A 57,671-nucleotide genomic window follows, 5' to 3' on the forward strand; every position below is an offset into this window, starting at 1 on the left:
CTCGCGCGGCATTTCCATGTATCGATGACGGAACCTAATTGCATTGGCGACATCCATGTGCCGCTTCTCATAGTGGGGCTCGGAAACTCTGCGCACATGCCATGCGAGCATGTCTGCTGCCTGCAATGGCAGCACGTCATCGTCGCTTCTAAATATCGGAGGCCCGCCTAGGGTCGATGCTAGAAGCGGGTCCGAGTGTTTAAGGGGGGTGTACCAAAGTGCCGACAACGGGCCGACATTGCCTTGAATGTCAAAGATCAGGTCTACCGGCCCCTTCAACCCTTCTGCTTCCAGCGCCTTTGCCACCCCATAGAGGACGCCCACAAAACAAGGAAAGTAGGGATGCCTAAGGTCGTAAGGAACGGCATCCCTTAACAGTTCTTTGTAGTCCCTGCTGCTAACTGAGCATTCGATTGATATCGGCTTGTACTTTGCAAGGACTGCCGCCAACGCATCGATCTTCCCTTCGCGCTCTTCCTTGGTAAACCCGCCGAAGTCGGTCATATGCAATGACTTCAGCGCAGGGGCCGCAGCGAGTACAGCCGCCCATTCATCCGAGAATGAAGACCATGCTTCGGCAGTTTGTATGTAGCCCGCAAGCACGAGGCGCTTGTCTGACCGCTTGTCGCTTCCAGAGTCGTCTATGTAGGCCTGAAGCACCACCAGATCCTTTCTGGCGCGCCGTTCAGCTGCATACCCGGAAACCAATGCATCGATGCCTTTGCGCTACCGTAGGGGCATTCATCTTACGCCACTGCTCCCCGCTTTGGGACGGCAAACATCGCAAAAAAAAAGCCCTGGTCTGCTTTTTTGGCAGTCCAGGGCTTTTCGGTTTCAAGGGTCAGTGGCAGCGCAGGCGCTTGAAGCGCTCGACGACATCAGCCACAGCTGTATCGACGTCGTCGTAAGGGACGGTACCGTCGTCAGCAATCTTTCGTTGTGCATACAGGCCCACGTGGACGTGGACGCCGCCTTTCTGGCCAGTTGCCCCATCTGGATAGGACACCAGCGCCTGCAGGTAGCGTTCGCCGCCGGCCAGATCCTGGGTCAGGAAGAACCGGCCACGGTTGTCACTGCCACGGTGCTGCTTGCTTGGTTCAAGCCCATGCTTGCTTGCCAAGGCGTTGATTTCACACTGGTGCATTGCGTTCTCCTTTGCCTTGGCTCAAGGGGTCAGATGCGTATTCGCGCCCATCCGCCATGTACAGGGTGACTTGTAAAGAGCCTTCCGTTTTGCTCAAGTCTGCCCGGTGAGGGCCTTCAAAAGCAACAGGGTTCAACAGGTCCAGCTCGAAGGCCTCGGCCGACAGTTCAATGCGGTCCCCGTTCTGAATGCCCAACACCATGGGATGATCCATTTTGAGACTCCCGAACAGCGGGACGTTATATTGGCGCCGACCTTCTGCCTTTGGAGCAGGGTGGGTGAACTGCAGGGTTTCGACCTTGCCTTTCAAAAAGGTCAGCGTGTCGAAACATATTGCCGTCCCATCCGGCCCGATCGCCATCATGCTCGGGCTTCGAGATTGTCCATAGCGCTGAGCAAGGTCAGCCAACTCCTGATTGAACTGGTCTGCGTTCTCGCACTTGACGTGCATGACGTCCTGTTCGGCGTAGGTCAGGCATTCAAGTGATGTGGGGTTGACCCACAGACCAAAAAACCAGTCATCTTGCCAGGTGGAATAGCGTACCCAACCGGCGGCACGCTTCACCAGATCCTGCACAGATGCAGTTGAACCGTTTTCGATAAACCAGCGCTTGACGCTGGCACCACTGGCCTTTCGCTCCAGGGGGGCGTTCGGTCTGTGTTCATCCAGCAAGCGGTAGGCTTCTTGCATCCTGCGCACCTGCTCATCGTTCACTGGCATGCCGGGGCGTGCCCACCAATACAGATCGCCGCCAACCTTGGTTAGGGCCCGGTCAGTTGCAGAAGCGTCCAGTTCGCTGATTCGCATGGTACCCAGACGGGCATCAAGCGACTCAGCGTAGTAGCCCGCCAGGTTGCGAACGACGCCTTGCGAGTTATTTTCGTACACATCGCAAAACGTGTAGTCATTGCCTTCATGTTTGGTGAGAACCGCAAGGCACTCATCCGGTCCAATCAGAACGAAACCCGTGTTCTGAGCGAAGCGCAGCCGCTCGCGCAGATCTGCATCACTCAGAGTCGTGGATGGGTGTACTTCTTCGTAGTAGAGATGCACCTGGTGCAGGGCAAGTACCTTGCCAGCGTGCGTCCTGATGCTTTGTCCCTTCGTCTTGATCGCGCCGGCCTTTGCATACACAAGGGCGCAGCGCTCAAAGTCGGTCACTCCTGCAAAGTGTTGTTCAGGGCCTGTCAGGCAATCTTCCAAGAACACATCCAGGTATGCGGCGCCATAGCCGCGGTGTGGGGTGTCCTTCAGCACTGATTCAGCCATTGGCACCAGGACGGTGTCAAAATTGATTTCGGTTGGAACGATCTCGCGCTTGCTCAACCGGCTGGCGGCCAGGAAGTTTGCATCCACGTCATGGCCGCAATCGAGAACAGATCCAATGGGGAAAGTAGGTGTGAGTTCCATAAAGTCTTTCAAAATGAAAAACGGGAACCCACTATCCCCTACGGAAGTGAATTCCCGTAAGGAGAGGTTGAAGGCTGACATAAAGCCAGCGGTACAGGCTAGGCCAGTAACGCCTAAATTATAGGGCCCGCTTGGGCTTTAAGTCAGCAATAGCATTAGCTTGTAAGCTAATTAATCCTGCAGCGCTCTCTCTGCATGGCTTGCCAGGAAACGACCATGGCTGTTCATATAGGCGACACTCAAGTCTTCAAAGACAGCAAACTGGGCTGCATGCAGGACTGATTTCTCACCTTCAATGGTGAAGGCCTCACGCGGCTGTGGTCGCAGGCCATTTCCTAGGGCTTGCTGCAGCTCCAGGTCTATGAGTTTTTCACCGGCCTTGATTTCTTGAACCGTTTCATCGTCCCACCCCTGGGATTCAGCAATTTCCGCGAGTTCGTGCAGATTCTCGGTAGGCTCCAGTTGCAACCATTGAATGGTGCCCTCGAAGTCCAATGCAAGCACTCCAAAGGGCGCACCGATCACAACATGCTCAACCCAACCTTGCATTTGAGCCAAATCACCCAACCGCTTTGAAATCAGTGGATCGTTTAAGTGCGATTGCTGGGTGTGGGAAAGTGTGGGCAGCCAGGTCTGCTGATGCCTCTCGGCAGACTTTAAAAGCAATCCGTGAATGGCCTCAACCACGCGTAGGCGGAGTTCAGGGATGTGCTTTGGAATGAACTTCTCGATCAAATCGCGGTTGAAGGCATCAACAGCGATTTGTTCATCGGCCTGACCTGTAAGCAAGATCCGAGAACCCTTCCAGCTCTTCATTTCATCCAGAAATTGCAGCCCATTTTTGGCCGGCATCGAGTAATCCACAACACAGACCTGTGTTAGCGAAAAACGCTTGGTGCCGTCCTCTCGCCAGTATTTGAGGATCTGTGGGATCAGCGGAGCCCCTTCGCGCCAACGATTGACGATCTCCTGCTGGCTCCTGGTGTCGGCTTCCCAGACGGACTGCTCTTGATCCAAAACTTCTGCACATTTCACGGGGCGCTGGAACAAGCGGACGTGCCAACTATTCGGCATGACCTCGGCGACCATCTGAAGGAAGTCCGGGTCGTCATCAAGAAAGACGATGCCGCCAGGGCGACAGTAAATTGGAAACTGCATGTAGGGTAGTTGAAGAGTGGTTACGAAGTAGCCCGCCGGGAATTTGTTATTCCTCGACAGGTAGCTCAATCATAAAAGATGCACCGTGGGCAATTTGAGACTTGACGGAAATAGTGCCTCCAGCTCGCTCAACCACCTGCTTGCAGAAGGTCAGACCCAGGCCATGTCCCGTGCCGGCGTGGGTTGAGAAGAAGGGTTTAAAAATATGCGGCAAAAGCGCTGGATCAATGCCGCCGCCCAAGTCTGTGACCACTAAGTGACCGCGCTTGCCTTGCCTCATGACTTCGATAGACAGCGCGCCTTCCTGGTACTCGGAGTCAGTGGCCATCAAAGAACGCAGCGCATTTTTGATCAGATTGTCCAGAACTTGCGAAAACTGGGTGGTAGATGACCGAAAGACAAACTTCTCAGAAACGGTAACTTTTACGCACCGCTTTTCGCGCTCAGATGGGTACGGATAAGCCGCGACAGCATTGCTGACCACCGTTGCGGCATCCACCAGCTCTAAATTGGCGGGCAGCTGAAGCAGCCTGGCATTGGCGATTTGCATGTCGATCTGATGGTTCATGGTCCGAACCAGGGACTGCAAGCGTCCCCCAAGTTTCACCAACTGGGGAGCAGACGGGTGGTCGGGACGACGGTCAACAACCATTTGAATGGCATCGCCCAGAAGATTGGCGGCTGAAAGTGGTGTGCGCAGTTCATGGGCCATGATGCCCATCGTGGTCATTGTGCTTTTGATATGAGCGCGCCGTAGATTCGCTGAGGACAGACTTAAGGCAAGTCCAATAAACCATGCGAATGCGAAAACCACTGCGTTGATTTTCCCTTGCTGTTCCGGGACGGCCTGGACTTCAGGGGCAATGATGACAAACAGTGAAGAAGCAAAAAGAATTCCTGTGATCGTGCCTACGCTCGCCAACCGCCAGTCCGTTAGCTGGTAATAAGCTACCACCATGACAGCCATGGTTCCCAGCCACATCGTGCTGCCACTATTGCACAGGTACATCCAAGTGAAGAGGACCGGTAAGTTAAGCCAATAGACAGCGCTGAAGACTTTGTTGGGTAGTTGACTGTTGGGCTCATGACGAACCCAGTAGGTCACCAAAATCAGACTCAGCCCGAGCAAGCTGGCCAGCACGCGAAGTGCCAGATTTTCATAGGGTTGCGGCAACCAGACCGACCAGATCCAGGAAAACAGGGCGTGGCCCACTAAGAAACAGAGGCCAGCAGCTTTCATGCGCATTGGCGAGAGATGCAAAATAGGCTCAATGGGCGCGACTATCAGCTCCTCGCGCAGCACTTGCATCGTTTTCCTGGCCGTAAGCAAAGCATTTTGCTTGCCTCTCCTCAACCTTTTGAATACTTCGAGCATTTACCGATACCGACCGATGGTGAGTTGGACAAATGGCAGCATTGTCCCTGTTCTTATTAGCAGTAGGGGATAGCTGAATCTTTTGGGCTTGACCATTGCTGTAGCATGAAGCCCTCTTTATCGTTGGACAGAACAATGAACCTAGCCGCTGCATTCAAGAGTGAAATAGCGAGAGTCGCTCGCAAAGAGTCCCGGGGGGAAACCCAATCCCTAAAAAAAGCCTCTTCGCAGTACCGAACCGATATCGCTGCTCTTAAAAGGAGAGTGGTCGAGTTAGAACGGCTTGTTGCCAGGCTGAGTAAACACCAGGTGAAAGCGATTCCCCCGCGTGAGCTTGCTGAAAAACCTACGTCAGCGCTTCGTTTTAGCGCGACAGGCCTGGCTGCACAGCGCAAACGATTAGGTCTTTCTGAAAAAGAGGTTGCATCGATCCTGGGAGTTTCAGATCAGTCGATAAGGAAATGGGAAAGCGGACAGTCGCATCCGCGTGCCTCACAACTGCCAGGAATCGCAAGCCTGCGAAGAATGGGCAAAAGGGAAGCTGCAGCCACACTGGCTGAGATATCGAACAGCGCTTGACGCTGTTACGGATTCACAGCGTATCTTTGCACCTGCGAACTGAAATGGAACATAACTGGCCGGATCTTGCGAACTGTCCGTTGAGTTCCTTTGCCTATATGTTGGCACCGACCCGAGTGTGACCAGGGAAGCCGAGGATTGACTGACCATGCGTCAGTGGCCGGCGGTCCACGATTGCCTTGAACTATTTGGCTATCTGGGTGGCCAACGATTTGTCGGCTCCCTGGTCACTTCCGAATCGGCAGTGACAGAGCCAGTGGGAGGTAGCCGCAATGCTGATCCCGGGCTGCTGGTAAGCTTGGCGGCGAAAAACCCTTCATAGGTATTCCTCTGTACAACGCAGAAATTTCCGCTGGTTCACTGCTTCCGCTTGAGAGCAAGCGCATCGCATTGCTGCTTTTGGCATCGCCCGATGAGGCGGCATGGCGGCACGCCATCGAAGTTGACAATATCCTGCAGAAAAACACCCCCGCCTCCGCCCGCCGGCAGGCAACGCTGATCCGCAAAAGGCTCACCACGCTCGATCCCCAAGCGTGGACCATGCTCGCCGAGCGAGAGCACGAGGTGGTCATCCAGCTGCTGCTGGCTGCAACGGTCAAGCACAGCCGGCTGCTCGGTGATTTCATCCGCAACGTGTATACCAACCGGCAACGCCGCCTTGAACCCACGTTGGCTCCCGGCGACTGGCATGAGTTTCTGGTTGAGTGTGCACACCAGGACCCGCAGGTAGCGGGTTGGTCGGACTCCACCCGGGCCAAACTACTTCAGGTGATTGTTCGCATCCTGGTCGAGGCCAAGTACTTAGAGAGTGCCCGTTCGATGAAACTGACGCCCAAATCCCTGCACCCCGATGTTAGGCGCTACCTAAGCGTCCGCCATGAAACCTATGTACTCGACTGCCTGGAGCGCGCCAAATGACGCTGAGTTTTGATGAACGACTGAATCAAATCCTACCGCGGGTGACCTCGCGGGATTTTCTCGACAGCAAGGGCTTAGGGAACGAAATCGGGTTCTGGATCTTCGACTACCCGCCCGACCACGAAATGGCGGTGCGTGACTTCATCTCGGGCATCCTATTGCCTGCGCTCGTCAAGCGCCAACCACCCATTAACGCCGGGACAGTCGATCTTCTCCAATTGGTAACAGGGTTGCTGGAAGAGCGCAAGTTGCTCGACAAAGCAATTGAAATGCAGCAAAGCAAGGGCGACGACAGCACACTTGCCGCGCTGCGCTCCGTGCTCAAAGAGGACAAGCTCGCCCAGAAGATTTCCACCCAATTCGACATTCGCGGTCTCGACCTCATGATTATTTCCGGCGTGGGCAGCGTCTACCCCATGCTCAGAACCCACACCTTGCTTTCGGCCCTGCATCCCATCATGGGCAACACGCCGCTGCTGATGTTCTTTCCGGGCCGTTACGACGGGCACTCCCTGCGCTTGTTCAATACGTTGGCGGAAGACCACTACTACCGGGCTTTCCGCCTGGTGCCCGAATAAACTTGGCGTCCAGCACGGGTCGCAAACTACAGTTCATCAGGGAGAAACAAGAACATGAAAATCAGAGACCTTTTTCTCAAGCCAATCGACCGCCCCATCAATGGCGTCATCAAAGCCGACCAAATGGACGCCGCCAGCGTCTGGCAAGAGCTGGAAGAATACGTTGTCACCAAGCAGATCAGCGACTACCTGCGCCGCTTCTTTGACGCCTACCTTGCCGCCATTGACCGCCCGCATGACGCCGCCATCACCGATCGCATGGGAGTCTGGGTTTCCGGTTTCTTCGGCTCGGGCAAGTCCCACTTCATCAAGATCCTGTCCTACCTGCTGGAAAACATGGAGGCCACCAATCCCCAGACCGGGGAAAAGCGCCTTGCCAGCCAGTTCTTTGACCACCAAAAGATCAAAGACGCCATGCTGCTCGCCGACATCCAGCGTGCGGTGCAGGGCACGGCCGATGTCATTCTGTTCAACATCGACGCCAAAGCCGACAGCAAGTCCGATCGCGATGCCATCCTGCAAGTCTTTCTGCGGGTCTTCAATGAAAAGCTGGGTTACTCGGGCGACTCACCTCACATTGCCGACATGGAGCGCCACCTCGTCGCCAAGGGTGCCTACGACGCCTTCAAAGCAGCCTTTGCGGCGTCCAACGGCAGCACCTGGGAACAAGAGCGTGACGCGGTTGATTTCCTGCGTGACGACGTGGTTGCCGCGCTCGGGCAGGTCCTGAAGATGACGCCAGAGTCCGCCAGCCAATGGTTTGACCGTGCCCGCGACGACTTCCGCATCAACATTGAGGGCTTTGCCAAGGTGGTCAACGACTACCTTGCGACCCGCGCGGCTAAGCACAAGGTCATCTTTCTGGTCGATGAGGTGGGCCAGTTCATCGGGGCCAATGCCCAGCTCATGCTCAGCCTGCAGACCATCACCGAGCAGCTGGGCACCCAGTGCAAGGGCCGTGCCTGGGTCATCGTCACCAGCCAGGAAGACATCGACGCAGCCATCGGCGAAGCCAACAAAGCCAGGTCGCAAGATTTTTCCAAGATTCAGGGGCGCTTTCATACCCGGCTGTCCCTGGCCAGCAGCAACACCGATGAGGTCATAGGGGAGCGCCTGCTCGCTAAAACAGAGGCCGCTCATGTCCTCCTGCGTGATGACTTTGCGGGCAGGAGCGATGTCATCAATAATCAACTCGGGTTTGCCGGCAATTCGGTCAGCTTGCGTGGTTATAAAGACACGGCCGAGTTTGTCGCTTGCTACCCGTTTGCCCCCTACCAGTTCACGTTACTGCAGAAGATTTTTGAGTCCATCCGCAAGGTGGGCGCCACTGGCAAACACCTCTCGCGGGGAGAGCGTTCGCTGCTCGATGCCTTCCAGTCTGCCGCCACGCGCAATGCCGACCACAGCACCGATGTGCTGGTCCCGCTGTACGACTTTTACCCGTCGATCGAGAGCTTCATTGACGGGGTGGCCAAGCGCTCCATTGATGAAGCTCCGCTCAACCCCGCGCTGCAGCCCTATGACAGCTTGCTCCTCAAAGCGATGTTCCTCATCCGTTATATCCCCGACATCGTCAAGCCAAACATCGACAACCTAGCCACCCTGTGCATTGACCAGATCGACGCCGACAAGCTCGCCCTAAAGCGCAAGATTCAGGAGAGTCTGGCCCGCCTGGAGCAGCAGCGCCTGGTCAGCCGCAATGGTGACTTGTGGTTCTTCCTGACCAACGAAGAGCGCGATGTCGCACGCGAAATTGGCCACGTTGATGTCTCCGCATCTGAAAAGTCCCGGCTGCTCGCCGAGCTGATTTTTGAGGAAATCCTGGGCAACCAAGCGAAGGTACGTCACCAGGGCACCAAAGCCGACTACGAGTTCAACCGCCTGCTCGATGGCGCTCCTTGGCGTCAGGCCAGTCATGCCCTGAGCTTTGAAGTGCTGACCCCGCTGGGTGATGAGTACGACAAGCTCCAGCCCGCCAAGTGCATTTTGCGCAGCAGCGAGGGAGCAGGGCGCGCCATCGTCCGTCTGGCCGAGGGTGAACGCCTCGACATCGAACTGGCGCTCTACCTGCAAATCGAAAAATACATCGTCAGTCCCAAGGCCGACCATGCGACCCCGTCGCTCAAGCGAATCCTGGCTGATCGAAAAGACGAAAACCGCGAACGCCGGATGCGCTTGGTGCATCAGCTCTCAGATCTCATGACCACGGGCGACTTTTACGCCCTGGGCCAGCCGGTAGAGTTCAAGGCCGGCAGTCCCGCGACGGTGCTTGAGGCGCTGCTGAACTACCTCATTACCAATACCTACAGTAAGTTGCCTTACCTCAAGGTACGTCAGGCCGACCCAATAGCCGAGATCAAGGCCGTGCTTAGCGCTGATGACCTGGGCCAGCACGCGCTGGGGCTAGACGGTGATGCAGGCAATGCGCTCGCCATCAAAGAGATGCGCGACTACCTGCAGCTGGCCGCCAGCCAAAATCGGGTGCTGTTGTCTGATGTGGTGGACCGTTTTGCCGGCATTCCTTGGGGCTGGAAGCCTGAGTGGGAAACCGTGTTGCTCATCGCTCGTCTGTTCATGGCTGGCGAGATCAAACTCATGCTGGAAGGCTCTGACCTTGATCCCCAATCGGCCGCAGAGCCTCTGACCAAGTCCGTCCGGTTCAAGCAGGTCTCCATCCTCAAGCGAAAAACGGCAGACGCCGGCGCCATCAGACGCGCCCGCGAGCTTTACAAGGACCTGTTCAGCAAGCTCGGCCGCGAAGAGGAAGACAGCCTGGTGGCCGACTTCCGCGACCAATTCACTGAATGGCAAGCTGACCTCAAGAGCTACGCCCATACCGCCGCCACGCCCCATCACCCGGGTAGGGCCGACATCGATACCGCGCTGACCCGGATTTCCCAGCAACTCGCGGTTCGCGACAGCTTTGCATTCGTCGAGGCGCTGCTGGACGCCAAAGAAGTCTGGCTGGATACTGCGGACGACATCCACGACCTGGTCCACTTTTACAAAACCCAAATCACCGCCTGGCGCAAACTGCTCGATGGCTTGCGGGCTTTCGCAGACAACCGTGAAGCCCTCGACAAGGTGCCGCAAGCCGCCGCTGCGCTCGCCGAGCTGACCCAGATTCGCGACAATCCCAAGCCCTACGGGCAGATCAATCGCATCGAACCGCTGGTCGCCGCTGTCACTGCCGTCAACGAGCAGCTCGCCCAGGCCCGTCGCGAAAAGGCCCTGCTGTCCATCGACGCCAAGATTGCCGAGGTGCAAGCCAAGCTCGACGCCGTGGGTGCCACGCCCGAGTTGAGCAATAAAGCCCTGCGCCCGCTGCAAGACCTCAAGACCCGCATTGCCAGCCAGACCAGCATTGCCCAGATCCTGTACCTGCAGGGCCAGGGCGGCGACGCGATGGACGACGCAATCGCCCTCATCGAAGAGGCCATGGCAAAGCTCTCTGCGGCCACGGGTGGCACCGCGAAACCCGTGCAGGCGGTCCAGCCTAATGTGGCCCCGCCGGTTGCAAAACCCACCCGCGTCGTCCGCGCCGCAGAACTCTCCAGCAAGACCTATCTTGAAACTGAAGCTGACGTGGACGCCTTTGTGGTCAAACTCAGGGCCGAGCTGCTGGCCGCCATTCACTCTGGACAAATGGCGCGGGTGCAATAGTGGGGCCTTGTCCAAGCGAAGGTGGTTAAGTGTCCAAAAATGGACTACTATTAGTCCAGTTTAAGACAACTTCTCAGGAGTTCGCACCGTGTCAACTACAACCTCCAGGACTCACACCGCAACCCGACGCGAACCGCAAGGCAGGACCGTAAAGGTTTTGAAGGTGGGCAGCTCAGGAAAATCAGTGCCGTCTGCCCTGGTTTATCACCCAGGCAAGGGGGCGATCAGAGTTTTTACAGACTCCGTCTCCCGTGCCTCTCCGCTTTCGCTGGTGGAGCTCGAGCGGCAAGGCGTTCCTGCCCGGCTATTCAACGATCTGCGTGATGAGATGGGGTTGTCTTCGGCCCGAATGGGGGAGATTTTCAAGTTTCCACGGTCCACACTAGCCAGCAAGATTAAATCCAAGGCGCCTCTGACGGGCCGTGAGGGGCTGGCCACCATCAAGATGGTCAAGCTGCTCGCCCAGGCGCAGCGCATTGTGGACAACAGCACCAGTGAGCAGGCAGAGGGTTTTGATACGGCGCACTGGCTTGGCCAGTGGCTCGAACAACCCCAGCCGGCGCTCAATGGCCTGCGCCCATCTGACCTTCTGGATACCGAGACGGGCACGCAGATGGTTCACCAATTGTTGGGCGCCATGGAGAGCGGAGCCTACCTGTGAGGCTCTGGCGCATTGCCACAGAAACCCGCGAGTTTGCAGCTGTTGATCTGAGCGGCAAAGGAGCCGCAAAGTATCCGGGGCGCTGGAATGGGCCCGGCCAGGCCGTGGTCTATGCAGCTCCGACAGTGGCATTGGCCATGTTGGAGACGGCTGCGCATGTCAATGCAATGGGTTTGCCTTTGAACAAGTTTTTGGTCGCCATCGAGGTGCCAGACAACTTGTGGGCCCAACGCCAGGAAATAACAGCCGACCAACTCCCGGTGGGCTGGGCGGCTATCCCTGCTGGACTGACGAGCGTGGAGGTCGGGGCCAAGTGGCTGACAGATAAAGACAGTCTGGTCCTGTGCGTTCCCTCCGTCATCGTTCCAGAAGAGTTGGTGGCGCTGATCAACCCGGCGCACCCGGAGGCTGACCGGCTTTCAGCCAAAAAAGTTCGGGCGGTCACCTACGGCGCTGTTTTCAGATAAGTGCCTTGCCCTTTCGAGCCTGACACAGCCTCACCTAATTTGCTACTAAATACATAGCTAATGGCGTCCGTTGTATAAGCGCTAGAGCCACTTTTTACACATGAACAAAACCAAACTCAAGTCCTACGCCCCCCAGGCCCGCAAGGACTTCATCGCCGCCGTCACCGCCCGCGCCAACCTGCTGGGCCTGTCTGAGAAAGGTGGCAAACTCGAAATCGCTCCCAGCCAGACTCAGGGCGATGTCACCGTGATTGCTGGCCAGGCTTGGCCCGTCAAGGTCCACGCCCAGCGCGACCAGCTGATCGAGCGCATCCAGAAAGACGGCTTTGCCCAGACGATGGAGGCCATCGCCTACACCTGGTTCAACCGCTTTGCAGCGCTCAGGTACATGGAACTGCACGACTATCTGGGCCACGGCCACCGGGCGCTGTCCAGCAGTGCAGGGGGCCTGCCCGACATCCTCACCCATGCCACCGATCTGGCCAACAGCGATGCCGCCAACGCCCTCCGAGGCCTGAACGCAGCCAAAGTCACCGAACTCCAACTCGCCGGCAACCGCGATGGCGAGTTGTATCGCATGTTGCTGGTGGCCCAGTGCAACGCCTTGTCCCGCGCCATGCCGTTTCTGTTTGAGCGCATTGACGACGACTCCGAGCTGCTGCTGCCCGACAACCTGCTGCGCAGCGACTCCGTCATTGCCAAGCTGGTGGAGGAAATTCCGGAAGAAGACTGGGCCGAGGTGGAAATCATTGGCTGGCTGTATCAGTTCTACATCTCCGAGAAGAAGGACCAGGTCATTGGCAAGGTCGTCAAAAGCGAAGACATCCCCGCCGCCACCCAGCTCTTCACGCCCAACTGGATCGTGCAATACCTGGTGCAAAACAGCGTCGGCCGCCTGTGGCTCATGGCAAACCCGCAAAGCACACTGGCCCAGGCGTGGCCGTACTACATCACCCCCGCCGAGCAAACGCCCCAGGTGCAAGCCCAGCTTGATGCCCTCATCCAGACCCGCGTGCGGGAGGACGACGACACCCTCAACCCCGAAACGATTACCGTGCTGGATCCTGCCTGTGGCAGCGGCCACATTCTGGTGGTGGCCTATGACGTGCTCAAGGCCATCTACCTGGAGCGCGGCTACCAACCCAGAGCCATCCCGCGCCTGATACTGGAAAAGAACCTTTACGGCCTGGACATTGACGACCGCGCTGCCCAAATGGCCGGTTTTGCCTTGCTGATGAAAGCCCGTGCCGACGACCGCCGCCTGTTCACCGCCACGGACGATGCCGGCAACCTGCAGCCGCCCAAGCTCAATGTGCTGAGCCTGCAAGAGAGCAAAGGCCTGAGCGTGGACGAGCTCGCCACCCACCTGGCCCCGTTCAAGGTGCAGCGCGCCACCATCACCGCGCTGGTGGAAACCTTTGAGCACGCCAAAACCTTTGGCTCGCTGATCCAAATTCCCTATGCGCTCAAGAAGCATTTAGCGGTGTTGCCGGAGGTGCTGGCCTTGGTGAAACAGAGCGGGGACATGTATGCCAATGCGGCTTCGGATGATTTGCTGCCGCTGGTGCAGCAGGCGCAAGTGCTGGCGAGGCAGTTTGATGCGGTGGTGGCGAATCCGCCTTATATGGGTGGCAGGGGCTTGCCTCGCTCCGTCACAGACTTTATGTCTGCTGAGTTCCCGTCCAGCAAACTAGATCTCTACTCCGTCTTTATGGAACGGGGATTTCAACTTTGCAAGGCGACCGGAATCAATAGCATGGTTACCATGCAAGGCTGGATGTTTCTTTCTTCCTTTGCCACTTTTCGGGAGAAGCTACTTGATGAGCGATCTATTACCAGTCTCATCCAGATCGGATACAACAGCTTCCCAGAAATGAATTCGAAGGTTGCCCAAGCCTGCGCCTTTTCATTTTTGGCGAGCAAAGTGGACGGCTTGCTTGGCAGGTATGTGGATCTCAATTCTGCGCCGCAGTCCTCAGACAAGAGTGAGATCCTGCTTAATAGAGATTCTGAAATTGTTTACGATGTATTTCCCGATGATTTTAGAAAGATGCCGGGCAGTCCACTCTCCTACACAATCGCCCCTGGTCTATTGAAGGCATTTAGCTTCACGAAATTGGGTGAACTGACGAAGGGTGAGGGAAAAAATGTTACAGCTGATAACGAGCGGTTCTTGAGACTTGTTTGGGAAGTCAGTGCCGAAACTGTTGGAAAAGGGAGGAAGTGGATCATTTACGCCAAAGGCGGCGATTATCGAAGGTGGGCCGGAAATTTAGACTACGTATGCAATTGGAGTGAAGCGGCGCGAAAGCACTATCGTTTCAACAATTCATCTCGCATTATTAGCGAAGAGTTTTGGTACCTCCCTGGATTAACCTGGACAGTAATCGCAACAAGTGGTGTTGGTTTCAGGTATCTGCCGTGTGATACAACCTTTGATACGAAGGGGTTGGCTCTATTTTTTGAGCGAGACGAAAACATTGTCTCAATGCTTGCATTGCTAAACTCCACTGTCGGCCAAAAACTGATCTCTCTCGTGAATCAGACAATGTCGATAAATACCATCGATATAAAATCAATACCTGTTTGCCCATCGTTCCCTGAAATATCATCGGAAGCGACGGAGTTGATCAATAGTGCGTTGGAAGACTGGAATTCTGAGGAGCGGTCCTTTGATTTCTCGATGCCGCAGTTATTGAGGCATGGCGAACAGGAGAAAAGTCTAAGTAGCGCCTTTGCAGCCCACTTCAAGGCTATCGCAAGCAGTATTTCTCGAACAAGGCAGCTTGAGGAAACGATCAACAGCACGCTGATCGAAGCATATGGACTCCGCGGTGAACTCTCTCCCGAAGTCCCCGAATCCCAGATCACCCTGGCCCGCGCCGACCGCGAGAAGGATTGCCAGCGTCTGATTTCCTACGCCATCGGCTGCATGATGGGCCGCTATAGTCTGGGCGCGCCAGGCTTGATTTACGCCCACGCCGGAAACATCGGCTTCGACGCCAGCCGCTATGGCACATTCCCCGCTGATGCCGACGGTATCGTGCCGCTCACTGACGAACTCTGGTTCGAAGACGATGCCGCCAGCCGCATCCGCGAATTCCTGCTCGCCGTCTGGGGGCCAGACACCCTGGAAGAAAACATGGCCTGGCTGGCAGAAAGCCTGGGCTCCAAGGCCAGCGAAACGACGGACGAGACTATCCGACGCTACCTGGCCGACAAGTTCTACAAAGACCACCTGCAAACCTACAAAAAGCGCCCCATCTACTGGCTCTTCAGCAGCGGCAAACAAGGCGCCTTCCAGGCCTTGGTCTATCTGCACCGTTACCACGAAGGCACGCTAGCCCGCCTGCGCGCCGAACACGTCGTGCCTCTCACCGGCAAAATCCAGTCCCGCATCGACATGCTGCAAAAAGACGCCACAACCGCCTCCAGCACTGCAGCCCGCAACAAACTGGCCAAGGAAGTCGATAAGCTCAAAAAGAAACACGTCGAGCTCCTGGCCTACGACGAACAATTGCGCCATCACGCCGACATGCGCATCACACTCGACCTGGATGACGGTGTGAAGGTGAACTACGGCAAGTTTGGGAATTTGCTGGCTGAGGTGAAGGCCGTCACAGGAGGAGCAGGGGATGACTGAGATGACATCGCTCGCATCAATTCTTGAGCCATCTCTGCGCGACCTTGATGAAACGGTTTCCGATTTCCGCGATACATCATTTCAATCCAGCGAAAGTGTGCTCCAGCGCTTTGTTCATCACCTTGACGAGGAGCCCTTAGCTGGTTTTTTAAAGGCCGTGCTTCCCGTACCGGACTTTGATGGGTGGCTTGCAAAGGCCCAGAACACAATTGGGTCAATGGTCGGCTCGGGCACCCTCGAATGGCCTCCAAGCCGTTCGGAACGTGTTGCAATGCAAGTTGCGCTCTGTCGTGCCATATTAAACAAGACGGTCCGTTTTCTGGATTTCGTCCACAACTTCATGTACACCGGGCGCGACGTGGCAAGGCATGTCGATGATTTCGCGACAAAACTGCTGAATCCGTTGATGCGCGACATCGCGAGACTCACAGAATCCCGCCCATTGTCGCCTGTGTTATTTGAGGCAATGGGAACATTGCCGCCGAGCGGAAACCACATTCTTGATGCACTTTTGCACGATGCATGCAAGAAATTCCAGGATGCTGCACCCAAGTCGCGAGCCGAAGGAATTGAAAAGCTTTGGGATGCATGGGAGCGTCTGAAATCTATTGAGGTTCAAGGTGATAAGCGTATGTCCGTCGCCCGCCTGTTGGAACAATGTTCTCGAGAGCCAATGTTCCGTGCTCGACTGGACGCTGAGGCGAGGCACTTACCGAAATCGGCAACTCGTTCCAAATCCGTCACTTTGAGACTGACAAGGTGAGCATTTCGCTGCCGGAGCAGAACGACTACCTATTTCATCGACTCTTCGTATTAATGCACCTTCTACTTTTTAGCCGAGGGCGTAATCAAGGGCCCGCCTGAACTCGCCATCAAAGGGAAAATCGCATATTCAAATAGAGAAAAAGTCAATTTGTGTATGCGAACCAATTCAAATACCGAACTAGCTCAAGTGGGCTGTGCAACATAGAGACATGAATAATGAAAATTACTTACCTGTGCGCTGAAGGTGTTTTGGATGTTGAGCAGGGGGCCTTCAGAGAGATTGAAAAAGGGTTGCCTGCAAATTGGTTCGGTTTTGCTGGATTCCAGCTATTGCAGCGTGGCTCCACTGACCCCCGTGATTTGGACCTCGTAATATTTACAACCAACAGAATTTTTCTAGTTGAGCTGAAGAATTGGCGAGACGAAATTGAGTACTCCAATCGGCAGTGGATGCACAAAGGAAATTTCGTCAAATCGCCGGTCGACAAGACTAGACAAACGGCAAAGGTGTTAGAGCAGTGTCTAAAAGCAAAACTCTCTAATACCTACATCCCGTTCATTGAGTCGCTGGTTGTGCTCTGTCATCCCACATGTCGCCTCAAAAACTTCCCTGACGAAGAGCGGCGTTTTGTTATGAGTCTTCCTGATTTTGTAAAGAACCTTGGGAGGGCTGACGAGTACCGCAAGAAGTTTCCTGAGAAACCTCTTACTTGGCAATATCCTTCAGCCAATCCAATTCCAGACAGAAATAAATATGAGCGATTTTTTTCGCTGAGCAACCCCCAAATCCTCGAGCGAAGGACTGAGTACCAAGGATTTTTGCAGGTTAGCAGCCTTGCCGACTACGTTCACCCCAGAATCATTTGGTCTGAGTTTCGGGCGGAACATGGTGAAAATCGCCGGTCCAAGGCTCTTATTAGGAAGTGGAACTTTTCCAACTTAGCGGGGGGCAACTCCACTGCCGCGGAACGAGCTTCCATTGGACTTCGGGAACTTCGACTGAATGAGATGCTTCGGACGGAGCTTCCAGAGTTGCATGTTGATTTGCTCGAACCGGTAGGGTCAGCCTCGCCGGAAGATGTGACAACTAATTTCGTGGAAGCTTATCGATTACCTGCACAGGTCGAACGCCTTGCTGAACTCATCGCCAGGAAGTCTGACATGGATGATGACGAGAGACGTTCATTGGTAAAGAGCGTGCTTGCAAGATTCGCAAAACTTCACTCAGTAGGGATTGCTCACAGGGACATTACAACAAAAACTCTTTGGGTTGTTGAACCCTCGCGAATCATCTTGTCAAGTTTTGCTGCGGCCAGAATTCCAGAAGGACGCACCGTGGGCGTTAATCGGGTGGAACTGGAGAGTGGGTCAATTCGCCTTCCCGAGGACGATGCCAATGAGGGCAAGACGGCCGCGCATTCAGCCTTTGCCCGCGACGTCTTTCTGCTCGGCGTTCTGTCGTTTGAAATCCTTGAAGGGACCAGGCTGGAGAACTTGGATAATGTGCCCTTGTATGAGGAGAAAAATGCCCTCAAGTCCCCGATGCTGAATGACTGGTTTCAGACAAGCATCAATTGGGACCCGGAGAAGCGCTATCAATCTGCCTCTGAAGCACTTGATGCGTTGAACACTGCGCTTGCAACAGACGTTGAAGCCAGTGTTGCGGACGTAGACATCAGTGTTTACAAGACTGATGCAAGTCCGATGACATTGCTCCCGAAGGAAATCCTTTCCTCATTACCTGATAAAAATGTCTACATCTCGGAAAAGAACGGCCAAAAGGTATTAGTGAAGTGCTGGCCCAACTTGAGATTTGACGTAAAACATCCAAGTCGGAATCGCAAACTTCTAGAATTTCTCCAGACAGCTCGCTCGCTCAGGCAATCAGCCTTTAACGCCGCCCCTGAAGTTGTCGACTTTGGAGTTAGTCCTTTTGGACTGATATTGGTTACCAAATGGGCGCCGGGTGAAGGGTTCAATGAGTGGTTCGAGCGATGCTCCTCACACAAGGAACGCGCCGAAGTGGCGCTGTCGTTGCTGAATTCGGTTCGCCGCCTTCACGCACTAGGAATCACGCATGGCGATATCAAGGGGGCAAACATTGCAGTGTCGCTTTCGGAAGATGGGGAAGTTCACGTTGTACTTCTGGATGTCCTTGACCTTACGGCTGACGGTGATAGCTGCGTAACTGTTGATGACCTGCCTCCTCATCTGGAAGGCGGCTCGGCTCTACAGAGGGACCTATACCTTACGGTGTCGCTGACACTTAAGCTTCTATCTGATGTGGATTTCCCTGCGACGTTTTCTGAGGCCAGTCGGGCAAAGGAACTCACGGAAGTCAACATTCCCATTGACCTTCTGGCGGAAACTTTGCAGAAGGAGCTGCACCCACCAAAAAACATTCACCCGGCCTTTGTAATCAGCGTTTGGCGAACCAAGTCCGAACAGGGGCGATTTCATGAACTGGAAGGTGATAACGGAAGCTTTCCCGTTGGTGTTCAGCCAGTGCCAGCGGAAAGGCGAGTTATCTTCTTTGTGACCGGCTTGCGAGAACAGGTCATCATTAAATACGACCTACAGGATGAGCGTGTAATTGAAATTTCTCTGAAGGAAATTGGACACGACCTCTACGTGTCCAACGCTCGGCGCTCGGCATTTCGGCTGCATGCCCAAATTGGGATTGATTTCGCTGCAGTGTCCGACGCGTCTGAGCTAGTTGAACTGCTTTACTCGAGATACCGGTCTACAAGAGATGACAATGACTTAGAAGAAAGCCTCCCTGCGGGGGTAGAGGCTAAAAGCCCATATGACGTCCTGGAGGCGCATGATGCAGGCGAAACTCGGATTTCGGCGAAGGCGCTTTGGCAGGCATTGGCAGAGTCGGATGAGCTGAATGCCACAAGAATTACTGTTCGGGCGGGTGTTCAAAAAGTACCCCATGAGAAGTATTCATGGCTGGTCCCATACGAACTTGAAGAAGGGGTCCTCGATTTTTCAGAAGGTGAAAAGATTGAGCTACATGAACGCGGAACCGACCCGATGAAAGGGACGGAAGCTTGGTTCCGTGTTGGACTGATTTCTCCGGATATCGGTAAGGATGTTTTGCGCGTATTGCCGACCAGCAATCGCCTCAAGATTACCGAGGGCAAAACGTTCTTTGTGAGAGGTTCGTTTGAGACCAGCGCTTCGGAGCGAAGGGTGGCCGCCATGAGACGTGTCTTGGGTGGTGGCGCTTCAATTCCGAAGATACAAGAATACTTTGACCCACATCTATCGGTTCAGCCATACCAGTTTCCAATGGCTGCATTGAATTTAATTGACAGCCTTGGTTTGAACGACCAGCAAAGGGACGCACTGCTTCAGAGTTTCAAGAATGGGCCGATTTCTCTGCTGCAGGGGCCTCCTGGAACAGGAAAGACAAAATTCATTTCGTCGTTCGTGCACTTGGCATTAAGCAGAGGACTTGCAAAGAACATCTTGCTTGTGAGTCAGTCTCACGAGGCTGTGAACAATGCACTTGAAAAGGTATCTGACCTAGCGGCATCGAACGAAGTTGGCCTGTCGATGGTGCGCGTTGGCTCGGCAACCATGGTTTCGAAAAAGCTGCGGTCAGTGCACGAGGATGCAAGGCGGCAAATCTACCGTGAGAAATTTGACGCCGAGATTCGAGAGCGAATAAGGACAGTTGGCTACCAACTTGGCTTGCCTAGTGCGTATGTGAACGATGCAAGTGATGTATTCATGACCTTGGGGCAGTTGCTCAGTCGCATTGAGTTTTTGCAACAGGCCGATAACCCAAACAGAGACGCCGATGAAGGTATGCGGAGCGCTCAGATTAGAAGGCTCAAAGAGCGATTTTGCGAGATAGCCAGTTCACGGTTTGACCTTGAGGTGAGCACGGAGTCCAACCTGCGTGATGCCATGGAAGGATTTTTGAGCAAGGTAGCGGCCACAAACGGCTCGCCAAGTCCCGAAAAGTGCCAAAAGCTCGAACGCCTCTTTTGGCTTTCAAAAGAGTTCTCAGATGTGCTGCGTAGCCCTCATTCGAATTTCACGTCGTTCTTGTCTCGGACTGCACGAGTCGTTGCAGGAACGTGCGTAGGGGTTGGGAAGCACATGCTGGGAATTGTCGACCATGTGTACGACTGGGTCATTGTTGACGAGGCTGCCAGGGCGTCCCCAATGGAACTTGTGGTGGCCATGCAGGCAGGTAGGCGCGTGCTTTTAGTTGGTGACCATCTGCAACTACCTCCGATGTACCCGAAGGCTGTGGAAGAGAAAACTTCACAACTTTTGGGAATTGGTAGGGCTGACTTCAGAAAGATCAACAACTTTCAAAGGGCGTTTTCTTCCGAATATGGACGGTCAGTTGGGCGGACGCTTTTGAAGCAGTATCGAATGGCAAGTTCGATAAATAGAGTGGTCTCAAACTGCTTCTATGAGGGCGCTCTGACGGTTGATAGGGAGGCTCCAATCGCAGCATATGAGAAGCTTCCAGAGTATCTGGCCAAGGAGGTTGTCTGGATTGACACCGCCGACCAGGGTCGAGCTAGTTTCCACAAGGAGCTTCCAGGGGGCTACGGTGCGCTGGTAAACGAAGTTGAAGCAAATATCGTCGTCTCGGTTGTGCGCGAAATCGCAATGTCTAAAGAATTCGTTGAAGCGATTCGAATCAAGGTACATCAGTCTGACTCTGCGCCAATCGGAATCATCACGATGTACGCAGCCCAAAGGGATTTGATACGACGTAAGTTGGACCAAGCGGACTGGGCGGGAGATATTAGGGACCTATTTACTGTTGGCACGGTTGATAGCTATCAGGGAAAAGAGAACTGCATCATCATTTTGTCAGTTGTCAGAAATGACACCTCAAGCGTGGTCGGATTCTTGTCTGAGCCGGAGCGCATCAACGTTGCACTGTCCCGAGCCCAGGACCGATTGATTGTGGTCGGCTCAACGACGATGTGGTCTGGACGTGCGGGAACTCCTCTGAAGAAGGTTTTGGATGAAGTGATGTTAATGTCTAAGGATGGCCAAGCTCAACTGGTCCAATCCCGTGCTTTGAAAGGAGGGGTTTGAAATGCTTGAGAAATTTAACTCAGTAGCTCTCGGTGTCCCAGCGCAACAGTACTACGTGCGTTGTCACGTATCGGTGGAGCGACAAGTTCCAGTAATGACGGAATTCGCAGTTCGACTCATTCACTTGGCGGAGAAAATTGAATTCGAGGTATTCAGAGAGTACTTTGGGCTTGCCGGGCATGATGCAAATGAGCTTGTTGAAGTCCTCAAGTCCGAAGGGTTGGTTCAAGACTTTGAGGGTGTTTTATCCCTTACAACCTACGCCTTGGCTCGATTCGTTGCCTCCCATGATGGGGTTCCAAGGTTCACCAAAATCGTGGAGCGCCAAAGCCATCCGGTCTTCAATTTATTGACTTTTTCGCCATTAAAGCGGGCTCGCAATGGTGGGTATTGGGACAATACTTTGGAGCTGAACTGGGAGGCTGCAGAAAACGGCTCTGCTCACACGCTAGACCAGGCTTCCGAAGCGTTCCACAGGCATTTCCATGACATTGAAAGGCTTGACAAGGACGACGAAGATAAAAGGGCTTACAGCGTCTACAAAATTGAAGAAATCTCCTCTGGAAAGCGCTTCAATGTCCCTATTCCGATGGACTTTTACATCGACTTCGATGGAAGTATTGACTACCAGCTCGAAGATAACTCCTTATTGCCAGACGACCTCAAGTCAAAGCTGACGCAGTTGACTGCAGACAGAGTTGGGAAGATGGTTGCGCATCCGGACTTCTTTCCTGAATTTCCAGCGGTCTTCGATGACACTGTCTTAAGACGATACATGCGTGAGGTCACGCAATCAGGTGCGTCAAAAGTTGGCACTATGTCGCTCAAACCCTCGGTGCACAACAAATTTCTGTTCTCAACATATGTTAAAGAGGTTCATGCTGAGGGCAACGGTGAGATCTATGACACTGGGAAAAGTCAGGCGGTGCTTGGCGCGTTGTATATGCCCAAAAACCTTCAGAAGCTCCTAATGGGGCTTGAAAAGGCTCTACGGCACTTTTTGAACACCAAAGAGCCAGAGACCCCGTTCCCTGTTGAGATGTTCTGGGTGATTCCCGAAAGCGAGCTGTGGGGGCGAACCGAGATGATGAAAGAGGCAGTTTTTGCTGTCTCTAAGCTCATTGAGAAGGAATGGGGCGAACCTATCGATATCGTTGCGGTATGCAATGCTGCCCAATCTGACCGTAGAGATTCATTGTTGAGTAAAGCGCGCCTGCTTCTGAGTGCTGGTTTCAACGACGTTCTCTTGGGGCCCTCACCTGTAATGTCCGCAAGATTTGAGCTTCTGATACTGCCCGGTGTGCACGTTGCAGCTATGTATCAGTGGAAGTCGCCCGCCTCGGACTTTCTGAGTGTGCCGATTGGATTTATTTCGGAGCACAAAAACAAGCTGGCTAAATCATTGGTTTTCTTGCGAAAGGTTTGCTCCTCTAAGCTTTACCGAGCTTTCTGGGGAAATGCCGATGACGGGGACGGTAACCGTTTGATGCTCAACGATGTTCTAGCTTCCGAATTCTTATATTTGGATGCTTTTGCCGAGGTTGAGGGTTAGAGAATGAATCTTCTAAATAGGCAGATACCGGTGCATTGATTCGAATCGCCATGGGCACAATACAAGCCATTGGATGTGGTTTATTTTCCCTTGGCTAAGGGAATTGGTCAGCAGCTCATTGCAAAGCACTACGGCTTTGCTTCCCGCGAAGAGGCGCCAAGTGGGGCACTCGTATGGCGAAAATGAGGTCTTACTTCAATGAAATTGGGAAACGAAATTAATGAGCCAACAGCGTCTACTTGAGAGCTTAGGCACCCTCTTTAATACCCACTCAGTTGTGTTTTGGCACGACGTGGAGGCCGAATTCGCCTCTGCTGTGGATGGCTTGCAGCTCGACGGCGTGCGATTGGTTCGCTTGGACGAAACCCCCGCGCTGCGGGTGAAGCTCGACATTGAGCGCGCCCCCGAGCAGCGGTGGCTGATTTATAGCGCCAAGCCCGAGCCGGAACCAACGAATGACTGGCTGCTGGACGTGCGCATGCGCAGCAAGTCGTTCCGCGCTGATTCCACCTCCATCCTGTTGGAAGACTTGGGCTTGACCACGCAAGGGTTGCGGCAGCACCTGAAAGAGCGCGCCAAGTTCCTGCGCGCCAAAGACCGGGTCGACCGCCTTAAGCGCCTGGTGCTGCCGGGTGACAACGCAGCAGACCTGGACCGCAAGATGCTGGCGGTGCTGACTCGGGCCGACCAACCAGAGTTGTTCGCCATCTTGCAGCGCCTCTATGCCGCCGTAGTGGTGGACGGCGTGGCCGATTTATCGGCTCAGCCCAAGGCCTGGCAAGACATTGTGGCCAACGATTTGACTCCGGCGTTCTGGGAATTGGTGCAGATGCAACTCGGTTATTCCGATGTAACCCCCAGCCTGCGGGATTTGCTATTGCGCATTCTGGTGACGGACTTTTGCAGGGGTCTTGACGGGGATGCTCCGCGTCAGCTGGCGCATTTTGTTCTATCCGACCGAACGCTGGCGGCGAACGCGTCCGTCTTTGTGGCACGCTGGCGGTCTGACCTCGCGCACTTCGGTAGTTACAACGCGCTGGCGCATGCGGTCGCCAATGATGTGGATTTGATCAGTCTGCTGTCGGGCCAGTCTGCAGAGCAACTGGTCGAGTGCATGACCTTTGAAGACATTGAACTGCGGGTGGTGCAAGACTTGAAGCAGCGCATCGTTGCTGGTGCCGGCGCGAACATGGAAGTGGTGCGTGCCCTGATTGCCCGCCGCCGTGACGGACATTGGGCCAACCCGTTGCTCGCCAGTGCAAACGAGCGTACCCGGGCCCTCGCCGCTTGTTACGATGCGCTGACCGCTGCCGCCGATTTTTTCAGCCTGAAGGCGGAGCATGCGGCTGGCTTCAGCTTTACCGATGCAGGCGCCGCGTTTGCCCACTACCGCGATGCGCTGTTCCGTTTTGACCAGCTTTACCGGCACTTTCACACGGCGGAAGATGCAGTTGAGCCCACCGGCTGGGCAGTGCTCCACGAATTGCGCGAGACGATTGAGGGGGTGTATTCGGGCTGGTTTATCCCGCAGCTGAGCACGGCTTGGGCCAAGGTGGTGGAGGGGCCGCAGGGTTTGCTAAAGCGCTGGACCGTGGCCGGGGTGACCCCGCAGCAAGAATTCTTTGCGCGCGAGGTGCTGCCGCTCTACGAGGCGGGTGTCAAGCGGGTGTTCGTGGTGATCTCAGACGCTTTTAGGTTTGAGGTCGCTCACGAGCTGGTGCAGCACACCAACAGCAAGAGCCGATTCAAGGCATCGTTGGGTAGCATGCTGGGCGTGCTCCCCAGCTACACCGCGCTCGGCATGGCCTCGCTGCTACCGCATCAGACGCTGGCGTACAAGGACAACGCGAATCTGGATGTATTTGCCGACGGCCACGCGGTGGCCACGTTGGACCAGCGCAGCGAGCACCTCGAGCCCTTCGGCGGCCTTGCGATCAAGGTGGAAGACCTGATGGCCCTTGGCAAGGACAAGGGCAGGGAGCTGGTGCGCGACCAACGCTTGATCTACATCTACCATGACCGCATCGACATGATCGGTGACAAGCAGGCGTCAGAGACCAAAACCTTTGAGGCCGCGGCGCAAACCGTGCAGGATTTGTCGCAGTTGCTGGGCTTCATCATCAATGGGCTCAATGGTTCGACCGTGCTGGTGACGGCGGACCACGGCTTCATGTACCAGGAATCGGCGCTTGATGAGTCTGATAAATCCACCCTGGATGACAAGCCCGCCGGAACATTGAAGGCGAAGAAGCGCTACCTGATCGGCCGGGGCCTGGGGGCAACCCCGAAAGCCTGGTCGGGCAACACGGCCACAACGGCGGGCACCACGCCGGAGGGCAGCGTCGACTTCTGGGTGCCCAAGGGGGCGAGCCGCTTCCACTTTGCGGGCGGCGCCCGCTTTGTGCACGGCAGCGCGATGCCACAGGAGATTGTGGTGCCCCTCATCACCGTGCGCGAGAGCGAGGCCGACCATGCCAAGACCCGGTTTGTCAGCATCAGCCTGCTGGGGGCTTCGAACAAAGTGGTGACGAGCACGCAGCGTTTTGAGTTCATCCAGACCGATGCGGTGTCGGAGCGGGTGTTGCCGCGCTCGGTGGTGGTGTCGCTGCGCGACGGTGACAAGCCGATCAGCAACGAGCAGTCCTTGACCTTCGACAGCACCTCACAGTTGCTGGACGAACGCAAGCGTTCGGTGTTCCTGACCGTGCTGGCCGGCGCGCATGACCCACACAAGCGTTATGACCTGATCATGCGCGATGCCATCACCAAGGTGGAAGTGCTGCGCCTGCCGATCAAGGTGAACCTGGCTTTTGGCAACGATTTTTGAGACTGTACATGACGCAAGCCCTGACAACCCCTGACACCCAGACCGAGTCTTTGGCCGACATTAGCCTGGACGATTTGCTCAACACCCACTTTGGCGGCAAGGTGGTGCGCAAGGATCTGACCAAGCTGATCAAGGAAGGGGCCAACGTTCCGGTCTATGTGCTGGAGTACCTGCTCGGCATGTATTGCGCGAGCAATGATGACGCCACCATCCAGAACGGAATGCAGGGCGTCAAGCGCATCCTGGCCGAGAATTACGTGCGCCCCGATGAGGCCGAAAAGGTCAAATCCAAAATCCGCGAGAGCGGCACCTACAAGGTGATCGACAAGGTGACCGTGAAGCTCAATGAAAAGCGGGACGTATACGAAGCATTGTTGTCAAACCTGGGGGTGAAGAACGCCGAAGTGTCAGACACCTATGTGCGCCAGTTCGAGAAGCTGTTGGTGGGCGGGATCTGGTGCATTGTCACGCTGAAATATCAGTTTGAAGAAGATCAGAAGGGATCACCTTTTTCGGTGACCGAGCTCAAGCCGATCCAGATGCCCAATATGGACATGCAAGAGCTGTTCACAGCACGCAAGGCTTTCACCGACGAACAGTGGATCGACGCCCTGATCCGCTCAACCGGTATGGAGCCCAGCTGCTTCAAGGAGAGGGTCAAATGGCACCTGCTGGCGCGCATGGTCCCGCTGGTCGAGAACAACTACAACTTCTGCGAGCTGGGCCCGCGCGGCACGGGCAAGAGCCACATCTACAAGGAAATCAGTCCCAACAGCATTTTGGTGTCGGGCGGCCAAACCACAGTGGCGAACCTTTTTTACAACATGGGCGCACGCAAGGTGGGACTCGTCGGGTTGTGGGATGTGGTGGCATTTGACGAGGTGGCCGGCATCAACTTCAAGGACCACGACGGCGTGCAAATCATGAAGGACTACATGGCCTCGGGCTCTTTCAGCCGGGGTCGTGAGTCCATCAATGCAAACGCAGCGATGGTGTTCGTGGGCAACATCAATCAAAGTGTGGAGTCACTGGTGAAGACATCACACCTGCTCGCTCCGTTCCCTGAAGCGATGATTGATTCCGCATTTTTTGATCGTTTTCACGCCTACGTGCCGGGTTGGGAAATCCCGAAGATGCGGCCAGAGTTCTTCACTAATCAATACGGCTTGATCGTCGACTACCTGGCCGAATACCTTCGCGAGATGCGCAAGTACAGCTTCGCCGACGCCATCGACAAGTGGTTCAAGCTGGGCAACAACCTGAACCAGCGCGACACCATCGCGGTGCGCCGGACGACCTCCGGCTTGCTCAAGCTGGTTTGCCCCAACGGCGAATACACCAAGGAGTCGGTGCGCAAGTGCCTGGAATACGCGCTGGAGACGCGCCGCAGGGTCAAGGAACAGCTCAAGAAGATCGGTGGCATGGAGTTCTACGACGTTCACTTTAGCTACATCGACCTCGCAGACAGTGTCGAGCGCTTCGTAACGGTTCCCGAACAGTCGGGCGGCGCTTTGGTGCCGGAGGGCCGCCTGCAGCCTGGCTCGCTGCACACCATCAGCATGGGATCGGCCGAGATGCCCGGTATTTATCGGCTGGAAATCCAGTCCATACCGGGCGCCGGGAAGGTGAATGTATCGGGCGCGGCTCCGCGTGAGGCGGTGCGGGTGGCGTTCGACTATTTCAAGGCCAACGCATCCCGCGTGAGCGCATCGATTAGGCCGGGCGAGCGCGATTTTCATACCCATTTGGTTGAGTTGCAACACAGTGGCGCCCCGCAGGCACTCACTCTGGCCAGTTTCATCGCCTTGTGTTCCGCCGCGCTGGGCAAGCCTGTCCAGTCGCAGTTGGCGGTGATGGGCGACATGAGCCTGGGAGGAACCATCGTTCAGGTACGTAACCTTGCCGAGTCCATGCAAGTCGCGTTCGATGCTGGAGCAAAACGAATCTTGTTACCCATGTCGAGCGTGACGGACATCCCGTCGGTACCAGGGGAGTTGTTCGCGAAGTTCCAGACCGGGTTTTACTCCGACCCGGTGGACGCAGTCTTCAAGGCACTTGGGGTCGAATAGCATTGCCATGAGGTGGAGATTCGGCGCACGTCGATACAGCGGTAGCCTTCGCCGAACTACCAGATCTGCTGCGTCAGTCGAAGCGGGTAGCGCTCAAAGGGGTGATCACACGCCCCCCTCATGGCCAACAGGCCCTGTCAGGTTATCCCATAAATTTTGGCACGCCGAGTGAAGGCCTCCCGTGCCCCTTCCAGGATCTTGCACGCCGCGTCCCGGGCCGCGGTATCGTCGATCGACCCACGCGCCACGATCCTGCTGTGATCGCTATTGCTCTTGAAAACGATCAGTTGCTCGGCATCACCGAGCACCGCGATGTTGGCATTGTGGGTGACGATGATCACCTGTCGCCGTTCTTTCGCGCGACGCAGCACCGGTACGAAGGTGTGGAAGATGAATTCACTATCAAGGTTGTCCTCGGGCTGATCGATGATGAGCGGACGCTTGCTGTCGGACGAAAGGATCAGTGCAAGCAGAACCGACTGCTGTTGACCAAGCGAGAGCTGGGAGAAGTCGCGTTGCATGTAACTCACGCCCGCTCCGTCGTTGACGCGTCGCGTCACGGTCAACCTGGGGAGATCGTCGACATGGCACTGTTCGAGTGCGGCGCGCACCGATGGATCACCAAGTTTGTCGAGGATTTCCTTAGCTTCGGCAAGTGAAAACTGCTGCACATCTTCCTCCACTCTGATCGAAGTCAGCGGTGCCGTTTGCGATTTTGCTATCGCGTCGAGCAATCCTGGCACCGTCAATTTCTCCACAATCAAGCGCGACTTAGGATGGTTCACCGTCCGCCAGCTCAGCGCTGTTGCGATGATGACCACAGCCTCTTCGGCGAAACCGCTTTCCACGTACTGCAATTTGACCTGCAAGTCCGATAGCACTTCCGCGAGCGCACGCGACGCCTTGATGGCATAGGCCTGCCGCAGCGACGCAACCTTTCGACGGGCCTGCCACCGGTTGCTAAGCATGGCTGAGTACTGAGTTCGCAGGGTCTTCAAATGTGGCTCCCAGGTCTTGAGGGCGGTCAGCGATTTCTGTTGCTTCGCCTCTTCCGCTGTCAGCTTGGCAACATGTGACATGTCGAGCCTGATGCCCTGCGCCTCCAGTGCGATACGCTTAGTCTCAATGTCGTCGCGGATGGGCCGTTCGTTCGCCGTCCACCGCCCGATGGATCCCGTCGTCGCGCTTTGAAGTTGGGCGTAGGCCAAAGCGATAGCGTCTTGTGCCTGCCTAACTTTCGCAGAGAACTCGTCTACCGCCAAGACGATTTCTGCTGCCTCGGAGCGTCCGGTGACGATGTCCCCGGAATCAACGAGTGACCGGACCGCTGTTGCCGTCTCGGTGAGAGTCGCATCCTCTACGAGATCCTTCAGTTCGGCCAGTTGCTCGTTGAGGTGCTCTTTCTTTGATTTTTCCATCGCCAGGCTGCGCTGCAGCTTGATGACATCCGAGCCCTTTGCCGCTTCGAATGCTTGCAATTGCTGCTGTACCACCGTCAGAGACCTCTGTGTCTGCGGGATGGCGGCAACGTTCTTCTCCGCGTCGACGATCTTCAACCGTTGTGCCTGAAGGTTGTTTCGAGCCACGCGCTCGTCCTCAATGGCGTCATGGACTCTCGTGAATGTATCGAGGTACTTCATCAGTGCCAGCGGATCGCCTTTGGCTTGCTCGCGCACACGGGCCGCTTCTCCTTGTCCGAAACAGTCGAGTTCGAATGCGATCGGCCCATCGAGCGGATCGTCGAGGTTCGTCAGGCTTTCGCCGATCGCCCGCGACAGGGAATGTTGCTGGCCGGCTTCATCCTGCCAGAACAGGTGCAGTTGATGCGGCCATACCTCGGAATCGACGACCTCTGCCCCTGATTCCGAGCCAGTCAGGCAGCGCACGGCTTCGAATGTGGTCGACTTTCCTGTTCCTCGCCCGCCGATGATGCAGTTCAGATTGCGGCTGAAATGGATGCTCTGGCCCTTCAAAAAGCCGCCGCCAATCGTTGCGCCCAGGATGAATGGCGTCGCGGTGGGTACTTCGTCTTCCAGGCGAATGCGGGAGTCGCCTTCTTCCAGAGCATGGCGCAAGCCGTCAAAGGACGGAGTGGCCATCTTGTAGCGGGTTAGCTTGCGATCCTGACTGGCGTTGCGCCCCAAGGCGTTCAAGGTGTGAGAGTCGGAACTGAGGATGCGCGCAAGATACTGGCGCTCACCAAGGCCCAGCCGCTCAATGCGTTGCTTGCCGATATGCGCCCGGACCTGATCACTGTCATCCGGCGCATATCGTACCGGTGACGTGGCGCTGCTGAGTTCGATTCCGAGCAGCGCCGCATGACAAATAATGTCCGTCTTGTGGGGAGAGCCGCCCGGGTCATTGGTTTCCAGGCCGTTGCCGCCGTCGACGTGAGCGAGAACGCAGAAGCCGCCCAACTCTTTCGCCAGATCGAGGCATGCATACATGGCGTTGCGGCATCGGCTGTTAGAAAGCCCACGATCGGCAAGGTTGAGTCGGCCATGAAACTGCGCCAGTGCTTCCACCGTCTCGAAATAGCAAAGTAGATGCCCTTCGGGCGTGGAGAGCTCGACGGCCGGGATTACGAGGATGCGGGCTGACGCTCCCGCCAATACGGTGGCCTGGACATTGCCGATCTCATTGTGATCGGCCACCGCGATGATCTGTAGGTTCTCCCGCACGACCGTATCGACAATAGCTTGTGGCGTCATGCCAATGTCGTTGACGTCATGGGATGCCCGATAGGAGTGGATATGGAGGTCACCCCGATAGAAGTGGGCCCCGTCGGACTGCGTCAGGCATTCTTGTAGTTTTCCGGTCATGCTGGGTTATCCTCCGTTTATTTGAAAATCGCCTTCTAGGTTCCATGGAACGCCGCTCCGCATCATTTTCTCGATGACCTCGCCCGAGGTTATCGAATGCGGCCCACTTTTTTGCCATCACAATCCGAGGCGAGCAGAGCGCGGGGTTGCGAAATGGCTGGGTTCTTGACCTAGAGGAAAGGTGACAAGATACAGAGCCGCCACTGGCATCGGTTTTGAGTCGGATTCCGTCCCAATTTTTAGAAGGAGCTTTCGGACGGCATAGCAGACTGAAACTCCCAGGTTCTTCAGTGCATCGATATGGGCCTGCATATCGTCGTACACCTCTAACTTCTGCACCTCGGAGTACATGTCCGCGCAGTCGCGGTAGTCCCGGAAGTAATCAATCAATTCGGCAAATTCTTCATCCGCTGTACGACCCATCTCAAAGCCCGGAGTCGAAAGATCCGTGCTGTGCATTTCGACAAGCCTGGCCAGGTCCCGCCCTGTGGTGAGTAACTTGGCTTCCAGGGTGACGTTCTCCCGTTCGAATTTTTCTTTGAGCGCCTTCATTTCGGCGTCGTTGGGAATGACGACGGGCTTATCGAGCGCATCGATGTCGTCGAACTCAAACGCCTTGGCGATCGCGCGACGTGTGTCGAGCCCGGCGACGGCTCCTTGTTCGACTCGCTGGATGGTGCGAACGCTCAGCCCGGCGATATCTGCGAGTTGTTCCTGCGACCACCGATGCACTTGCCGGTATGCCTTGATAAAAGCAGCCAGTTCTGCGGCCGTCAGCTTGCGCGCTTGCGAGACTTGTTCTGTGGCTTGCATGAAGTTCTCCATTTATTCGTTGGTGTGGCAAGTATGCAAACACAGACCCACAGGCGACACGACACGAACCCGACAGAGACCGGACATGGCCGGCGCTACTGGGCTGGGAATGGCGTTCACCCAACCAATGTTGTAAATAAACCATTCACCCAACCGAAGTTGTAAACAAACCGGCGGCCTAGCCATGCTTCTTGGGCCAGGCAATTTGAGATGCGCTAATCACTACAAACGGCTCCAGTCGGCCAAGTTGTTTACAACTTCGCTTAATTAATAGCTACAACTTCGGTTGCGTCGCCACGACTTTGGGAGCCGCCGAATCGATTGTTCCCAGCAGTATGTGTTTGGCGAGCTCCATGCATTCCCTGAACGGGCGGGAGTAGTCAATGCGGTCAATCGTTTCGAATTCTCCTTCGCTGAAGTCCCGGTACTCGGTCAATCTGGATAAAAATGCATCTGCGTGGCGCGCAAAAAACGGCCGGGCCGCTTCAATGGCCTCGGGCTCAAGATCAGCGACCGCACAAAGATCGAACAGATCCCGCGCTTTGGCCTTGTCGCCGCGGTGCCACATCTTTTTGGCGATGACTTCCGCGCACGACTCAACGCAGATCGGGCGCCCCTCAAAGACCGTGAGGTCCCAAGGATGCTCCGTCAAGGGGGTGCCGACCACAATGTCGATTTCCCCGATTGGAAGCACCAGCCGCAGGTATTCGGCCGCTTCCTCATACTGCGTCGTCAATGCCTCGGCCGCGTCGGTCAGGCGCGGAGAAAAGTAACCAAGGTACTGCGGGTCAGGCACGAACAGGTCCACGTCCTTGCTATGCCGGTGGTTGATGCGCAGCATGAGAACGGTACCCCCGCCAAAGCTCCACGTGGGATGGTCAACGACTGTGGCCAGGTAATCCGTCAGGGTGAGTGCGGCAGCGAAAATCTCTCGCCAGACGCCGTCCCGCTCGAACCTCGCCGGCTTCATGACCAGATCGGGCGTGAACAGGCAAGCGCCACCGCCAGTTGGCGCATGCGCACCCAGGTGGACCGGCTGCGCACGCCGTCTTCGCGCTCGAGCTGCGCGGCGACGGCCGAGAGAACGGATAAAGGCGACTCGTCGAGCAGCGCCCGTAGCTGCGCGATGTGTTTGGGTGGGATCGCCCCCGTCAACAGGCTATGGCGCAGGACCTCGGGCGGAATCGGTGTGCCGTAGCTGATGCTGCTGGACATGGAGGCGGTTTCGAGGGCGTTCGCACTGGCGTCCTCCTTGCTCGAACGGGTGCCTGTGACGCCCAAGCCATAGCCAAGGATGTTGGCCAGGCGTTCGGCGCGGGTCAGGCTCAAATTGTCCAGCCGGCCGGCTTCCAGGGCGTTGATTGTGGCGCGCGAAAGCCCGGCAAGCTCGGCCAGGCGTTCCTGGCTAAGACCCATCTCGGATCTCTTCTTCTTCACATTGGCGGCAAGCTCATGGAGGATCGGCATGGCTTGATTCTACGGCGCACCGGGCAAAATGTCTAAGGTGTTAGGCGTTTTGATGACGTGTTTAATAAACATTAAAATGTCTAATATATTTTACATCGATAAGGTAATTAAAACGTGCGTCATACTAACTATCATTGACATGATGCTAAATTAAACCATAATGAACCCATGGTTTTGGAAAGTTTGACCCGGATCGGGCCTTGTGTGTGGCTAAGTCCTTGATCCAAAACCGATTTTTTGCGTCACTTAACTTTGAATTTTTGCAGCTCACCGTCAAATCCCGCAAACGAACGGCCGTGTCGCGCGCTGCTGGCTGGGCGCATTCGCCGCCGATCTGCATGGCCTGGCCTCAGGCAACACAACTTCCGACCGGCGCGCAAGCTCCACCGGACAACCCCTTGAGCGAAATGAGCCAGCCATTGAATCCCTGCGCCAGTGCGCTGCCAACACCGACCGGCGCGCCGCCGCCGTTGACTTTGGCGGGCGCGCTCGATCGCCTTGAAAACGGCGTACCCATGGCGCCGTCCGAGCATTTCCCGGACGCGGTCAACGCCCGCTTGGCGAGTGCCGGACAGACGGCCGCGCGCCAGTGCGCCAAGGTGCCGCCGGCGGCCAGCCGCCGCGTGCTGGACCTGCTCGACGTCGCCGTGAAAGCGCCCACCACGGCCCAGCGGGTGGCCCTGGCACCGGCGCGCCGCCGACGCGCTGGCCAGCGCCTTCGCGCCGAATGCGGCCTGCCGCGTCGGCTGCAGCCACTGCTGCCACATCCCCGTGAAGATCAGTGCGGTGGAAGCGCGCGCGTTGGGCCGCGCGATTGGCCGCGCCCCGGTGCCGCTGGCCGCGCATGTGCCCGTCGCCGTCGCCGGCTACAGCACGCCCTGCCCTTTCCTGGCCGGCGGGCGCTGCAGCGTCTATGCGCACCGCCCGGCCGTCTGCCGCAGCCACCTCAACATGGACGAGGACGCGCTGCTCTGCCAGCTGCTGCCCTCCGGCCACGAGGTGCCAGTGCCCTATGTCGACACGCGGGCGCTGCTGGCGGTGTCCGTGCTGATCGCCGGCGAGGCGATGGACGCGGCCGACCTGCGCCAGTGGTTTCCCGCGCCCGCAGGCTCAGGGCCAGCCGCAAGCAACTCTGCCACCCCCGAAAAACAAGGATGAACTGAAATGCCACACACCCATTACCCCTTCCGTCCCAGACAGGAGCCAGCCAGGGCCATCCATGACGCCTTCCAGCTCGAGGCGAACAAGCGCAAGGGGCGCCAGGTCGACGAATGGATCAAGGCTGAGCTCCAGGCCGTGTTTGTGGCCGCGCAGCTGGCCGCTGACTGCCACGGGCTGCGCAAGCTGACCATGGAAGAAATCAAGAGCGCCGAGCGCTATGCACGCGGCTCGGTGGACTACGGCGCGACATGGGCCTACCAGGTCGTGGACGGCATGCGCCGGTCGGCCGCGAGCCACCCAGCATGACGGCAAGGACCACCGTCTCGGGCCTGGTGGTGCTGGAGGCCCCGGCCGCCGGCGATCAAACCCTCCCCCTTAAAAAGAAGCGCGGCCGGCCCGTAGGCTGGCGCATGCCCACCCTGGCCGAACTCGATCGACTCACGTTGGAGGATTTTTCGTTCGTGCGCGGCGTCATGAGCGGCATGAAACCTCACGTAGCCTTCAAGCAGTTCTACGCGAACCGCCACTTCGACGCCGACGGCAAGCCGGTCATCCCGCACGGCGCGGAGATCAACAGCCATGCCGAACGGCTGCAGCTCTCGATCCTCGCGGCCGCGCGCGCCTCCGACAAACCTGAGGCTCGGGCAGCGGCGCTCGCCCTGGAGCGCCCTACTCCCGAACCCGCGGCAGCGCCGCCCGCCGTCGCGCAGGCCCACATGGATTACACCCAATGGGCCGAATCGCAGCCTGAGGACATGTATTCTGAGAACGAGATGGTCGAGCGCTACAAGGAATACCTCGCCGACCAAGGCGCCGCCGCCAGCGGGCACCACGAAGTTGCGGACCAGTCGCTGAGCGTCAACGCCAAGGTCAAGGCTATCAACGCGCTGCAGACGCAACTGGCCACCCTTCCCCAGCCTGACCATCCAACCAAGCTCTGGCTGGCCGCCTCGCTGGTCAAGGCATTCACTCGCCGCGGTGTCACGACCATGGCCGGAGTGGTGCAGTCGATTTCCGTTGCCGGCCGGCACTGGCATCGCAGCATCAAAGGCCTTGGGCCCGGGCGCGCGGCGCGTATCGAAGGCTGGCTCGATGACCATGCCCACTCGCTGGGCGAGCTGCAGCGCCGCGGTCGGCACTGGGATGTCGCTCCGCCGCTTGAGAAGGCCATCCTGCCCATGCAGCGGGCGCCCGCAGTCGCCCTCCTCTCCTACACGGCAGGCTCGGACACGGCGGCCTCGCTGTCGACCTCCCTAGTGCTGCGCTCGGGAATCGCGCCGCTGGAGCTGATGCTGATCCCCCCTGCGCTGGACGGTCAGGTCGGTATCTTCCGCACCCAGACACCGAACCACCTGGGCGCGAAGACTGACATTCAGGCCGTCGGAGCCTGGCTCAACAGCTACCTGGTTGCAGGCAAAAAGCGAACCTTTGACGCCTACCGGCGCGAGGTCGAGCGTTTCTACATCTGGGCTGTGCTGGAAGCCCAGTGCGCCCTATCCTCGATCACCCTGAGCCTGGCTCAGCAGTACCAGGCGTTCCTGCAGGCTGTCCCGGATTGCTACATCAGCACGGCGAGGGTCACGCGCCATGATCCTCGCTGGCGCCCCTGGCGCGGCCAGCTCGAGCCATCCAGCCAAAACTACGCTCTCGGCGTGCTTTACCAGATGTACCAAGCCCTTGGCAAAAACGCCTACGTGACTGGCAATCCGTTCGCCAGCATCCAGTACGACGCCGGCGGCATGACGCGCCACGCCATGGATGTCACGCGCAGCCTGCACGCCGATGACCTGTACCTCGTCCGTGAAGCGCTTGCCGTCCTCCCGGGCCTTGATTCTGACACCCTCCGCAAAGCCGCCCTCGCCCGCCGGACCCGCTTGATCCTGCACCTCGCACTTACGACCGGCATGCGCCTGGCCGAGATCGCGTCCACGAGCCTGAGCAGCCTGGCCCACCCTGTCGTCGACGGACGGCCCGCAGAAGATTGGATTGTTACGGTCTTGGGAAAGGGGCAGAAGAAGCGCGAAGTGCCTATCAGCGAAAAGCTGGTGAACATGATTCAGGAGCACCATGCTGACTGGCGGGCCTTGATGAAGAACGACGCCGCACGGATTGCCGCGTTCGATCGCTCCCCTCCCCTCATCGCCGTCCTGGAGGCGCCGGTTCGGGAGGGTGGCCGAACCATCACGGATGAGACCCAGCTCGCAAACGATAATTCAGCGCTGAGTTCGAATGGTCTCTATCGCACCTTGAAGACGTTTTTCCGGCAGATGGCGAGGAAGGAGCGGGACGCAGATCTTCAGGCCCGCATCCTCAAGTTCAGCACGCACTGGCTGCGCCACACCTTCGCCCACGAAGTGCTGCGGGAGAACGATAGCGATGAGGGGCTCAAGCTTGCCCAGCAGCTTCTCGGGCATGCATCGATCAACACCACCGCCGAGTATGTCAAGCAGGACCTGTCGGCCAAGGTCAAGGCAGCCCGCAAGGTCAACCCGCTCGGATAAGGCGGGAGGTGGCACATCAATGGGAAGTAAGAATTCTTGACCGCCCTACCCTACTGGGGTTTGGCGAGCTTGTCGGTACAATTCCATCAACCTCTCCACAATGAGAGTAGCGTGCCTCGTGTACGCCTTACGTTTAACCCGCTGGGATCTTGATCCCAGCCGGGGACAGGGCCCAGCATTTTCAAGGAATTGGAATGCAAACCCTGCAAGCACATGAAGCAGCGGTCACGGCCACGTTTGAACAGGAAGAATTTCCTGGACATTCAGCGCAAGTGATTGCTCTGCGCAAAGGCCCTACCCTCGCCCAGCGCATCGAAATCGCTGTCTCTACGATTGAACGCTTGATCGATGATGGCCATGCCATTGTGAGTACCCTAAGCGCCGGCAAAGATTCTACGGCGACGACCCTCCTCTGCCTTGAAGCAATTCGGCGCAGCGTTGAGCGTGGTGCGAATCAAGCCACGCACTATGTCTCATCAAGTTCGACCGGCGTCGAAAACCCAGAAATTGAAGACATGCTTTTGACCGCGCACGAAGACATCGCAAGATGGACTGAGCGTAATAAATTGCCTGTCGATGTGTGCCTGGTTCATCCTAACGACGCGTCAAAGTTTGTTGTGAGCGTGATTGGCCGCGGAACGCTCCCGCGCTTCGTTGAGAACGGAAGCAAGCGCACTTGCGCTACCGACTGGAAAGTAAAGCCTCAACAACGGTTGGCAAAGGCAATTAGCAATCAGGTGTCTGCTGCTGGTTTTAAAGAAACCGTAACAGTCCTTGGTTCGCGCTTGGATGAGTCAACAGCCCGGAACGCCTCAATGACCAAACGTGGCGATCAGGCGCAAAAGCCAACCAGAAACCCGAGCGGCTTTCTGACGCTTTCCGTCATCGCGGACTGGACGGAAGGTGACGTGTGGGAATTCCTCATCATGTTCCTTGACGGCCAGCTTGCCCCCTTTCCTGCCTATGCCCAAGGCGACACGGTGCGGAGGATGCTCGACCTTTACCGAGACGGCAATGAAGGGATCTGTGGCATGTTCATGGCCGACGGCAAGAAGGCGCCGTGTGGAAGCAGGTTCGGGTGCTGGACATGCACCATCACGGGTGATCGGGACAAAAGCATGGACTCCATGCTGAACTCCGACGAGAAGTATTCGTACCTTCGGGGGCTGAATGCATTTCGCAACTTCCTCATCGCAACGCAGTGGGATATGGAGCGCCGCGAGCTGGTGGGGAGAACAATCAGTTCGGCTGGCTATGTCCCGGTCAGGCCGGACGTCTACAACATGGCCATGCGTACTGACCTGCTCAATTACGCCCTGACCCTGGACGAACTTGAAGTGGAGAGGGCTGAGCAGATGGAGGCGGATGTGGCCTCCGGGCGCCTGCCTAAAACGCCTGAGAACATTCGAATGTCGAACCCTCAGTTCCAGATCGTCAGTGATTCTGACATTGTGCTCATCGACTTCTTTTGGTCTCTCCACCACGGGGCCTACAGTGCCTTCCCGGCAATGCAGGCCTGGTATCAGGTGAAGACGTTGGGACGGCGATATGCCATCCCGGCAGTCGAGAGGGTACAGAAGAAGGCCGGCATTCCCGTGGTGCGGTGGTATCAAGTGGGTGCGTTTGATCGTGATGTTCCAACTGACGGTCTACGTGACTACAAGGCTGAGATGTGGAATCCATATCGCCACCTTGATAGGCTAATCACTCATCGAGAGGTGAATGGAAAGCGTGTGGTCTGGCATGAGGATGCTGAAACGCTCTCTGTCGACGCAACGGAGGCTGTCCTGTTCGGGATCACCTACTGCACAACCACCATGCCGATGGAGACGCAGTTCAACTCGCCGTTGGAATCCGCAAGATACTGGCTGAACGAAGGGATTGTGAGGCTGCCTGTAGGTATGGTCGGGCGCTACCAGCACATGGCAAAACGAGCCCAGTATTTCACCCACCTGGCAGAGCGATTGAATTTGACGCCAGCAGAACTGGATGAATACTTGGCTCGGGAATCAATCTCGGATGCATCCCATGCGGAAATATTGGGTAGCGTACCCAAGGACTTGGAGAATCAATTCTCTCTGTTTGAACTTTAAGACTTTCCCCCGAACCCGCCCCAGGCGAGTTCGGGGAATTTTTTCGCCAAAATACTTTCACCGGTGAAAGTTTCCACCCCGTTCCACTGGCGCATCACGGCCTGGAGTCCCAGCGAAACCCAATACTTTCACCCGTGAAAGTATTTCAGAATGCTCGCTTAACTGCTCGGCTTGAGCGGGTTGCCCTCTGACAGTGATCGAAGCTTTCCCCGATGAAAGTTCGATTGCGCGTCGGACCACCGCAAAAATACTCCAAAGGTGAGCGTGGTTACCACCATCTGTGAGGGTGCTGAAGCCATCGCCACATTAAGTCGGCATCGGAATGTGCGGGAGTGATTGAGCCGTAATCGTCCGAAACGCTTCCTCTTTGTCGGGGCCAACTTAACTTTCACCGGTGAAAGTATTTAAAGGAATGCGGCATTCCAGCCTACCAGTCAGGCGGCGACAAGCTCTCTCGGTGAGCTATAGCCTTGCAAGATTGCTTGGTTGGTCGGGACATTCGCCGCGATAGAAGCGCTCTCTTGGGTGCCAAAGGTGGATTTGATTCGGGTGCAGGCTTTGTGCAGTTGTAGTGGTGGCTTAGCTGTTAGCGGCGAGACGTGGATTCGGTACACGACAGTGCAAAAAAATTTTGCGATTAAGAGGGTTAGAACAACTAAATAGCACAACTTACCCGTTGACAAATGTGTTTTCTAACTTAGTATCAATTACGTAGCGAAATTAACGAACAAATAAGGAAAAGGGATATGTTGAACAAATTGGTGCGGGTTCTGTCGGTGGCTGCTGTTCTGGCGTCGACCCTGACGTTGCAGGGCTGCCTTGAGGGCGAGCAGGAGAAGGCCAAACAGGCAGAACAGCAACAGGCAAGCAAAGCTGCAGCCGATCAAAAAGCTCTGCGTCAACGTCAGTGCGAATTCATTGGCAAGACTGCGACCGACAAAGGTCAGTGCGTAGCCAAGAACTAAACACGTTATTTGAAACCGGAGTCCGCGGGACTCCATATTTCACGGAGAGCTCAAGATGATCATTGAAATTGGGAACGAAAAGGGTGGCGTCGGAAAATCGACCTATGCCATCAATCTCGCGGCATACCTCGCGCAGCAGAACTACAGCGTAGTGCTTGTCGATACTGATAGCCAGAAAACATCCAGCCGCTGGGGTGAATTGCGCTCTCACCATGGCCTGAAACATAACTTCGTCATCGTGGACAAGTCGGTTGACCCGACTGAGCACATTCGCAAGCTATCCGAGACCTACGATGCCGTTGTGGTGGACGTGGGCGCCCGTGATTACGTCCGCTTAAGCGATTTGGCAAAGATCGTTGACCTCTGGATCGCGCCGACGCGCGTAGGGCAGGGCGATCTGGAATCCACCGTTGAGCTGGCCTATGCGTTCGAGAAGGCCGATCGCAACCACAAAAACGGCAAGATCCCCCTGGTCATTTCCCCCAATGCTGTACCTGCTTCCTGGAACTCGACAGAAGGTGAAGATGCAGTTGAGGTACTGCGTGAGGCGCTACCTAACGTCCCAATAACAACCAACCTTGTCCGTGATCGCAAGGTCTGGCGTGATGCTCACAAGTTGGGGCGCTCCATCTTTGAAATGCCTTGGCGTGATCGTGAAAAGGCGGAGACTGAATTCAAGGCGATGTTCGATGAGGTCTGGAAGGCCTACGAAAAATTTCAGAAAGGAGTGAAGCATGGCAACTAGGAGCAAACCGAAGCCGATCATTATCCGGCGGAACGAGGACCATGAGGCCATGCAAAAGGCTTTGGGGCACACACCTCTAGCGGCTGATGATCCAGCAGTTGCAATCAGTGTGCCGGTCGTGCCAAGGGTTCTCGGTGCCGAAACTGACATCAGTGCTTTGCAAATCGGGCAAGTTTACGATGTTCCCTTGAACAAGCTCCAGCGCAGCGAGGTCAACGCTCGGGTCTTCTACAGCACTGACGAGCTGGACGATATGTCCAGGAGCCTCAAGGACAAGGGACAAGACGTTCCAGCAATTGGGTATCCCAAGGACGGCCGCATCACGGTGATTGATGGCCAGAAGCGATTTCAAGCAGCCACCAACGCCTCTCTGCCCACGCTGCAAGTGCTTATCGTGACACCGCCATCGAACGAGAGCGAAGAGTACGAAGAGTCGCGCCGTATCAATTTGCATCGCTCCAGCCAGACTGCACTGGATGACGCTGTTCGCTGGAAAGCGATGATCGCTAAAGGCACCTATGCCAATCAGGCCGAACTGGCGGCCAAGCTGGAAGTGAGCATTGCCAACGTCAGCAAAACTATCAGCATTACCGATATTCCGGAGCGCTTGTTGCGCATGATGAGCGACCACCCCCAAACACGGACACTCTCCATCGCGTATGAAGTGAGCCGGCTCTTCAACGCTGAAAAGTTCAAGGACAAGGCCGAAGAGGTTGAGTACCTGGCCCAGGAGGTAATTATTGAGATCAAGAACAAGGACATGGTGCGGAACCAGGTCAAGTCCTTGATCGACTCCAAACTGGAAGGCCCTAAACAGCGCATGCGTGCGGAAGCGGTACTGGTGAAATACGGGGATGCGAAGGGGTCACTCAAAGTGTTTCCGTCGCGTGGTCAGCTCGAACTTTCTTTCAGTGGCTTGCCTGAGGAAAAGGTGTCTGAGCTGAAGGAAAGGATTGAGCAGATGCTCTCTGGCCAGCTCACAATGTAGTGTCGAAAAGTGAGACACCACAAAGCCACCCATGCGGTGGCTTTCTTTTTGCAATCACCGGGCAATGAACTATTTATAGTGTGTTGAGAAGGTTGACCTGCCCACGATTTGCATCTATTAGCGCTTCAACACGATTTAAGCGCCGGAAAAAGTAACTGACAGCATTGATAGGCATAAAACGGAGAGTAGGCGCTCACGTTACAACCTCAGGCGCAAGCGAATCGTGTTCGTCCGCTAATACCTGCATGGCGTCTGGCAGTGATCCAGCTGTTGATCGGCATAAGAGGCATAGAGCCCATGCCGCGCGCCCCCTGTGGGAGTGCCTTTCCGCAAAAAACTGGGGTAAATCGTGTTGGACCGCTAATAGTTAGGCGTCCAGGAGGGCCCAGAAATACAACACCAGCAAGGGTTTGTCACTTGGCGGCGCCCGCGTGGAAATCGTGTTCATCCGCTAATAGTTTCGCTGCCCCGGATGGGTGCCGAATCGTGTTGGATCGCTAATAGTGATGCTGCCCTGGGCCTCCAAATCGTGTTCGTCCGCTAATACCCAACCACGTTGGTCAAACCAGCCATCGTGTTGCACCGCTAATAGGTGTGCACGCATCAGGTGATCGTCAAAACGATGGATCGTGTTCATCCGCTAATAGGAGAACGTGGCTGTGGATAACTTCATGTCGGTGCTAGCGATGTGACACTCCGCTAATAGCGGTATGTCAGTCAGCTAATAGCGCAGTGTCAGTCAGCTAATAGCGCTCCAACACGCAAAACCTCTCGCAGGGTGCGCCAGCATTGGGTTTGCGGCCTCCTAAGTCTTTTAAAGTCTTATAAAGTATTAGCGCGTGCGAGACTTCGTTGCGGATAACTTCAAGCGATCACTCTTTTTTTTCTTAATCAAAAACAAAAAACCGTGTTGGTCCGCTAATAGTTGCTATTGACTCATCACCGCTCCGCAGCATGTAATTGCCAGGCACAAAGGCAAACAACTCAAAAATGCTACAACCAACGATCAACAATCTCGACATACCTACTCTCGAAAGCATCGTAGAGAAAAAGCGTACTGTTGGTCGAAGGTCAGATCCGAAGGTCGCAGTAGCCAACGAAGTCATGGACGCAGAACCTGCGCCGAAAACGACTTCTACACGGGTATCGCGTGCAGCAGAGCTATTGCGAGAAAAGACAAATGCAGCTTTACAGCGTACAAAAAGCCAAATAGAGCAACGTGTATTGCAAGGCGTGCTTCCACTCTGGGATGACGACAACCGCGGAATCCCCAATCCGCTTGTGAGATCAGGCCTCTTCACTGTAGGCAACAGTGACAAGCGAGAGTACGTTCCAGACATGGTCATAGCCAGTCTTTCGAACTACGAAATTCGTTACACGGGTAGTGAGCTCCGGCAGGAGGATCTCAGTGTCTGGATGAGTTTGATTAACCTTGCCCGAAAAAAACCAATATCCGAAGCGATCTACTTCACCGGCTACCAGGTGGTGAAGGATCTCGGCTGGCGAATGCACTCCGAATCCTATAAACGTGTCCAGGATTGCATCGAGCGGCTGAAAGTCACTGGCCTGAAAATCACGACACGTGGTCACGAGTCGGCATACAGCGGGTCCCTCATTCGTGACTATGGCTGGACTGAACGAGATGAGGCCGGGAACCAGAAATGGATGGTCCGCTTTGAACCACGCATCTCTGCCCTATTCATGGAAGATACGACCACTCTTCTGGAGTGGGAGATGCGAAAGAAAATTGGACCTCGATCAACGCTCGCGCTTTGGTTGCTTTCTTTCTATTCAACCCATCGTGATCCAGAGCCCAATTCACTGGGAAAGATCTACGAGCTCTGCAGGTCGAAGGACACCCTGAGCAGCTTTCGGCGCAACGTCCGAAACGCCCTGGCGAAACTGGTTGAGAAACAATTCCTAAAGTCCTTCAACATGGATAACGACATCCTGCAGGTGGAAAAACTGAAGGCGGACAAACGGATCACGCCGAGACTGGTCCGCGCCAAGTAGGCCTAATGCGTCGTAGAAAGCTGGTAGCCGCCCAGCGCAGCCTTCCAGTCGGACTTGCCGCTAAAACTCTGCCACGGCTCGATTTCGGCCTCTGCGTTGCCACTGGAGTCAGGCCAGAAGCCGGTTTGCATGCAGGCCGTGTAAACAGACAGAACCTCCTGAAACTTCTTCGCACCGTTGCTCATGAATGATTGCCCCGCCGTGATCTGATGGATGGAGTTGGGCGCCTCGGTTTCAGCCGCGATGAAGACGAACTTGGCAGGATTGGTCCTGCCTTCGTAAAGAGAGCGGGCGATGGTGTACATGAAGGCCTGGAAGTCATAGTGCATGTCCACCGCGTCACGGATGAAGGCATTGATCGTCCCATGGCGCGTCGTCTTCAAGTCGAAGCTGTACTCGGGGTGATAGAGGTCCAGGCGGGTACGCAGCATCAAGCCCGTAGTAGGCTCCTCCACGTAAATGCTCGCCTCGGGGATGCCTTCGTTCACAAAGTCGCCAAAGGGGCGGCCAAACACGATGCGATGCAGAATTTTCTCTGCCAGTTTTCGGGCTCGCGCAAAGGTGGGCTCGTCAACCACCAGGCGGCTTGCATGTTTGGCGAGGAAGGACTTGTATTCGGCTGCGCGTCCGTCGGCTATGCCGGGGTAGATGGAGAACTCAGTGCCGATCAAGTGAGGCTCCAGTACCAGACCGTGCACCAGGCTGCCGAAATCCATGGCTTTTGTGGCCTTATTGAGCGACAGCAGGTGGGCCTGGAAATGGGCAGGGGACTCCAGTAGCGGCTTGAGCATGCTGCAGCTCAACGCTTCCTTGTCACTATGGTACTGGGCAGCGGGCAAATTTGAATACATGCGCGAGCCTGCAGCAAAGCCAGGGGTGCTCTCAGATTCGTAGGCTTGGCCAGCGGCGAACATCAATGCAGAAGAATTCAAAACGGTTTCGGTATTCATATCAACCTCTCAGGTGCTTTTGTCTATGAAAACACGAAAATGCGCTACGTCAAGGGGTGGAAAAAGAAGTCGGCAAGTAGACACAGCAGAGGTCTTGACCAACACAGATGCCGTGTTAACTTGAATGCAAGGAATGAACAAAAACCATGCAGCAAATTGAACACACTATCGAACACATGGCAGTAGATGCTTCGGCTGACGCCAGCACGAAAAGCTGGATCGCCCAGCTGGATGAGGCGGTATCGAACACTGACGAACCGGCAATCTGGCGGCTGATGGATGAGCAAGCCAGCAACGACTCTGCGCACGAGGCCTTGACCAGCCTGGTTAGCCGGCTGGCGTATGTGCACCATGAGCAGACTGTTTTCTGCGAGCTCTTCATGCTGCCGGTGATCACCATGCAAGGTTGCCATGTGATCGACAACGCCCAAGTCTGGAAAGGCGTTCGCAATCAGGTGCGTGAGGCTCTGGGCAGCTGGTTCAACGATGACGGCCGGACGACGCTTTTTGACGACATCGCGCCCATGGACTGGGTGACGACATGGCGACCCGGTGTTTTGCGTGCCCACCTGGAAAGACTCATTCCAGGCTGCGGCAAGGTTCGGGCCTCATTCACCACGGAACAGGTTTCTCTGCCTGACGAGGCGCCGCGCCTTGGATTCGTGGTGATCGGACGCTCCACGCATAGGGGATGGCGTGACCTGCCCAGCTCCAATGGCCTGATGGACAAGCGCCTCAAGGACGTTATCAAGTATTGTTTGCAGATCCAGGCGTCCACGTCATCCAGTCACATGGAAACAGCGCCGATTGTCCTGGCTCCCGAGCGCATCCAGTTTGCGATCACGGACGGCATTTCCTTGTGGTTGAGCAAACTCAATGAGGCCGTTGGTATTGAGGGCTGGACGGTGATGCCTTCACTTGCGGCCCGCGACGTGGTGAAGGTGACGTTGAAACTGAGGAACAAGCAGGTTGAGCTGACCCAGTTCACGCTGCGTCTTCACCAGATTGGCACACAAGGACTGAGTGACGTTCTGAGCATGCTCCAGCAGATCGCGCCAATGTTTGACGTACCGGTGGACATGCAGGAGTCGGAACACAAGAAAACCGCCCACCCGACCCTTGACAACTGATGTTTGTGTGTTGATATGGGTATGCAACGCGCTCTTGGCGCACTATCAATTCGGAGAGCTACCAAATGAACCTCAGCACCATTCCCGTTCGTCCCTTTGCCGAAGGGATCATTCGCATTGCCACAACTTCCGAGCCCGGCGCAGAGAAGATTGTGTTTGACGGCAGCTTGGAAATCCTCGCGCGCCATCACCAGGCCCGAGAGGCAGATGAGACTGAAGTCCCCCGTCTGGCGAAGCACCCCATGCGGGATAAGCTGATGGAAGAAAAGCCCAACAAGGAAGCCGGGAAGCTGGTGGAAGTGCCAATCCGCATGTTCTTTGGGAAGACCAGCAATGCCCTGACCGTGGCCTACCAGGCGTACGACGCCGATGGCCGCCCTGTTTGCCGGGGCAACGGGGAAACGGCCAAACGCACCTCACTGTCGGATGAGAACGTGCGCGTGGTGATGGATGCGCCTTGCTCAGGGCCTGAAACCTGCCAGTTTGTAGCCTCTGGCCAGGCACGGTGCCGGCGCCAGGTCTGCATGTCTGTGCAGATACCCGGCCAGGACAACCCGCTGAGCACTTTCGAGGTCCGTTCCTCGTCATACAACACCTACAAGACCCTCAAGGGCCAGCTGGAGCTGGTGGAGCGACGTTTCGGTGGGCTGCGCCATGTTCCGCTCAAGCTCCAGATCTGGCAGACCTCCAATCAGGCCAGCGACTTCGAATCGTTCGATGTTTTCAAAATTTCCTTGGGAACGGCAACTGAACTGGACGCCATGAAGGCCGTCAAGATCGCCCGGGCGGAAGAGTCTGAAGCGGGGTTGGAGGCTGATGTGGATACGGCCTACACAGCTGCCACCGATGGTGTGGGCGAAGAAGATTTTGAAATCGTGACTGACTTTTACACCCAGCGGCCAGCTACTGCAGCTCGTCGAAGTGGCGGCGCCTCGCTTGTTGACCAGCTGACAAGTGCAAAGGGACAGGTTGCGGGCGCATCCTTTGCGGAAAATGTCATAGCCAATGTGATGGCGCGTGCCGGTGAGGGCGCCGGGAAGGAAAAGGCACAATACGCCGGGTCAACAATCCAACCCTAATCTCTGACTTCAGATGAGCAATCAAAACATCACACGACTGGTTATTGGCGAGAGCATTCCTCTCTCCATGGGGGTGCCCGTAGGCCAGGACCTTGGCCATACGGAAGTCTCCAACACACTGCGCTGGCGTGATGGACGCTGGGAGACCCATGTTGGCATCCTGGACATCGTGAAGAAGTCGTTGTCCAAGACGCAGAACGTCCTCCAGCTTCCGGCGACCAAAGCACCCCGGTCCTCCAAATTGAACGGCCTTACACGGGCCTGGAAACTGGCCGCTGGGGTTGCAATCGGCTTGGTGGTGTGCACTGCTGCAATCTATGGCGTGTTGAGCCATAAACGGCCTTCTGCAGACGATTTTGCGGTAGTCCCGGAAGCCAGTAGAGCGAGGGGCATTGAACAAAAGGCTGCCGCGGTGCTTACGGTTAATGAGCCATGGATTCGTCCCGCTCCCGAGCAACCGGCACCGGCTGAGGCTGGAATGGTCGTTCCAGTCGTTCCAGGCAGTCTGACGTCCCCTGGTGTTCCCGTTGTCGAAAGCCGTGTCGTAACCCCTGTACAGGCCCCTGTAGCGGTGCCGGAAGCTGTCAAGGACAAGAGGGCAGTTGAAGCCAAACCTGCGGATGCAAAACCCGTGGATAAGAAGCCTGGAGCGCCAGAGGCTGTGATCTTGGACGTAGAGCCTGCAACTGCCGCGAAGGCAAAGGAAGTCCATGGAGTGCAAATCAACACGACCAAGCCGCCGGCCAAAGATGTGCCAAAGCGTGCACCGGGTTCCGGCCTGGTGGCGGTAACGCCTGATGGAAAGGCCGCACTGTTCACCAATACGGCAACCCGATTGCCAGAAAAATTCGCAGTCGGTGACAAATTGCCTTCAGGTGAGGTCATCAAAAGCATTGACGCCAATGCAGGCGTCGTGAAAACCAATGTCAAAGAGTACCGGCTGGAGTAAGTTCGCATGAAATCAGAAGAAACAATCGTCATCGATCCGGTGGGGATGAACATCGTGAATCGCATCGCACCAGGAACCAAGTCCACGGGGACACTGGAATGTTCTGGTGGGCTGCTGGTCCAGGGCCATTTCGAAGGCACCCTTGTGGTTACGGATGGGCCTCTGGTCCTCATGCAGGGCGGGTCGATCTCCGGCGACTTTGATTGCAAGCAAGATGCCTACCTGTTCGGCACCATTGCGCCAAAGCCGGGTGGTGAACAAAGTCAACTCACAGTGGGCGGGGCGGCTTTCATGGCCGATACTTTGGAAGCCAAGGCAGACATCACGGCTGGTGTATTTAAGACCTATGAAGGTGCACAAGTAGACGGACGCATCCGTACTGGTCGTAAAGAGCCACCGAAACTGGCCTGAGGAACGCGGCACCGTGGAGTTCAGTCACAAGTGGGTCAATCAGGTGCTCCAGCAAAGAGGGCTACCGTCTCCTGGTCTTGAGCGCATTAAGGTGTGCATCACCGAAGCTGATGAAGCCGACAAACTGAGGCTCTACGAAGTCCTGCGTCGCCTGGAGCGGGGAACGGAAAGCGCCGATGATTGGGGTTGGCTGGGTTCCGTGCTGGAACGGGCAAAGTCAATTCCGATTGACCCTCCGGAGCCCATGCCGATGGCAGCCACAAGGCCTGCTGATCGTGTTGATACGCTAATAGCGGCACAACCTGCGTCAACCAAGAAAGCGACCTACACCGAAGCAAAACCACTCCGTCCAAAGCACCACATTTACGGCCTCAAGGCTGCGCTGACTGTGGAAATGGATGAGTTGCGCACAAATGGCGATGGTGGTGTTGTCCTGCAAACTGTGATTCTTGAGGCAGCGGCCGCGGTAGGGCATCGCTCCTATGACTGGGGCCACAAGATCGCATTCCAATTCATGCGCAGGGAATTGCCGCTGTTGGCCTGTGCCCTATTGGGAATGTTGGAGAACCCGCTTGAACTGGGCAACCATGGTCAGGACGCCAACAAATTCGTGGTGATTGCTGACCAGGGTGAAAAGCTGTTCGTACAGGTGAAGCAAGGCGCTCGGGCGATCGCGGTACCTGTAGGCCCATCGGACGTGCACGCATGGCTTGAACTGGTGATGCGGGCCCTGGCCGCCAACTCTCCAGCAATGGGGGAGGCAATACAACTGGCTGCATTAGGGCGCGTCGCAGCGATGGAGAACAAGCGCGTAGAGAAACAAACAAAGTGGCAGCGTGACGTTGTCCCTTGATCAGACCAGGTATTGAGGAAGAAAAAAACAATGAACAGTGCAATGCAAGCGCGCATATACCAAATGTCGCAGTTCAAAGGCCTGCCGCTACTGATCGCGGCTGTCGTGGGTGTGGTCATTGGGTTTGGGGCATGGGGGGAGGGGCGCTTGCCGTTCCTTGCGGCTGCATTGCCATTTGCCATTGGGATTTCAGGTTCACGCGCCAGAGCCTTCGTCATGGCGCTGGCCTACGTGCTGGCAACAGAGCGAGCTGGTCCAGCTTTCATGGCCGCTTGGTTTGATGGCAGCGTCCTCACCGGTGCTGTGTTGTGGATTGGATCTGGTGTGATCGGTGGGCTGGCATGGTCGCTGGGTTGGACTGCATCCAAGGTTCCTTGGCGAAAGGCTGCAGCCAGCGTACTGGCGTGGGTGGTAACGCTGCTGCCGCCGGTTGCTGTGGCCGTGATGGGGCATCCCATCGTCGCGTGGGGAAGCATCATGCCAGGAACGGGATGGTTGGGCGTGTTGGCCAGTGTTGCGGTGCCAGCAACCTTCATGTGGACGTTTGCCAAGTCGCCATGGACCCTGCGCACGATGACCTTGCTTTTCATCCCTATGGCGGGTGCAGTGGCGGGTGCCAGCGTCTATGCGTACAACCCCATCGAGAGCCGCTTTGTGGGCGACATTGCCGCCGTCAACACCTATTGGGGCTCAGCAAAGGACGAATGGGAGATCCTGGAGCGGATCGAACGCATTGGCCGAACCAACGACAGGTTTGCCAAGGAAACCGACGTGCACGTGATCATTTATCCAGAAGCTGTCATCCAGCGCTACGACCCTGCTCTGTATCAGATCTTGAAGATGGAAATCATTGACGCGGCGGCAAGGGCAGGGCAGACCATTGTGCTGGGTGCTGACTTGCCAACCAGGTCAGGCAACATGGAGTCGGGCGCGATCGCGTTCTACCCGGATGGCAAAACAGCGACCGCCATTGCCCGCCAAACCGTTCCTATTGCACTATGGAAGCCTTGGCAGGCCTCGGGCTCTCTCCTGACAAACTGGACCGCGAATAACATCCTGACCTTGAAAGATGGTGTCACGGCGCGTGTAATCTTTTGCTATGAGGAGTACATACCGCTTCTAAGCCTGATCAATGAGGCGAAAGATGCTCATAACATTGTTGTGGCCATGGCGAACACCTGGGCGTCCAAGGATCAGTTGGGAGCCACCATCCAGGCGCGACACAGCGAGGGCATGGCAAAACTATTCGGGAAGTATCTTTTGCGGGCTGAGAACCGGCCCAAAAAGGACCAGTAGGTGGGTAATGGCGGGGGCTGATCCTTGATCCCCCTGTGGTTTGTTTGATAAGATAGTTGTGCTTCCTCTGTTTTGAGGACTCTCGCGTGCAATGCGCGACTTATCGATACCCCGGCGGGAATACCATTCCCGCAGGGAAATTGGGTTCCCGCTTTTCTTTTTGGAAAGTGAAACCCAATGGAACAAACCCAAACCCCTATCAGGACATTCCCCCAGAAGGGCTTCAACTATCGCCGCCGATTCAACCAGGCAGCGATGGATGAGCTTGTGGAGGACATCCAGCGTCAAGGGATACTTCAGTCCATTCTTGTCCGCGGGAGCGATCCTGCGGAACAGAGTGAACTGCCGCGGCTGATCAAACTCAGCGACATCAAAGCAGGCAAGTACCAGGTCATTTCAGGCAATCGCAGGGTGCATGCCGTTGAAATCGCGTTGGGCGAAGAAGCGGAGGTCCCGGCCCTTGTTCGAATGATGACCGACGCTGAAGCAATGGCCGCCATGGTGAGCGAAAACAAGGTTCGCGAAGATACGACCGCCATTGAAGATGCTGAAGCAGCTATGCGCATGCTGGGGCTACTCAACGGTGATCGTGAAGAGGCGGCTAAACGCCTTGGCTGGTCACCACAGGTTCTGAATTCCCGTCTGGGGATCATGAATGCCACCGACAAGGTGCGTGACGCCTACATCGATGAAAAGATCCTTTTGGGTCACGTCGAAATCCTGGCGGCCCTCATCAAGGACGTGCAGGATGGTGTGCTGGAGAAAATGCTGGCACGCCCCAAGTTGCCCACGGTTGCTGAACTCAAGGCCATGGCTGAGCAGATTCTGCTCAACCTTGATGCCGCGATCTTCGACAAGGCAGAGTGTGGTGGATGCCACTACAACACGGGCAAGCAACAGGCGATGTTCGAAACGTCCTTTGAAGGCACACGCTGTACCAACCGCGGGTGCTACGAGAAGAAGACGGAAGCTGAGTTGGAAAGCCGCCGGCTGGCGCTGATTGGTGACTACCAGGTGGTGCGTATCGTGCGTCCCGGGGACAACATGACGGTCGTGCCGCTACGTGCAGATGGTGCAAAGGGTGTTGGAAAAGGACAGGCGCTGGCTTGCCGCACTTGCGGTGACTTTGGCGCTTGCATCTCTGCAGCACCGGACAAACTGGGCATGTCGTTCAAGGATGTGTGTTTCAACTCGACCTGCAATGCAGAGAAGGTGGATGCGCGTGTCAAGGCTGAACAGCAAGCAGAAGCGGCCGCAAGGGCCCCGGAAACTGCAGGAGCAACAGGATCTGCGGATGCAAAGGAGGCAACTCCCGCGCCCAAGGGCACTGGCGGCACCAAGCAGGCCAAAGCACCTACCAAGGCGCCAAGTTCTGAACCGCGTAACGCGGTGAAGGAATACCGCGAATCGGTATGGCGTAAGGTCTTCCACCGTGCTGCGTTGCGTCTTCCCGTAGCCCAGAGCCGTGCGCTGCTGATTGCCTTGTGCCTTCACAGCCCGCGTACGCTCTCGCACGACGATGCAACCAAGGCCGTGGGCAAAGTGATCGGTAACGATGATCTGTCCTCGCAGGAAGCTGGTGAGCTGTTGGGTTCACTCCTGAAGCTGGACCAGAAAGGCCTGGGCGACTCGTTGCAACAGATTCCGGCCTTCGTCGGTAGCGATCTGAGCATCAAAGCGATTTCCGAACTGATGTCCGCATTGGACATCAAGATCGAGCATCACTGGAAGGTCAATGAAGCCTTCTTTGACCTGCTGACCAAGACCGAGGTGGATGCCGTGTGCATTGAACTCGGGCTGGACAAGGCAATTGGGAAGGAATATCCCAAGCTGAAAGTAGGAGGAAAGGCTGAGTACATCAAGGCCCTCCTCGCCATTGAAGGTTACGACTACGTTGGGAAGATTCCTGCGCTCATGCGCTGGTAACTGACCGCGCTGGTTTGATCATCAATTAACCCCTGCGGGTGCACATGCCCGCTGGGGCAGTGCATTCGCTTTTCCTTAGAGAAAAAATATGACACTGTTTACGAAATTTGCGCCCCTGGTACAAGCGGGCGTTGTGGTGCACCTCACGATGCGTCAAGTCGGTAAGGAGATGCAACTGGAAATCCTTCCGGTCTGTGATGCAGGAAAAACCGGTATCACCGTCCCGCCTCGTGCTTTTCTGGCAACGCCGGCAGAGCTCGATGAGAAGATTCCTGGGTTTCTCGATACCTACGTCAGCGCGGCCGTGAGCATCAACGATCAAATCGCTGTGACGGTTGCGGTCATGGATAAGGCGCAGGAAGATGCGCGCGAAGCCACGAAGAAGGCGCAGCTGGCGAAGTCGACGACGCCGGCACGCAGCTCGACTGCTACAACCTCTGGCACCAAGCCGGTGAAGGCTCGCAATCCCAATGCGGGCTTCCTGGATGATGGTGACGATGGTGACAGCGGCGGGGATGATGGTGATGGCGCCGATGGTGACGTGGTTGGAGCTGGTGGCCAGCCCGATGCAGCACCTCAAGGCGATGAAGCAGCTCCGGCTGGATCGTCGGCACCTGAAAGCTTGTTCTAAGGGGAAATGATGAAAGAAGTAACTATCTCTCGCGTTTTCACCTACAACGGCATCAGGCTTGACGATCCCAATCCGGCGTTGCAACCTGACGCGGTCCGTGAGTTCTATTTGCCCCATTACCAGGAGTTGAACACTGCTGTGGTTGAGGGACCTGTGACCAAGGACAACGTTGCCACCTACACGTTCCGGCGGGCAGCCGGCGCGAAAGGTCGCGGCCCAATGCCGTCGCCACTGCGTACCAGGCTGCAAGCAATTGCGCGTGGTGAAGTGGTGGGTAGTAAGCAAAAGCCAATGGACGCAGGTCTGATTGGCAACATGGAGGGTGTCTACGGGCAACTCCTGAACCTCGCCAGATCGAAAAGTGTTGGCCGGTCCCTGCAGGTGCCTCGTGAGGCATTTGGCTTCTGGGGCTAAGTTAGTCCTGATCCAGAAAAACCCATCGCTTGGCGGTGGGTTTTTTTTGCCCTTCAACTCTGGCCTTGGTAGAATTTATTCGTTCTTGGCGCATGCCAATTTCGCCATCCCTGTGATGGCCTTCAACAATCGGCCCTTCGCGGCCATACCCCTCGGGAATTCCATTTCCCGCCCGGGGCATGTGATTCCCGTTCATCGGAGATCACATGAAAATGCCAAATTGTGTTTTCGCGTTCGTGGTTCAGCACTTCATTGCGATGGGTGCCGCATGAGCGCAACTGCATTGCACGGCACAGGCATGGAAGCCCTGGACTACAGGAGACTTCCATTCAGCAAGTACGGGATCGCCCAGCTGGTGAGTTCGCAATCCACCTTGAACCAGGCGCAGCATTTGTTTAGCCAGGGCGTCATCAGCAAGCGTGAGTTTGCGCGGTACGTCAGGATCTGGGAGAACAGTGCGTACCGGACAACCAGCAAGGCGCAGGACGGTCGTTATGCGACCGGCGGCCAGGCAGCAGTGGAAAGGCGCTACAGCAGGGCCGTGAAACTGCATGCAGCGTGGCGAAAGCAGGTGCTCATAAGCATTGCTCGGGACTGCCTTGCAAGGCTTGGCAAGTAAAAAAGGTGAGCGCGCCATCGCGGGCGCACCGAACAACGTAAACCCGGCTGGGAAGGCAACTTCCCGCGTGGAGGTCCGTTCTGGCCAATTCTTGGAGATGAAATTGGATCAAAAAGCGGTGGTCATAAGGACCAACACTGTGAGCCTTTGCACTGGTGGCCAACGCTGTCGGGACGCGACCTCAATTCGCTGCCTGGTGGGCCAGCAGCTAATCGGCCAAATTGGTCGAGCCGTATCACACACCCTGGATGCTGGAGGACCGCTGGATGCACCTGAGGTGCTTCCTGCCGGGTCTGTCAGCAACCTGGAATGGGTGACTGGATCGGGTAAGCCGGTCGTTGCACAGACGGAGACCCGCAGGGGCTGCTGAACGCGACGGCCTGTAGGTAACAACGCCCCAATCGGGGAAATTTCAACACACGCCCAACCGGGAGCTATCCCGGTAGGGAGGCTCCATGGGCATAAAAGTACATGGAGTCGTTATGACCTTGAAGAAAACAAATTTCGAAATGGCACTGATGGCCAGCCACGGCGCTGAACGTCCCTTCGAAAAGCGCACATTTGGCCGTTTCACTGCCAAGGGCGTGATGGATACAGATGAGCACTTCGCTTTTGAAGCTGGTCGTTATGCCTATGTGGGTTCCCCGCTGGCATTGCAGATCTGGGTTTCGGATGGGAAGGCGGATGATGTCTGGTGGGAGCCTTACCTGAGTCTCACGGTGAATTACCGCCCCAATGATTGCGGTCGCGGTGAGATCATAGTCAAGACCCATGCGGAAAACGCGCACATGCGTGAGGCCATGCTGGGGCTGGGGTACTTCGTGGACACCGGCCGGCGCATCACTCTGGATTTCGTGCAACTCGAGATCTGGAGCCTGACCGCAAAGTTTGAGGAAGCCTTCGACGTTGCGCACCCAGCGTCCGAATTCGCCTGAGCGGACTTTTGACGGGAACATTGAACAGACCCACTGGCCAAGCCAGTGGGTTTTTTCTTGTAGCCTACGATTCCACTTGATAGAATGAAATCGCTTTTGGCACATGCCAATTTCGCCATCCTTGTGGTGGCCTTCAACATACCGGCCCTTCGCGGCCATACCCTCGGGAACCAAGTTCCCGGTCGGGTGCTGTGGTTCCCCTTTCATTTGGAGAATCACATGGCAAATACACAGCTGCCCTGCATTGCAATTGAGTCGTGCGATACCGGAGAGGTTCGCTGGTTTATTGACGGTAAGACCTGCCAGCAGAAATATGAAGAGCTTGTTGCGGACCAGACCCTGAATCAAAGCACCATTACGCGCTTTGAGCTCACGGTGGATGATCAGCTGGATCCTGTTCTCATCACCAGGATCGCTGACCAGGCAATGTGGGATGGGGACTTTGTTCCACTCCAACGGCGCCAAGGAGCCGGCCAGGTGATGGTGGATCCAGAGCAACCCCGCTATCAAACGAAGCAATGGAAGCGAATCCACTCTGGTTCACTGGACCTGGGTTTCAAGCAGCATCTCATCGAGCAGGCGGAACCTCAACAGAAGGCGTTTTCCGATCTGATGGAGCGCTACGCGGGGAACCCCGTTGGCATCGAATGCCGCAGTAAATCGCGGATGGCTTGGGCATTCGTTTGCGAAAACGTCCAGACCGAGTATTCAAAGTCGGCATGGCGCGTCCAGTACTTTGACGAAAACGGCATGAGCGGTCATGAATGCTACAAGACCATGGTTGATGCAGTGGAAAGCATGGTGTGCAGTTACACAGTGCAGGATGCCGGCGCCCTTGATCGTGTGGCGGCTACCCCGGCCTGGGCCATTGGTCTGCGTGTTCAAGAAGTTCGTGACGTCTTGAACCGCGGGATCATTGGGTTTGCCGAGTTCACTAACCGTTGCAAAGAGATTTGCAATGTGAGAACTGGTGAAGTCCAGTACGAAGCGGTTTGAATAAACTGCTTCAGAGTCCCCCGGCATAGCCGGGTGGATTCCAAAAGCCTTTGAAACGAGGGCTTCTGGAATTCATGATGGGCGTAGTAGCGGAATTCTGCTGCTGCGCCCATTCAATTGCGTGTCTTGTGCACGCCTAAACCTGGCTGACGTATGTCCGCCGCCCTTAACCCTGGTGGGATCAATCCCCACTAAGGGGCTGATCCCCATTTTTTTGGAGAATCAGTATGGGTGCAACTGTCACCGTTGGAAAGAAAGTCGCCGCGTTCAAGGCCGGCAAGGGGAAGACCGGCTACGTGCTCTTTGAGCAGACCTATGAAAAAAATTGCTACCCGCATCACCCGAACTGGTCGTGTGTCGGAATCGGTTATCTCGAAGATGTGATCACCCGCATCTTTGCAGCGGCGTCATCCTGTGAAGGGGGCGGCCTGCAGGGGCGTGGCGGCTACATCACCCCGGAAGGCTATGTGGCAGGCTGGCTTAGCGAAATGGCTACGCCTCTTGAAATGCCCAACTTCAAGAACAAGATCGCCTTTGGCGAGAACTTCTCCGCCACCATTCCAGAATCTTTGCGCGAGCGGGTACTGAAGGGGCTTGAAGATGGAGGGTTTCACGAGGAGGCAACGGCCTTGCGTGGGGATGGCTTCGAGGCGGCTCTGCACGATGACATGGAGGTGCTTCGCGCGATCTATGTGAAGCACCGCAATGAGCTGGGCCCATGGCGTTTTATCGGCCGCTTCGAGGTAACGAACCAGATGTACGGCCGGCCCTGCAACGAATTGGGATACACCCCTGGTAAGGATCAAACGTACTTAGCATCTGTCCCCAAGATGTTTGAAGTGAGCACCGATCGCCTGGCCGTTGAACAGCCAGACGGCGTGTTTCGTGTGACGGGTGCAGCCTACTATTGCACTGCAACGTTCATTGAAGGATATGGATTGACTGAGCTGGCCCATCCAGGCACGTTCAGAAAGTCCTTCAAAGCGTTCCGAGAGGCTGTTAAAACCGCCCCCAAGGCCGGCGATGACACCGTTGTCGTGGTGTCAATGAACTGCCTTCCGGTAGATCAGCGGTACCGCCGTGGGCTTGTTCAAGAAGTTGCTGATGCTCTGGGGCAGGCATCAACCGAATTTGAAACCACTCTGGCGGATATTCGGCGTGCTGCCACCAGCGACAACAACCTGATTTATAACCTCATGAACCTGGATACCTTGGTTTGGAAGCCGAACCTTGCATCAATGCCAATACAGCAGGAATCGTTGTTTGCATAAATGGCATTTTCCTGATTCGCGCTAAGCGTAAGTGCATCGAATCGCCAGCAAATGAGACAGCCCAGTGCTCCTACCGGAGCGCTGGGCTTTTTGCTTTGGAAATGTTCAATAATGTGGGCTGGCATTCTGCTTATGCCAGCCGCCCGCAAGGCGCACGTGTCTCGACGCGAAAGCACACATATTCACATCAACTCCTGGTGGGGCTGTAGCGGGCGCAGTGTTCACCGATGGAGTTTTGATGACTGAAAGAAAGCTGCCTACTAATTCTCTGCTTACCCGTGCGAAAAGGGAGGCCAAGCAGAACACCACCCCTGACAAGCCATACACCCAGGCGCTGGATGAGCAGGCGCAAATGGCTGGATACCCAGATTGGCGAACGCTGGCCATGGCCAATGGGCTCCGCAATGCACACGAAGGCGATGACATCCCTCTCGACCCTGTGCTCCCACCTAACTTCGATCAAACGCCCAACGAGGACCGTTCGGAAAAGGAACTGGATAAGTGGTGGAACAAGCCTTTCATCGTCTCCCGTAGTGATGGATCATTTGAAGCAAGGGCCCTTAACGGCGGCGCCTGGGACCGCTCGACATATTTAGGGACTGCCGCCACTGTGGAAGAGGCAAGGGCGCTTGCACGGATAAAGCAGAAGGAATGGATCGAAATCACCTCCCAGCCGATAGCCTGCATGCGGGCAGACGGATTGGTCGACCTGGTGATCATGGCAACGCGTCCAGATTGGGAAAATACAGTCTTG

At 56.1% G+C, this 57,671-nt stretch carries 46 protein-coding genes (2 of these 46 running past the window's edge); 35 read left to right on the forward strand and 11 right to left on the reverse strand.

The features are described 5' to 3' along the window. The 5 genes from BPRO_RS25110 to BPRO_RS25130 all read right to left on the reverse strand — a co-directional run. Positions 1–660, reverse strand: the 5' portion of a protein-coding gene (locus BPRO_RS25110) for a DUF3800 domain-containing protein (RefSeq protein WP_198141062.1). It extends 243 nt beyond the left edge of the window; 660 of the gene's 903 nt are visible here — the first part of the coding sequence; the start codon lies at positions 658–660; the stop codon falls past the left edge of the window. A 181-nt stretch (positions 661–841) separates the two neighbouring features. After that, positions 842–1,144 (reverse strand): hypothetical protein, encoded by a 303-nt coding sequence (locus tag BPRO_RS25115; RefSeq protein ID WP_011485872.1) that lies wholly within the window; start codon positions 1,142–1,144, stop codon positions 842–844. Further along, a complete protein-coding gene (locus BPRO_RS28190) occupies positions 1,131–2,555 on the reverse strand; it encodes a hypothetical protein (RefSeq protein WP_049764306.1) in 1,425 nt (474 codons plus the stop codon). Before BPRO_RS28190 ends, BPRO_RS25115 begins: the two co-directional genes overlap by 14 nt. A 171-nt stretch (positions 2,556–2,726) precedes the next feature. Continuing rightward, positions 2,727–3,782, reverse strand: coding sequence for a response regulator (locus tag BPRO_RS25125; protein ID WP_232291603.1), 1,056 nt, complete (start codon positions 3,780–3,782; stop codon positions 2,727–2,729). Further along, positions 3,760–5,088 (reverse strand): sensor histidine kinase, encoded by a 1,329-nt coding sequence (locus BPRO_RS25130; protein ID WP_232291604.1) that lies wholly within the window; start codon positions 5,086–5,088, stop codon positions 3,760–3,762. Before BPRO_RS25130 ends, BPRO_RS25125 begins: the two co-directional genes overlap by 23 nt. Positions 5,089–5,223: 135 nt before the next feature. Here BPRO_RS25130 and BPRO_RS28920 point away from each other — a divergent pair, with 135 nt between their 5' ends. The 13 genes from BPRO_RS28920 to brxL all read left to right on the forward strand — a co-directional run bounded on the left by BPRO_RS28920 (position 5,224) and on the right by brxL (position 27,889). After that, positions 5,224–5,667, forward strand: coding sequence for a helix-turn-helix domain-containing protein (locus BPRO_RS28920; protein WP_011485876.1), 444 nt, complete (start codon positions 5,224–5,226; stop codon positions 5,665–5,667). Positions 5,668–5,997: 330 nt separating this feature from the next. After that, positions 5,998–6,585 (forward strand): DUF1819 family protein, encoded by a 588-nt coding sequence (locus tag BPRO_RS25135; RefSeq protein WP_049764307.1) that lies wholly within the window; start codon positions 5,998–6,000, stop codon positions 6,583–6,585. Further along, entirely contained in the window at positions 6,582–7,163 is a 582-nt protein-coding gene (locus BPRO_RS25140) for a DUF1788 domain-containing protein (RefSeq protein ID WP_011485878.1), read from the forward strand. Before BPRO_RS25135 ends, BPRO_RS25140 begins: the two co-directional genes overlap by 4 nt. A 54-nt stretch (positions 7,164–7,217) precedes the next feature. After that, a complete protein-coding gene (brxC, locus tag BPRO_RS25145; RefSeq protein WP_011485879.1) occupies positions 7,218–10,826 on the forward strand; it encodes a BREX system P-loop protein BrxC in 3,609 nt (1,202 codons plus the stop codon). Between the two features lie 184 nt (positions 10,827–11,010). Continuing rightward, a complete protein-coding gene (locus BPRO_RS29885; RefSeq protein ID WP_232291605.1) occupies positions 11,011–11,487 on the forward strand; it encodes an antitoxin Xre/MbcA/ParS toxin-binding domain-containing protein in 477 nt (158 codons plus the stop codon). Beyond that, positions 11,484–11,954: an RES family NAD+ phosphorylase gene (locus BPRO_RS25155; RefSeq protein ID WP_011485881.1), complete on the forward strand. Its 471-nt coding sequence runs from the start codon at positions 11,484–11,486 to the stop codon at positions 11,952–11,954. The genes BPRO_RS29885 and BPRO_RS25155 overlap by 4 nt, the downstream gene beginning before the upstream one ends. Positions 11,955–12,054: 100 nt before the next feature. After that, positions 12,055–15,597: a BREX-1 system adenine-specific DNA-methyltransferase PglX gene (pglX, locus tag BPRO_RS25160; RefSeq protein ID WP_011485882.1), complete on the forward strand. Its 3,543-nt coding sequence runs from the start codon at positions 12,055–12,057 to the stop codon at positions 15,595–15,597. Continuing rightward, a complete protein-coding gene (locus BPRO_RS28195) occupies positions 15,590–16,360 on the forward strand; it encodes a hypothetical protein (protein WP_011485883.1) in 771 nt (256 codons plus the stop codon). Before pglX ends, BPRO_RS28195 begins: the two co-directional genes overlap by 8 nt. A gap of 218 nt (positions 16,361–16,578) precedes the next feature. Next, positions 16,579–21,441, forward strand: a complete 4,863-nt coding sequence (locus BPRO_RS25170; RefSeq protein ID WP_011485884.1) for an AAA domain-containing protein — start codon at positions 16,579–16,581, stop codon at positions 21,439–21,441. Between the two features lies 1 nt (position 21,442). Then, positions 21,443–22,993 (forward strand): hypothetical protein, encoded by a 1,551-nt coding sequence (locus BPRO_RS25175; RefSeq protein WP_011485885.1) that lies wholly within the window; start codon positions 21,443–21,445, stop codon positions 22,991–22,993. A gap of 34 nt (positions 22,994–23,027) precedes the next feature. Continuing rightward, entirely contained in the window at positions 23,028–23,195 is a 168-nt protein-coding gene (locus tag BPRO_RS30985) for a DUF1810 family protein (protein ID WP_369794726.1), read from the forward strand. An 18-nt stretch (positions 23,196–23,213) separates the two neighbouring features. Continuing rightward, positions 23,214–25,820: a BREX-1 system phosphatase PglZ type A gene (gene pglZ, locus BPRO_RS25180; RefSeq protein WP_011485886.1), complete on the forward strand. Its 2,607-nt coding sequence runs from the start codon at positions 23,214–23,216 to the stop codon at positions 25,818–25,820. Between the two features lie 8 nt (positions 25,821–25,828). Then, on the forward strand, positions 25,829–27,889 hold the full coding sequence (brxL, locus tag BPRO_RS25185; protein WP_011485887.1) for a protease Lon-related BREX system protein BrxL: 2,061 nt from the start codon (positions 25,829–25,831) through the stop codon (positions 27,887–27,889). Between the two features lie 137 nt (positions 27,890–28,026). Here the strand turns inward: brxL and BPRO_RS25190 are convergent, their stop codons facing one another. The 5 genes from BPRO_RS25190 to BPRO_RS29895 form a co-directional block, all read right to left on the reverse strand. Continuing rightward, positions 28,027–30,711 carry a TrlF family AAA-like ATPase gene (locus BPRO_RS25190; RefSeq protein ID WP_011485888.1) on the reverse strand — a complete coding sequence of 895 codons (2,685 nt, stop codon included), beginning with the start codon at positions 30,709–30,711 and terminating at the stop codon, positions 28,027–28,029. A gap of 117 nt (positions 30,712–30,828) precedes the next feature. Then, positions 30,829–31,524, reverse strand: coding sequence for a helix-turn-helix domain-containing protein (locus BPRO_RS25195; protein ID WP_011485889.1), 696 nt, complete (start codon positions 31,522–31,524; stop codon positions 30,829–30,831). Between the two features lie 274 nt (positions 31,525–31,798). Next, on the reverse strand, positions 31,799–32,494 hold the full coding sequence (locus BPRO_RS25200) for a nucleotidyl transferase AbiEii/AbiGii toxin family protein (RefSeq protein ID WP_011485890.1): 696 nt from the start codon (positions 32,492–32,494) through the stop codon (positions 31,799–31,801). Further along, positions 32,491–32,991, reverse strand: a complete 501-nt coding sequence (locus BPRO_RS25205; RefSeq protein WP_011485891.1) for a helix-turn-helix transcriptional regulator — start codon at positions 32,989–32,991, stop codon at positions 32,491–32,493. The genes BPRO_RS25200 and BPRO_RS25205 overlap by 4 nt, the downstream gene beginning before the upstream one ends. A gap of 349 nt (positions 32,992–33,340) precedes the next feature. Further along, positions 33,341–33,655, reverse strand: coding sequence for a hypothetical protein (locus BPRO_RS29895; protein WP_198141064.1), 315 nt, complete (start codon positions 33,653–33,655; stop codon positions 33,341–33,343). A gap of 107 nt (positions 33,656–33,762) precedes the next feature. On the opposite strand from BPRO_RS29895, the gene BPRO_RS28205 reads away from it, so the two are divergent. The 8 genes from BPRO_RS28205 (at position 33,763) to trfA (ending at position 43,457) form a co-directional block, all read left to right on the forward strand. Beyond that, on the forward strand, positions 33,763–34,149 hold the full coding sequence (locus tag BPRO_RS28205; protein WP_049764309.1) for a YkgJ family cysteine cluster protein: 387 nt from the start codon (positions 33,763–33,765) through the stop codon (positions 34,147–34,149). 6 nt (positions 34,150–34,155) lie between these two features. Continuing rightward, on the forward strand, positions 34,156–34,458 hold the full coding sequence (locus BPRO_RS25215; RefSeq protein ID WP_011485894.1) for a hypothetical protein: 303 nt from the start codon (positions 34,156–34,158) through the stop codon (positions 34,456–34,458). Continuing rightward, a complete protein-coding gene (locus BPRO_RS25220) occupies positions 34,455–36,653 on the forward strand; it encodes a site-specific integrase (protein ID WP_011485895.1) in 2,199 nt (732 codons plus the stop codon). Before BPRO_RS25215 ends, BPRO_RS25220 begins: the two co-directional genes overlap by 4 nt. 194 nt (positions 36,654–36,847) lie before the next feature. Then, the gene (locus BPRO_RS25225; protein WP_011485896.1) at positions 36,848–38,746 is read left to right on the forward strand and encodes a phosphoadenosine phosphosulfate reductase family protein; all 1,899 of its coding nucleotides are present in this window, start codon (positions 36,848–36,850) and stop codon (positions 38,744–38,746) included. Positions 38,747–39,492: 746 nt separating this feature from the next. Then, positions 39,493–39,711 carry a hypothetical protein gene (locus BPRO_RS25230; RefSeq protein WP_011485897.1) on the forward strand — a complete coding sequence of 73 codons (219 nt, stop codon included), beginning with the start codon at positions 39,493–39,495 and terminating at the stop codon, positions 39,709–39,711. Positions 39,712–39,766: 55 nt separating this feature from the next. Then, positions 39,767–40,456 carry an AAA family ATPase gene (locus BPRO_RS25235; RefSeq protein WP_011485898.1) on the forward strand — a complete coding sequence of 230 codons (690 nt, stop codon included), beginning with the start codon at positions 39,767–39,769 and terminating at the stop codon, positions 40,454–40,456. Beyond that, positions 40,446–41,444, forward strand: coding sequence for a ParB/RepB/Spo0J family partition protein (locus BPRO_RS25240; RefSeq protein WP_011485899.1), 999 nt, complete (start codon positions 40,446–40,448; stop codon positions 41,442–41,444). The genes BPRO_RS25235 and BPRO_RS25240 overlap by 11 nt, the downstream gene beginning before the upstream one ends. A gap of 990 nt (positions 41,445–42,434) precedes the next feature. Beyond that, positions 42,435–43,457, forward strand: coding sequence for a plasmid replication initiator TrfA (gene trfA / locus BPRO_RS25245; RefSeq protein ID WP_011485900.1), 1,023 nt, complete (start codon positions 42,435–42,437; stop codon positions 43,455–43,457). Positions 43,458–43,459: 2 nt separating this feature from the next. Here trfA and BPRO_RS25250 read toward each other — a convergent pair whose 3' ends face one another. Then, positions 43,460–44,407, reverse strand: coding sequence for a PD-(D/E)XK nuclease-like domain-containing protein (locus tag BPRO_RS25250; protein ID WP_011485901.1), 948 nt, complete (start codon positions 44,405–44,407; stop codon positions 43,460–43,462). Between the two features lie 146 nt (positions 44,408–44,553). Here BPRO_RS25250 and BPRO_RS25255 point away from each other — a divergent pair, with 146 nt between their 5' ends. From BPRO_RS25255 to BPRO_RS25320, 14 genes are all read left to right on the forward strand, one after another. Continuing rightward, positions 44,554–45,537, forward strand: a complete 984-nt coding sequence (locus BPRO_RS25255) for a hypothetical protein (RefSeq protein ID WP_011485902.1) — start codon at positions 44,554–44,556, stop codon at positions 45,535–45,537. Between the two features lie 65 nt (positions 45,538–45,602). After that, positions 45,603–46,616, forward strand: coding sequence for a hypothetical protein (locus tag BPRO_RS28210; RefSeq protein WP_011485903.1), 1,014 nt, complete (start codon positions 45,603–45,605; stop codon positions 46,614–46,616). A 13-nt stretch (positions 46,617–46,629) separates the two neighbouring features. Then, positions 46,630–47,565: a hypothetical protein gene (locus BPRO_RS28930; protein WP_011485904.1), complete on the forward strand. Its 936-nt coding sequence runs from the start codon at positions 46,630–46,632 to the stop codon at positions 47,563–47,565. Between the two features lie 6 nt (positions 47,566–47,571). Then, positions 47,572–47,976, forward strand: coding sequence for a bactofilin family protein (locus BPRO_RS28215; protein ID WP_011485905.1), 405 nt, complete (start codon positions 47,572–47,574; stop codon positions 47,974–47,976). A gap of 13 nt (positions 47,977–47,989) precedes the next feature. Next, on the forward strand, positions 47,990–48,829 hold the full coding sequence (locus BPRO_RS25275) for a hypothetical protein (protein WP_011485906.1): 840 nt from the start codon (positions 47,990–47,992) through the stop codon (positions 48,827–48,829). 63 nt (positions 48,830–48,892) lie between these two features. Continuing rightward, positions 48,893–50,125: a conjugal transfer protein TraB gene (locus BPRO_RS25280; RefSeq protein WP_198141065.1), complete on the forward strand. Its 1,233-nt coding sequence runs from the start codon at positions 48,893–48,895 to the stop codon at positions 50,123–50,125. 177 nt (positions 50,126–50,302) lie between these two features. Beyond that, on the forward strand, positions 50,303–52,051 hold the full coding sequence (locus BPRO_RS25285; RefSeq protein ID WP_011485908.1) for a PRTRC system ParB family protein: 1,749 nt from the start codon (positions 50,303–50,305) through the stop codon (positions 52,049–52,051). Positions 52,052–52,139: 88 nt separating this feature from the next. Then, the gene (locus tag BPRO_RS25290) at positions 52,140–52,682 is read left to right on the forward strand and encodes a PRTRC system protein E (RefSeq protein ID WP_011485909.1); all 543 of its coding nucleotides are present in this window, start codon (positions 52,140–52,142) and stop codon (positions 52,680–52,682) included. 6 nt (positions 52,683–52,688) lie between these two features. After that, complete coding sequence (locus BPRO_RS30990; protein WP_011485910.1) at positions 52,689–53,096, forward strand: PRTRC system protein C; 408 nt, start codon at positions 52,689–52,691, stop codon at positions 53,094–53,096. A gap of 268 nt (positions 53,097–53,364) precedes the next feature. Beyond that, entirely contained in the window at positions 53,365–53,715 is a 351-nt protein-coding gene (locus tag BPRO_RS29900) for a hypothetical protein (RefSeq protein WP_157046008.1), read from the forward strand. A gap of 482 nt (positions 53,716–54,197) precedes the next feature. Next, positions 54,198–54,650, forward strand: a complete 453-nt coding sequence (locus BPRO_RS25305) for a hypothetical protein (RefSeq protein WP_041390434.1) — start codon at positions 54,198–54,200, stop codon at positions 54,648–54,650. Between the two features lie 84 nt (positions 54,651–54,734). Beyond that, the gene (locus BPRO_RS28220) at positions 54,735–55,646 is read left to right on the forward strand and encodes a hypothetical protein (protein ID WP_011485913.1); all 912 of its coding nucleotides are present in this window, start codon (positions 54,735–54,737) and stop codon (positions 55,644–55,646) included. A gap of 227 nt (positions 55,647–55,873) precedes the next feature. Beyond that, complete coding sequence (locus BPRO_RS25315) at positions 55,874–56,917, forward strand: hypothetical protein (RefSeq protein ID WP_011485914.1); 1,044 nt, start codon at positions 55,874–55,876, stop codon at positions 56,915–56,917. Positions 56,918–57,155: 238 nt separating this feature from the next. Beyond that, positions 57,156–57,671, forward strand: partial view of a hypothetical protein gene (locus BPRO_RS25320; RefSeq protein ID WP_049764311.1) — the 5' portion only. Its footprint extends 78 nt past the window's final position; 516 of the gene's 594 nt are visible here — the first part of the coding sequence; the start codon lies at positions 57,156–57,158; its stop codon lies off the right edge, out of view.

The sequence above is a fragment of the Polaromonas sp. JS666 genome (assembly GCF_000013865.1).
GTDB lineage: Bacteria > Pseudomonadota > Gammaproteobacteria > Burkholderiales > Burkholderiaceae_C > Polaromonas.

Excerpts from the sequence above, each read along its gene's own strand:
- BPRO_RS28920 (WP_011485876.1), top strand. The coding sequence starts at position 5,224 with ATGAACCTAGCCGCTGCATTCAAGAGTGAAATAGCGAGAGTCGCTCGC.
- BPRO_RS25280 (WP_198141065.1), top strand. The coding sequence starts at position 48,893 with ATGTCGCAGTTCAAAGGCCTGCCGCTACTGATCGCGGCTGTCGTGGGT.
- BPRO_RS25235 (WP_011485898.1), top strand. The coding sequence starts at position 39,767 with ATGATCATTGAAATTGGGAACGAAAAGGGTGGCGTCGGAAAATCGACC.
- BPRO_RS25230 (WP_011485897.1), top strand. The coding sequence starts at position 39,493 with ATGTTGAACAAATTGGTGCGGGTTCTGTCGGTGGCTGCTGTTCTGGCG.
- BPRO_RS25215 (WP_011485894.1), top strand. The coding sequence starts at position 34,156 with ATGCCACACACCCATTACCCCTTCCGTCCCAGACAGGAGCCAGCCAGG.
- BPRO_RS25130 (WP_232291604.1), bottom strand. The coding sequence starts at position 5,088 with ATGCTCGAAGTATTCAAAAGGTTGAGGAGAGGCAAGCAAAATGCTTTG.
- brxC (WP_011485879.1), top strand. The coding sequence starts at position 7,218 with ATGAAAATCAGAGACCTTTTTCTCAAGCCAATCGACCGCCCCATCAAT.
- BPRO_RS25205 (WP_011485891.1), bottom strand. The coding sequence starts at position 32,991 with ATGCCGATCCTCCATGAGCTTGCCGCCAATGTGAAGAAGAAGAGATCC.
- pglX (WP_011485882.1), top strand. The coding sequence starts at position 12,055 with ATGAACAAAACCAAACTCAAGTCCTACGCCCCCCAGGCCCGCAAGGAC.
- BPRO_RS25220 (WP_011485895.1), top strand. The coding sequence starts at position 34,455 with ATGACGGCAAGGACCACCGTCTCGGGCCTGGTGGTGCTGGAGGCCCCG.
- BPRO_RS25315 (WP_011485914.1), top strand. The coding sequence starts at position 55,874 with ATGGGTGCAACTGTCACCGTTGGAAAGAAAGTCGCCGCGTTCAAGGCC.
- BPRO_RS25305 (WP_041390434.1), top strand. The coding sequence starts at position 54,198 with ATGACCTTGAAGAAAACAAATTTCGAAATGGCACTGATGGCCAGCCAC.
- BPRO_RS25140 (WP_011485878.1), top strand. The coding sequence starts at position 6,582 with ATGACGCTGAGTTTTGATGAACGACTGAATCAAATCCTACCGCGGGTG.
- BPRO_RS25170 (WP_011485884.1), top strand. The coding sequence starts at position 16,579 with ATGAAAATTACTTACCTGTGCGCTGAAGGTGTTTTGGATGTTGAGCAG.
- BPRO_RS25240 (WP_011485899.1), top strand. The coding sequence starts at position 40,446 with ATGGCAACTAGGAGCAAACCGAAGCCGATCATTATCCGGCGGAACGAG.
- BPRO_RS28195 (WP_011485883.1), top strand. The coding sequence starts at position 15,590 with ATGACTGAGATGACATCGCTCGCATCAATTCTTGAGCCATCTCTGCGC.
- pglZ (WP_011485886.1), top strand. The coding sequence starts at position 23,214 with ATGAGCCAACAGCGTCTACTTGAGAGCTTAGGCACCCTCTTTAATACC.
- BPRO_RS28930 (WP_011485904.1), top strand. The coding sequence starts at position 46,630 with ATGAGCAATCAAAACATCACACGACTGGTTATTGGCGAGAGCATTCCT.
- BPRO_RS25190 (WP_011485888.1), bottom strand. The coding sequence starts at position 30,711 with ATGACCGGAAAACTACAAGAATGCCTGACGCAGTCCGACGGGGCCCAC.
- BPRO_RS25225 (WP_011485896.1), top strand. The coding sequence starts at position 36,848 with ATGCAAACCCTGCAAGCACATGAAGCAGCGGTCACGGCCACGTTTGAA.
- trfA (WP_011485900.1), top strand. The coding sequence starts at position 42,435 with ATGCTACAACCAACGATCAACAATCTCGACATACCTACTCTCGAAAGC.
- BPRO_RS28210 (WP_011485903.1), top strand. The coding sequence starts at position 45,603 with ATGAACCTCAGCACCATTCCCGTTCGTCCCTTTGCCGAAGGGATCATT.
- BPRO_RS28215 (WP_011485905.1), top strand. The coding sequence starts at position 47,572 with ATGAAATCAGAAGAAACAATCGTCATCGATCCGGTGGGGATGAACATC.
- BPRO_RS25115 (WP_011485872.1), bottom strand. The coding sequence starts at position 1,144 with ATGCACCAGTGTGAAATCAACGCCTTGGCAAGCAAGCATGGGCTTGAA.
- BPRO_RS25285 (WP_011485908.1), top strand. The coding sequence starts at position 50,303 with ATGGAACAAACCCAAACCCCTATCAGGACATTCCCCCAGAAGGGCTTC.
- BPRO_RS28190 (WP_049764306.1), bottom strand. The coding sequence starts at position 2,555 with ATGGAACTCACACCTACTTTCCCCATTGGATCTGTTCTCGATTGCGGC.
- BPRO_RS25290 (WP_011485909.1), top strand. The coding sequence starts at position 52,140 with ATGACACTGTTTACGAAATTTGCGCCCCTGGTACAAGCGGGCGTTGTG.
- BPRO_RS30990 (WP_011485910.1), top strand. The coding sequence starts at position 52,689 with ATGATGAAAGAAGTAACTATCTCTCGCGTTTTCACCTACAACGGCATC.
- BPRO_RS25255 (WP_011485902.1), top strand. The coding sequence starts at position 44,554 with ATGCAGCAAATTGAACACACTATCGAACACATGGCAGTAGATGCTTCG.
- brxL (WP_011485887.1), top strand. The coding sequence starts at position 25,829 with ATGACGCAAGCCCTGACAACCCCTGACACCCAGACCGAGTCTTTGGCC.
- BPRO_RS25250 (WP_011485901.1), bottom strand. The coding sequence starts at position 44,407 with ATGAATACCGAAACCGTTTTGAATTCTTCTGCATTGATGTTCGCCGCT.
- BPRO_RS29900 (WP_157046008.1), top strand. The coding sequence starts at position 53,365 with ATGAGCGCAACTGCATTGCACGGCACAGGCATGGAAGCCCTGGACTAC.
- BPRO_RS28220 (WP_011485913.1), top strand. The coding sequence starts at position 54,735 with ATGAAATCGCTTTTGGCACATGCCAATTTCGCCATCCTTGTGGTGGCC.
- BPRO_RS25195 (WP_011485889.1), bottom strand. The coding sequence starts at position 31,524 with ATGCAAGCCACAGAACAAGTCTCGCAAGCGCGCAAGCTGACGGCCGCA.
- BPRO_RS25175 (WP_011485885.1), top strand. The coding sequence starts at position 21,443 with ATGCTTGAGAAATTTAACTCAGTAGCTCTCGGTGTCCCAGCGCAACAG.
- BPRO_RS25200 (WP_011485890.1), bottom strand. The coding sequence starts at position 32,494 with ATGAAGCCGGCGAGGTTCGAGCGGGACGGCGTCTGGCGAGAGATTTTC.